The organism is Streptomyces sp. NPDC046712 (assembly GCF_040645695.1).
In the GTDB taxonomy this organism is placed as follows: Bacteria; Actinomycetota; Actinomycetes; order Streptomycetales; family Streptomycetaceae; genus Streptomyces.
Map to the genome: position 1 here is coordinate 1 of NZ_JBEYYW010000043.1, position 55,250 is coordinate 55,250.

Here is a 55,250-nt window from a genome sequence, read left to right on the forward strand (position 1 = left end):
GACTTCCAGGGCGTGCAGTTCATGCTCGCCGACATGGCCATGAAGCTCGAGGCCGCCCGCCAGCTCACCTACGCCGCCGCCGCCAAGTCCGAGCGTGTGGACGGCGATCTGACCTTCTTCGGCGCCGCGGCCAAGTGCTTCGCCTCCGACGTCGCCATGGAGGTCACCACCGACGCCGTCCAGCTCCTCGGCGGCTACGGCTACACCCGCGACTACCCCGTCGAGCGCATGATGCGCGACGCCAAGATCACCCAGATCTACGAAGGCACCAACCAGGTCCAGCGCATCGTCATGGCCCGCAACCTCCCGTAATCGTCTGTCACTTGAAAGGAGCCAGGCCGTGACCCTGAGGATCGCTGTCTGTGTGAAGTACGTACCCGACGCGACCGGCGACCGCGGTTTCGCCGACGACCTGACGGTCGACCGCGACGAGGTCGACGGCCTGCTGTCGGAGCTGGACGAGTACGCCGTCGAGCAGGCGCTGCGCATCTCCGAGGAGTCCGACGACGCGGAGGTCACCGTCATCACGGTCGGCCCGGACGACGCCAAGGACGCGCTGCGCAAGGCGCTGTCGATGGGCGCCGACAAGGCCGTCCACGTCAACGACGAGGACATCCACGGCACCGACGTCATCGGCACCTCCGCGATCGTCGCCAAGGCGCTGGAGAAGACCGGCTTCGACCTGGTCATCTGCGGCATGGCATCGACCGACGGCACCATGGGCGTGCTGCCGGCGCTGCTGGCCGAGCGGCTGAACCTGCCGCAGGTCACCCTGCTCTCCGAGGTCTCGGTAGAGGGCGGACTTGTGAAGGGCCGCCGCGACGGCGACGCCGCGACCGAGCAGCTGGAGGCCCCGCTGCCCGCCGTCGTCTCGGTCACCGACCAGTCCGGCGAGGCCCGTTACCCCTCCTTCAAGGGGATCATGGCCGCCAAGAAGAAGCCGGTCGAGGAGCTGGACCTGGACGACCTCGACATCGACGCCGACGAGGTCGGTCTGGCCGGGTCCTGGACCCTGGTCGAGTCGGTCGCGGCCCGCCCGGCCCGTACCGCGGGCACGATCGTCACGGACGAGGGTGACGGCGGCAAGCAGCTCGCCGCCTTCCTGTCCGCCCAGAAGTTCATCTGATCCACCGTCACTATCGTTCAGGAGCAAGGAATCATGGCTGAGATCCTGGTTCTCGTGGACCACGCCGACGGTGCGGTCCGCAAGCCGGCGCTCGAACTGCTCACCCTGGCCCGCCGGATCGGCGAGCCGACGGCCGTCGTACTCGGCGCCGGCGAGGCCGCGGCGTCGATCGCCGCCACCGCCGGCGAGTACGGCGCCGGCACGGTGTACGTCGCGGACGGCGCCGAGTTCGCCGAGCAGCTCGTCGTGCCGAAGGTCGACGCGCTCACCCAGATCGCGAAGGACAAGGGCGTCGCCGCCGTCCTCGTGACCTCCTCCGGCGAGGGCAAGGAGGTCGCCGCGCGCGTCGCGCTGCGCCTCGGCTCCGGTCTGATCACCGACGCCGTGGAGCTGGAGGCCGGCGAGAACGGTCCCGTCGCGACCCAGTCCGTCTTCGCCGCCTCGTACCAGGTGAAGTCGACCGTGTCGCACGGCGTCCCGGTCATCACCGTCAAGCCCAACTCGGCCGCTCCGGAGGCCGCCCCGGCCGCCGGTACCGTCGAGAACGTCGCCGTCGCCTTCACCGGCAACGCGGCCAAGGTCGTCTCGCGCACCCCGCGCGTCTCCACCGGCCGCCCCGAGCTGACCGAGTCCGCGATCGTGGTCTCCGGTGGCCGTGGTGTCGGCGCGGCCGAGGGCTTCGAGGTCGTCGAGAAGCTCGCCGACTCGCTCGGTGCGGCGGTCGGCGCCTCGCGTGCCGCCGTCGACGCCGGCTGGTACCCGCACTCCAACCAGGTCGGCCAGACGGGCAAGCAGGTCTCGCCGCAGCTGTACATCGCGGCGGGCATCTCCGGCGCGATCCAGCACCGGGCCGGCATGCAGACCTCGAAGACGATCGTCGCGGTCAACAAGGACGCCGAGGCACCGATCTTCGACCTCGTCGACTACGGCGTGGTCGGTGACCTCTTCGCCGTCCTGCCGCAGCTGACGGACGAGATCGGCGCGCGGTAGGGGCCGGTCCCCCGCCGAAAGGAATCGGCCCGGTGGCACAGAGTGCCACCGGGCCGATTTCGTCGTCTCCGGAGCCGGCGCGGGCTCGCAGCCCGCGCGGGCTCGGAGCCTGCCTCAGATCCAGCCGTCGAGCGGGACCTCCTCGCAGAGCCGGACGACCGGCTGCTGCCCGGAGGCGGTCGAGCGCGCGGAGATCCTGACCCGGACGCCGGGGCGCACCGCGTGCGGCGGCCCGTCGACGCGGCACCGGACGACGAAGCCCTCGGCCATGTGCACCGGCCACAGATCGGCGTCGGCGGCCGTGACCCCGCGGCGTACGGTGATCACGCCCTCGCCCTCGCTGCGTTCGGGCGCGAGGTCGGTCGACCCGCAGGTCGGACAGAGCAGGCGCTGGAAGGTGGTGGTCTGGCACCAGCGGCAGAGCTGGTAGTAGAGCTCGGCGTCAGCGGCCGATTCCTCGGTCCGGACGGCGGTGCTCCCGGTCCTCAGTCCCGTGGATCCCGTGTGGAACACGATGCGTTCTCCTTGCACTCGGCGGCTCGACCGTGCTGCATGGAGCCAAGATATGGCACTGAGTGCCATCAAATAAAGACCTGAGTTCCCTCAATTGAAGATACTGAGATCCCTCAAGATCGCCGAAGAGCGTTCGAAGATCGACACGGGGCCTCTCAGCTCTCGCCGAGGCTCGACTCCACCTCGCGCACCACGCGCCACATCGGCGTCGACCGCTTGGTGATCACCACGACGACGTCCTCGGTCTCCTCGCTGGGGACGCCACCGCCCTGGCCGCCCCCGCCCCAGGTGGCGCGGACGAACTCCAGGGCCTGGTCCACCTCCGCCAGCGGGTCGCCCTCGCCGCCCGAGCGCAGCCAGTGGCGCAGGGCGTGGTTGTGGGCCGCGACCACGGAAGCGGCGACCACGTTGGCCCGCAGGGTGCCGTCGCGACGATCGGCCCAGCGGGTGCGCAGATAGTCGCCGAGCGTCTTCTCGTACCGCCAGACGACCGAGAGCTCGTACGTCCGCAGGCCCGTCACCTCGCGGGTGAGGCGGTAGCGCTGGACGGAGAAGGTCGGGTTCTCGGCGTACATCCGCATGACGAGGCGGGTGGCGTCGCAGATCCGGACCAGGGGGTCGTCGGCGTCCCCGCTCGCGGCGAGGAACTCGGTCATGTCGGCGAGGCTCTGCTCGTGGTCGGGGAAGACCACGTCCTCCTTGGACGGGAAGTACCGGAAGAAGGACCGCCGGCCGACCCCGGCGAGGGTGACGATGTCGTCGACGGTGGTCTGTTCGTACCCGCGCTCGAGAAAGAGCTGGAAGGCCGCGGCGATAAGGGCTTCCCGCATCGCGGGCTTGGCGGTGTTCGTCGACGCAGTTCCCATGGCCCGAACCTAACATCCGGCGGCCCGAAACGCGGCACTTGGTGCCAGCCTGAGCTGGCACCAAGTGCTGTCAGGAACGCGCCGTGGTCAGCGGGCCGCCATGCGAAGGGCGCCGTCCATCCGGATCGTCTCGCCGTTGAGATAGTCGTGCTCGGCGACCATCGTGACGAGGCGGGCGTACTCCTCGGGACGGGCGAGACGCTGCGGGAAGGTGACGCTCGCGCCGAGCCCGGCCCGGATCTCCTCGCTGAATCCGGCCATCATCGGGGTGTCGACGATCCCGGGCGCGATGGTGACGACCCGGATGCCGAACTGGGCGAGGTCACGGGCGGCGGTGACGGTCATACCGGCGACGCCGGCCTTGGAGGCGGCGTACGCGATCTGGCCGACCTGGCCCTCGAAGGCGGCGATCGAGGCGGTGTTGACGACCAGGCCGCGCTGGCCGTTCTCGTCCGGCTCCTGGCGCGCGATGGCCTCGGCGGCCAGCCGCATCACATTGAACGTCCCCAGCAGGTTGACGTTCAGGACCGTGCGGAACAGGTCGAGGTCGTGCGGGCCCTTCCGGCCCAGGATCCGGGCGGAGGGGGCGATGCCCGCGCAGTTGACGGCGAGCCGCAGCTCGGCGCCGTCGGCCTCGATCCGGGCGAGGGCCTCGCGGACGGGGCCCTCCTCGGTGACGTCGGCGGCGAGCAGGGTGACGCCGTCGGGCAGGGGCCCGGCCGCCGCGACGGCCTTGTCCAGGTCCAGGCCGTAGACGGTCGCGCCGCGGGCGGCCAGTGCGGCGGCGGTGGCGGCGCCCAGGCCGGAGGCGGCGCCGGTGACGAGCGCGGCGGAGCCGGCGATGTCCATGGAACTCCTCGAACGTGTACGAGAGCGGGTACGGAGGCTCAGCGGGCGAGCTGGCGGCTGATGACGAGCCGCTGGATCTGGTTGGTCCCCTCGAAGATCTGCATGATCTTGGCCTCGCGCATGTAGCGCTCGACCGGGAAGTCGCGGGTGTAGCCATACCCGCCGAGGACCTGGACGGCGTCCGTGGTCACCTTCATGGCGGCGTCGGTCGCGATCAGCTTGGCGGCGCTGGCCTGACGGCTGAAGGGGCGGCCGAGGTCGCGGCGGCGGGCCGCGTCGAGGTAGGTGGCGCGCGCCGAGTCGACGGCCGCGGCCATGTCGGCGAGGAGGAAGCCGAGGCCCTGGTGGTCGACGATCTTCCGGCCGAAGGTGGTGCGCTCGTTGGCGTAGTCGACGGCGGCGTCGAGCGCGGCCTGGGCCAGGCCCGTGGCGCAGGCGGCGATGCCGAGGCGGCCGCAGTCGAGCGCGCTGAACGCGATCTGGAGGCCCTGCCCCTCGTCGCCGATGAGCCGGTCGGCCTCCAGGAGGGCGCCGTCCCAGTGGGCGGAGGTGGTGGGAACGGCCTGGAGGCCCATCTTCCGCTCGGGCTTGCCGAAGCTGAGGCCCTCGGTCTCGCCGGGGGCGAGGAAGCAGGAGATGCCGTGGCTGCCCGGTGCGGTGCGGGCGAAGAGGGCGTAGAAGCCGGCCTTGCCGCCGTGGGTGATCCACGCCTTGTTGCCGGTCACCCGGTACGCGGCGCCGTCCTCCGTGCGCTCGGCCTTGCAGTTCAGCGCGGCGGCGTCGGAGCCGGCCTGCGGCTCGGAGAGGCTGTAGCCGCCGATGGTCTCGCCGGCGAGCATCGCGGGCAGCCAGCGCTCCTTCTGCTCCGCGGTCCCGAAGGAGTGCAGGGGGTGGCAGGCGAGCGTGTGGACGCTGGTGGCGACGGCGACGGCCGCCCAGCGGGCCGCCAGTTCCTCCAGGACCTGGAGGTACACCTCGTACGGCTGGCCTCCGCCGCCGAACTCCTCCGGGTACGCGAGGCCGAGCAGCCCGGCCTCGCCCAGGGTGGTGAACAGACCTTCCGGGTACGTCTCGGCGGCCTCGTGCTCGTCCACGCGGGGGGAGAGCTCCTTGTCGGCGATCTCCCGCGTGAGGGCGATGAGGTCCGCTGCCTCGGGGGTGGGAAGCAGGCGGTCGACATCCATGGCGACTCCAGTGACACTCAGCACCGACGTAACGGTACTGCGGGCGGTACGGCAGTACCGTTGAGAGTAGCGCAGAAGGGTTCCGCCGTAACCCCCCGAACGGGTCGACGGCATACTGTTCGGGTGATCGAGACCTCAGCCGTCGGCGCCCCCAAGCTGACGGGCCGCGGCGCGGCCCGCAGGTCCGCCCTGTTCGAGGAGCTGGTGGCCCTCCTGGTCGGCGAGGGCTTCGCCCAGCTCACCCTGGACGATCTCGCGGCCCGGCTGCGCTGCTCCAAGCGCACGCTCTACGGCCTGGCGGACAGCAAGGAACAGCTCGTCCGGGCGGCCGTGGTCCACTTCTTCCGGCGCGCGACCACCCGCGTCGAGGCCGTCCTGGCGGCGGAGCGGGAGCCCGCGGAGCGGCTGGCCGCGTACCTGCGGGCGGTCGCCGCGGAACTGGCCCCGGTCTCCCCGCAGTTCTTCGACGACGTGGCCGCGTTCGAGCCGGCCGCCGAGGTCTACGAACGCAACACGCGCGCTGCCGCGGGCCGGGTGCAGCAGCTGATCGAGGAGGGCGTGCGCGCGGGCGCCTTCCGCGAGGTGCACGTGACCTTCGCGGCCGATGTCATCGCCTCCGTCATGGTCCGCATCCAGCAGCGGCAGGTCGCGGCTGCGACCGGGCTCGCGGACGCGGAGGCGTACGGGCAGCTCGCGGAACTGCTCCTGAACGGCCTGCGCAAGAACTGAAACCGCCCCCGCGGCATCTGGCCGGTACCGACTCCTCCTCCCTCACTCTCCGCAGGTGATCCACTACCGTGTGCGGCGCGTCGATTCGCCATGACACTTCGCCAACAGGGAGATCTCCGCGTGGAGCGCAGCCGTACCGACCTGAGGATCCGTGCCGTACTCGCCGCGATGGGCGTCACGGCCGCGCTGGCCACCGCCCCGGCGGCACAGGCCGCGCCCTCCCCCGAGCTCTTCGAGCAGGGCGGACCCCCGGCCCCTGCGGCGGCGAGCGTGCCGCCCGCGCCGTGCACCGGCGAGTTCGAGGGCGACAAGAGGCTCGGCCCGCGGTACCTGCCGAAGAAGAAGCAGGAGCCGGTGGGCCCGCTGCTGCGTCACTACCACCGCACCGGGAAGCTCTCCTCCGCGGACTTCCTCAAGAAGTACTGGGAGGGCCCGGCCGACACCGGCAGCTGGAAGTACCCGCCGAACGACGGCTTCGCCGAGGTCAACGGCAAGATCGACAAGGCGCCGGACGTCCTGGAGGAGGGCGAACGCCTGGACCGCTTCGGCTCGGAGTACGGCTCCTACCTCGCCCCGGCCGGCGACCTGTACGCCAAGCGCGCGCTGCCGCCCCACAACCTGAACACCCGCGACGCGGCCTTCCCCTGCGACTACCACCTGTACGAGGTGACCAAGTCGTTCACCGTGTGGGAGGGCGGGATCGCGCCCTGGTTCGAGCAGCCGGGCGGCGGCCGCCAGATCAAGCTCGACCCGGCGTTCCTGAACCCGGGCGACGGTCAGCGTCTGAACGTGAAGTGGCTGCTCGACAACGGCTATCTGGAGCGCGTCACCGCGTGAACCGGTCCGCCCTGGCCCGGGCACTCCGCGCGGCCGGAGTGCCCGATGGCCACTACTGGATCGAAGGCGTCCACGAACCGGCGCCCACCCCGCCGGACTTCGTCTATCTGCGGTCGCGGGAGGACGGCGGCTGGGAGGTGGGCGTGTACGAGCGGGGCGCGTACGAGCCGGTCGGCACGCACGCCACCGAGGCGGAGGCCTGTGCCCATTTCCGTACGCTGATCTGAACCGCTGGTCTCAGGCGTCGGCCTGAGACCAGGTCAGAACTCGTCGTCGGTGTGCGGGAGTCGCTCCGTCCGCAGCGCCGTGTCGAGCGTGGCGGCGGCGCCCGGAGTGTGTTCCTCCACCATGCCCGCGGCGACCAGGTCCGTGACCCGCGTGCCACCGAGGTAGCAGGTGGCCAGGTCCCGTACGCCGAAGGAGAGGTCGACCGGGTCGCCGGTCGGCTCGTACCGGGATCCGCCCGGGCCCGCCGTCAGGCGGAAGCGGCCGGAGTTGGCGGGGAGGCCGCTGTCGTGCACCTCCAGGACGAGATCCGCCGGGGCGGCCCAGCCGCGGGCCGTCAGCGCCGCGCGGACGTCGACGAGGCGCACCCACAGCGCGGGGAACTGCGCCGTCACCCGCACCTGGTCGCGGTCGCCCGCGAAGAGGAGCAGCGGGTCGTCGAGCGGTCGGCCCCAGGCGCGGACGGTGCCGGTCAGGTCGATCGAGGCCAGATAGCGCCAGAGCGCGGCGGCGACGGCCGGGGTGTCGGCCTCCAGTTCGTCGACGCGCACCAGGCCGGGGGTGTGGGTCTCGTCGTTCTCGCCCTTGGTGCGGTAGACGGCGTATCCGGCGACGGGATCGCCGAGGGCGACGACCCGGGGCGGGGAGAGCTCGTCGTCCTCCTCGTCCTTGTCGGCGAGCCACTCCCCGCTCCAGCGTTCCTCGTCCCGTGCGATCCGCCCGGCCCGCCGGGCGCGCGTGGCCTCGAAGTAGGGTCCGACGGCCGCGGGCGCGTCGGCCGGGTCGATCAGACGCAGCGGGCGCTCGTCGGGGTCGATGCGCAGGGCGAGCGGGCGCCGTGAGTCGATCTCGACGGTGGCGCCCTGGGTGGCGGGCCCGAAGCCGAACCGGCCGTAGATGGCGTCCTCGGAGGCCCACAGGGCGGCGATCGGCGCGGCGCGCTCGGCGGACCTGCGGAAGAGTTCGGCGATCAGGGCGGAGAGCACGCCACGGCGCCGGTGGGTGGGTGTCACGGAGACGAACGTGAGGCCGGGGCAGGGCAGTTCGCCGCCGGGCACGGAGAGGGTGAAGTGGTGGGCGGCGACGAAGCCGACGAGGGTCTCGCCGTCGTACGCCCCGATCCGCTCGCAGGGAAGCAGCAGTTCGCGGTGGTGCTTGCGCTGCTCCTCCTCGGGACGCTCGTGGAAGACGAGGTACGCGAGGTCGAGGGCGCGGTCGAGATGGGCTTCCGGTACGTCGCGAAGGTCTACGTTCCGAGTGTCGGCGTCACGAATCTCCATGATCCGGACCCTAACCCTCGGCCCTCCCGCGCTCTCGTTCTTTCCGGCCCCGCCGTGCCGCGCGGGCGGCGGGCGGCGGGCGGGGGCCGGCGCGGCGAACGTCAGGCGACGGAACCTATCCGGCCGGCCGGTTCGCGCGGGCCGTCGTGGTGGATCGGGGTGTGGGCGCCGGTCAGGGAGACGCCGGAGCCGCCGCGCCGGTTGGCGACGATCTCGGCGGCGATGGACAGGGCCGTCTCCTCCGGGGTGCGGGCGCCGAGGTCGAGGCCTATCGGGGAGCGCAGGCGGGCGAGTTCGAGCTCGGTGACGCCGACCTCGCGGAGGCGCTTGTTGCGGTCCTCGTGGGTGCGGCGGGAGCCCATCGCGCCGACGTAGGCGACGGGAAGCTTCAGGGCCGCTTCGAGGAGCGGAACGTCGAACTTGGCGTCGTGGGTGAGCACGCACAGGACGGTCCGCGCGTCGACGTCGCCGGAGGCGGCGGACGCCTCGAGGTAGCGGTGGGGCCATTCGACGACGATCTCGTCGGCCTCGGGGAAGCGGAGCTTCGTCGCGAAGACCGGCCGGGCGTCGCACACGGTGACGTGGTAGCCGAGGAACTTGCCGACCCGGACGAGCGCGGAGGCGAAGTCGATGGCGCCGAAGACGATCATGCGGGGGGCCGGCACGGAGGACTCGACCAGGAGGGTGAGCGGCTGTCCGCAGCGGCTGCCGTCCTCGCCGATCTCGACGGTGCCGGTGCGGCCCGCGTCCAGCATGGCCAGGGCCTCGCCGGCCGCCGTGCGGTCCAGCTCGGGGTGGCCGCCGAGGCCGCCCTCGTACGAACCGTCGGGGCGGACGAGCAGCGCCCGCCCCATCAGGTCCTCGGGTCCTTCGGTGATCCGTGCCAGCGCCGCCGGCTCCCTGACGGCCGCCGCCGCCAGGGCGGCGGGGAAGACCCCGCCACGTACCGGCGTGACGAGGATGTCGATGATCCCGCCGCAGGTCAGGCCCACGGCGAAGGCGTCCTCGTCGCTGTATCCGAAGCGCTCGACGACGGCCTTGCCGTCCTCGAGGGCCTGTTGGCACAGCTCGTAGACCGCACCCTCCACACACCCGCCGGAGACCGATCCGATCGCCGTGCCGTCGCTGTCGACGGCGAGTGCGGCGCCCGGCTGCCGGGGCGCGCTCCCGCCGACCGCCACGACCGTGGCGACGGCGAACTCGCGTCCCTGCTCGACCCACCGGTGCAGCTCTTCGGCGATGTCCAGCATCTCGAACTCCTCGATATGTGTGTGGAGGGCGACGGTAAGGCGTCAGCCAACGCCGAGCCAGCTCTCGATCGGATGGATGGCGAAGTACACGATGAAGATCGCGGTCAGGCCCCACATGAAGGCGCCCACTTCGCGTGCCTTGCCCTGCGCCACCTTGATGACGGCGTAGGAGATGACACCGGCCGCGACACCCGTGGTGATGGTGTACGTGAACGGCATCAGGACCACGGTGAGGAACACCGGGATCGCTACGGAGCGGTCGCTCCAGTCGACGTGCTTGGCGTTCTGCATCATCATCGCGCCGATGACGACCAGGGCCGCGGAGGCGACCTCGGCGGGCACGATCGCGGTGAGCGGGGTGAAGAAAAGACAGGCCGCGAAGAACGCGCCGGTGACGACGGAGGACAGACCCGTACGGGCACCCTCACCGACGCCGGTCGCCGACTCGACGAAGACCGTCTGGCCGGAGCCGCCGACGCCGCCACCGATGACACCGCCGGCGCCGTCGATGAACAGGGCCTTGGACAGGCCCGGCATGCGGCCCTTGTCGTCCGCGAGGTTGGCCTCGGAGCCGACGCCGATGATCGTGGCCATGGCGTCGAAGAAGCCGGCCAGGACCAGGGTGAAGACGATCATGGTGATCGTGATGTAGCCGACGTCGCCCCAGCCGCTGAAGGACACTTCGCCGATGAGCGAGAAGTCCGGTGCGGAGACGGCGCTGCCGTTGAGCTCCGGCGCGCCGGAGAACCAGGCGCCCGCGCCCTTGGCCGGGATGTCGGCGACGGCGTTGACGATCATGGCGATGACGGTGCCGGCGACGATGCCGATCAGGATGGCGCCGGGGATGTTGCGGGCCTGCAGCGCGAAGATCAGCAGCAGGGTGACCGCGAAGATGAGGACGGGCCAGCCCTGGAGCTCACCGAGCGGGCCGAGGGTGACCGGGCCACCACCGGGCGAAGGGTTCTCGTGGACGAAGCCGGCCTTGACGAAGCCGATGATCGCGATGAAGAGACCGATACCGATCGTGATCGCGTGCTTGATCGCCAGGGGAATGGCGTTCATGATCATCTCACGCAGGCCGGTGACCACCAGAAGGCAGATCACCGCACCGTAGGCCACACACATGGCCATCGCCTGCGGCCAGGTCATGACGGAGATGACCTGCGAGGAGAGCACACCGGAGACGCTGAGCCCCGCTGCCAGGGCGAGGGGGACCTTGCCCCAGAAGCCCATGAGCAGGGTGGTCACCGCGGCGGCCAGGGCGGTCGCCGTGATGAGGGCGGGCTGGCTGAGGACGTTTCCGTCCACATCCTTGCCGCCGAGGATCAGGGGGTTGAGCAGGAGAATGTACGCCATCGCCATGAAGGTGGTGACGCCGCCGCGGATCTCCGTCGCGACGGTGGATCCTCTCTCCGAGATGTGAAAGTACCGGTCGAGCCAAGAACGGCCGGCGGGGACGTTGGAGCCGGAGCCCGCGTCCTCCGAGGCGGTCTTGGGCTCCACTGACGACTGGGTCATGGGGCCTACTCCCAAGGTTCAAAGGGGCACCCGCTTAAGACTTTCCGAAGGTCAGACAAGCTGCGGGATTTGGGATGATGCGTGGGCTGCACGACCCGGGGGACGGCCCGAGACGAACGGGTGAATCGGTACTGCGGGTACTGCGGGGTACTGCTTGGTACTGCTGGGGTTGCTCCGGGCGGTACGGGCTGGGGAAGTGTGACGTTCCTGGGAGGCACGCACCGCCCGGAGAGACCTACAGGGTGCCGGTGAGCGCTTCGGGGCGGACCGGCGTCTTGTTGAGCTCCAGGCCGGTCGCGTTCCGGATCGCCGCGAGGACGGCCGGGGTGGACGACAGGGTCGGGGCCTCGCCGAGTCCCCGCAGGCCGTACGGCGCGTTGGGGTCGGCCAGTTCGAGTACGTCGACCGGGATGGTCGGCGTGTCGAGGATCGTCGGGATCAGGTAGTCCGTGAAGGAGGGGTTGCGCACCTTCGCGGTCTTCGGGTCCACGATGATCTCTTCCATCACCGCGACGCCCAGGCCCTGGGTGGTACCACCCTGGATCTGGCCGACGACGGAGAGCATGTTGAGCGCCTTGCCGACGTCCTGGGCGGTGGCGAGCTCGATGACCTTGACCAGGCCGAGCTCGGTGTCCACCTCCACCACCGCGCGGTGCGCGGCGAAGGTGTACTGGACGTGGCCGTCGCCCTGGCCGGTGACCAGGTCGAACGCGACGGTCGGGCGGTGCCGGAACTCGTGCTCCTGGTCCACGGCCTCGCCCTCCAGGACGTCGGCCAGGTCCGCGAGGACCTCGCCGCCGTCGGTGACGACCTTGCCGTTCTCGAGCAGGAGCTCGGCGGTGGCCCACGCCGGGTGGTACGAGCCGAACTTGCGGCGGCCGATCTCGAGGACGGCCTCGCGCACCTTCTCGCAGGTGTTCTTCACCGCGCCACCGGTCATGTAAGTCTGCCGGGAGGCGGACGTCGAACCGGCGGAGCCGACCTGGGTGTCGGCCGGGTGGATGGTCACCTGCGTGACACCCAGCTCCGTGCGGGCGATCTGGGCGTGGACGGTGACACCGCCCTGGCCGACCTCCGCCATGGCCGTGTGGACCATCGCGACGGGCTCGCCGTTGATGACCTCCAGGCGCACGCGGGCGGTGGAGTAGTCGTCGAAGCCCTCGGAGAAGCCGACGTTCTTGATGCCGACCGCGTAGCCGACACCGCGGACGACGCCCTCGCCGTGCGTGGTGTTGGACAGACCACCCGGCAGCGCGCGGACGTCCGCCTGCTCGCCGGCGGTGAGCCACTGCTGCTCCGGCGGCATCGGGCGGGCCTTGACGCGGCGCAGCAGCTCGGCGACCGGGGCCGGCGAGTCCACGACCTGGCCGGTCGGCATGATCGTGCCCTGCTCCATGGCGTTCAGCTGGCGCAGCTCCACCGGGTCCATGCCCAGCTTCGCCGCGAGCTTGTCCATCTGCGCCTCGTACGCGAAGCAGGCCTGGACGGCGCCGAAGCCGCGCATCGCGCCACAGGGCGGGTTGTTCGTGTAGAGCGCGACGGCCTCGATGTCGACGTCGTCGATGACGTACGGGCCGACGGAGAGCGAGGACGCGTTGCCGACGACGGCCGGGGAGGCCGAGGCGTAGGCGCCGCCGTCCAGCACGATCCGGCACTTCATGTGCGTGATCTTGCCGTCCTTGGTGGCGCCGTGCTCGTACCAGAGCTTCGCCGGGTGGCGGTGCACGTGGCCGAAGAAGGACTCGAAGCGGTTGTAGACGATCTTGACCGGCTTGTTCGTGGCGAGCGCCAGGAGGCAGGCGTGGATCTGCATCGAGATGTCCTCGCGGCCGCCGAAGGCACCGCCGACGCCGGACAGCGTCATACGGACCTTCTCCTCGGGCAGGCCGAGGACCGGGGCGATCTGCTTGAGGTCCGAGTGCAGCCACTGGGTGGCGACGTAGAGGTCGACACCGCCGTCCTCGGCGGGCACGGCGAGGCCGGACTCCGGGCCGAGGAAGGCCTGGTCCTGCATGCCGAAGGTGTACTCGCCCTCGACGATCACGTCGGCCCGCTTGCGGGCCTCCTCCACGTTGCCGCGGATGATCGGCTGGCGGTGCACGATGTTCGGGTGCGGGACGTGACCGGCGTGGTGGTCGTCGCGACCCTCGTGGATCAGCGGGGCGTCGGCGGCGAGGGCGGAGGCCTCGTCCGTGACGACCGGCAGCTCCCGGTAGTCGATCTTGATCTTGGCCGCGGCGCGGCGGGCCGTCTCCGGGTGGTCGGCGGCCACGAGGGCGACCGGCTCACCGTGGTGACGTACCCGGCCGTTGGCGAGAACCGGGGTGTCCTGGATCTCCAGGCCGTAGTTCTTCATCTCGGCCGGCAGGTCGTCGTAGGTCAGCACCGAGTAGACACCGGGCATCGCCAGCGCCTCGGAGATGTCGATGGAGACGATCTCGGCGTGCGCGACGGTGGAGCGGAGCGTCTGGCCCCACAGCATGTCCTCGTGCCACATGTCCGAGGAGTACGCGAACTCACCGGTGACCTTGAGGGTGCCGTCCGGGCGGAGCGTGGACTCGCCGATGCCGCCCTGGGTGTGCTTCTGGGTGACGTTCGTCGGCGTACCCGCCGGAACGGTGCGCGTGTTCTGAGCCATGGTCAGACCGCCTCTCCCTGACGGGCGGCCGCCAGGCGGACCGCGTCCAGGATCTTTTCGTAGCCCGTGCAGCGGCAGAGGTTGCCGGAGAGGGCCTCACGGATGTCCTGGTCGGACGGGTCGCTCTGACGCTCGAGGAGCTCGTCGGCGGCGATCAGCAGACCCGGGGTGCAGAAACCGCACTGGACGGCGCCGGCGTCGATGAACGCCTGCTGGATCGGGGAGAGTTCGACACCCTCACCGGTCTGCGAGTCCTGCCCGGGCTTCGCCTCCCACTGCTTGGCGGCGTCGAGCGAGGTGCCGCAGGCGCCGGAGGCGCAGCCACCGTGGCCGTGCTCCTCGCGCTGCTTGGCGAAGTCGGCGAGACCCTCGACCGTGACGACCTCGCGCCCCTCGACCTGGCCGGCGGCGACCAGGCAGGAACAGACCGGGACCCCGTCGAGACGGACGGTGCAGGAACCGCACTCGCCCTGCTCGCAGGCGTTCTTGGAGCCGGGCAGGCCCATCCGCTCACGCAGGACGTAGAGGAGGGACTCGCCCTCCCAGACGTCGTCGGCTTCCTGCGGACGACCGTTGACCGTGAAATTGACGCGCATGGTTATGCAGCTCCCTCAAGCGTGCGGCCGTTGCCGCGGTACTGCTCCCAGGTCCAGCCGAGCTGGCGGCGGGCCATGATGCCGACGGCGTGGCGGCGGTACTTGGCGGTGCCACGAACGTCGTCGATCGGGTTCGCCGCGCCGGAGCACAGGTCGGCGAACTGCTTCGCGATCGACGGGGTGATGATCTTGCCGCTCTCCCAGAAACCGCCCTCCTCCAGAGCCGCGTTCAGGAAGGCCTCGGCCTCCTTGGCGCGGATCGGGGTCGGTGCGGCCGAACCGATACCGGTGCGGACCGTGCGGGTCTCCGGGTGGAGCGCCAGGCCGAAGGCGCACACCGCGATGACCATCGCGTTGCGCGTACCGACCTTGGAGTACTGCTGCGGGCCGTCCGCCTTCTTGATGTGGACGGTCTTGATGAGCTCGTCGGGCTGCAGCGCGTTGCGCTTGACGCCCGTGTAGAACTCGTCGATCGGGATGAACCGGTTGCCGCGCACCGACTCGACCTCGACCTCGGCGCCCGCCGCGAGCAGCGCGGGGTGCGCGTCTCCGGCCGGCGAGGCGGTACCGAGGTTGCCGCCGACACCACCGCGGTTGCGGATCTGCGGAGAGGCCACGGTGTGCGAGGCGAGCGCGAGGCCCGGCAGCTCGGCCCGCAGGTTCTCCATGATCTGGGTGTACGGAACGGACGCGCCGAGGCGGACGTTCTCCTCGCCGACCTCCCACTCGCGGAGCAGCTCGATACGGTTCAGGTCCAGGAGGTACTCGGGTCGCCGGTGGTCGAAGTTGATCTCGACCATGACGTCGGTGCCACCCGCGATGGGCACGGCCGTGGGGTGCTCTGCCTTGGCGGCGAGCGCCTCCTCCCAGCTGGCGGGGCGAAGGAAGTCCATGGTGGCTCTCTTCTTGTGCTTCTAGTGGTCGGGGGTCGGTCGTTCGGGCCCGGGGGGATGGCCGGCCCTCGACTTCGAATTCATGTTCACGTGCTGTTAACGCGATGTGTGGCCTAGTACACAAGCCCGGCCCGCCCGGGTGCAGTCACCGAAAACATGAAGGAGTTGGCTGGTGACCTTGTTCGTCTTGTAGATTCGAACGAAAGGCGGGCCTCAGTAACCTCGCCGTTTTCCCCTGGAAACGGCGGCACCAGGCCACCTACGACAACGCGACAGTTTTTCGCGACGGACGAGAAGGAACGGCGGCAACGAGATGCGGCTGCGCGCACTGCTGGAAACCGACGCGCTCGGGCTGCGCCTGCTCGGTGGTGAGGACGAGCTGGATCGCACCGTCCGTGGCGTGATGACGACGGACCTCAAGGACCCCAGCCGGTATCTGTCCGGTGGCGAGCTGGTCCTCACCGGCCTCGCCTGGCTGCGGGAGCCGGAGGACGCCGAGCCCTTCGTCCGGATCCTGGCGTCCGCCGGGGTGGCGGGGCTGGCCGCCGGCGAGGCGGAACTCGGCGACATCCCCGACGATCTCGTACAGGCGTGTTTGCGCCATCGGCTGCCGCTGTTCGCAGTGAACGAGTCCGTTGCATTCGCGACGATCACCGAGCATGTTGTTCGACAGGTCTCCGGGGAGCGGGCCGGCGACCTCGCGGCGGTCGTCGACCGGCACCGGCGGCTGATGACCTCCGGCCCGGCGGGCGGCGGCCCCGAGGTCGTCCTCGATCTTCTCGGCTCCGACCTCGACCTCCGGGCCTGGGTCCTCTCCCCCACCGGCCGCCAGATCGCGGGCGCGGGTGAGCCACTGGAGGCCTCGCTCGCCGCCAAGCTGGCCGGCGAGCACCTGGCCGCCACCAGAACAGGGCGGCGCGGCCCGCACCGCCTGAACACCGCCGGAGCCACGTACTCCCTGTTCCCGATCCGCAACACCGGCCGAGGGGCTCCGCCCGCCTCGCGGGACGTACGGGAGACGGTGCTGTCCGACTGGCTGCTGGCCGTCGAGGCCGACGCGGGCGACTGGCCGGCGGCCCGGCTCGACCTGCTCCAGGGCGTCACCCAGCTCATCGCCGTCGAGCGGGACCGGCGGGACGCGGCGCGCACGGTACGGCGCCGGCTCGCGCAGGAGGTCCTCGAACTCGTCCAGACGGGCGCGGCCCCGGCCGAGATCGCCGCCCGTCTGCGGGTCGCCGCCCCGGTGCTGCTGCCCGGCCTCGGGACGGCGCCGCACTGGCAGGTCGTCGTCGCCCGGGTCGAATGGGACGCGGAGGGCGGCGCGGGCGCCGTGGAGACCGGCCCCGTCGCCCAGGCGCTCCTGGAGGAGATCCTCGTCGACCCGGCGACCGTGGGCGCCGACTCCGCCGACCGGATCGCCGTCGCCCACCACGGCGACGAGGCCATCGCCCTGGTGCCGCTGCCCGCGGGACCGGTGCCCGACAGCGAGGACGAGGGCACGACCACCATCGGGCTGCACGCCGACGCGCTGCTCGCGGCGGTACGGGAGCCGCTGTCGTCCGGCCTCGCCGACGACGGCCGCCTCACGCTGGGCGTCAGCGCGGCCGTCCATTCGGCGGAGGGCCTGCGCGGCGCCCTGGAGGAGGCCCGGCACGCCCGCCGTGTGGCCGCCGCCCGTCCGGGCCGCGTGTGCGCCGCGGGCCACCACGAGCTGGCCTCGCACGTCCTGCTCCTCCCGTTCGTGCCGGACGACGTCCGCCGCGCGTTCACGGCCCGGCTGCTCGACCCGCTGCGCGACTACGACCGCCGCCACCGCGCCGAGCTCATCCCCACGCTGGAGGCGTTCCTGGACTGCGACGGCTCCTGGACGCGCTGTGCGACCCGACTGCACCTGCATGTGAACACCCTGCGCTACCGGGTCGGCCGGATCGAGCAACTGACGGGCAGGGACCTGTCGCGTCTGGAGGACAAGCTGGACTTCTTCCTGGCGCTGCGGATGTCCTGAGGCCGGTCGGGGGTCCGTCGCTTGGAGCTGGCGGACGTCCTGGGCCGGTCGGGGGTCGTTCCTGGCGCTGCGGACGTACGGAGGCCTGTCAGGGGTCCGTTCCAGCCGCTGCGGACGTCCTGGCGGCCCCTCGGGGCCATCCTGGCGCTGCGGACGTCCGGAAGCCCCTCAAGGCTCCGCCTCCTGGGTGCGGCGGATGCCCTGACGCCCCTCAGGGCTCCGTACGGGTGAGGAGGGTCCTGAAGGGGCCGTCCTCACCCGTCAGGGCCTCCCAGATGCCGGTCTGCACCACCCGGCCGCCGTCCAGAACCGCAATCCGGTCGGCGCGGCGGATGGTGGAGGGGCGGTGGGCGATGAGGACCGTGGTGCGGGTCTCCGCGCCCGGCGCCGCGGCGAGCGCCTCTGCCAGGTCGGCCTCCCCGGCGGCGTCCAGGTTCGCCGTCGTCTCGTCGAGGACCAGGACGCGAGGCTCGGCGAGCAGGGCACGGCCCAGGGCGACACGGGCCCGCTGGCCGCCCGAGAGCGTGGCGCCGCGCTCGCCGACCGCGAGGCCGGACACCAGATGGCCGATCCCGCAGAGCTCCGCCACCTCCCGGACCCGCTCGTCCGGGGCGTCCGGCGCCGCGATCCGCAGGTTCTCGGCGAGGGTGCCGTGGAAGAGCGGCGCGTCCTGCCCGACCACGGCCACGGCGCGGCGCAGGTCGGTGTCGGCGAGGTGCCGTACGTCGACGGCGTGGTCGCCGACGATCTCCACGACGCCGTCCCCCGGGTCCCAGAACCGGGCCAGCAGATGGGCCACCGTCGACTTCCCGGCCCCCGAGGCCCCGACCAGCGCCACGGTCTCCCCCGGCCGGACGACCAGGTCGACGCCGGCGAGCACGTCCGTACCGCCGTAGTCGAAGCGGACGCCGCGCAGCCGCAGCCCCAGTGGCCCGTCCGGCAGCGGCACGGGCCGCCCGGTCGCCGGCGCGCCCGCCCGGGCCCCGATCGCCGCGCCCACGCGGGCGGCGGCCGCCCGAAGACCACCCGCCTGGCCCAACGCGGCCGCGGAATCCGCGACGGGCGCCAGACAGCCGAGGGCCAGGGCCATGGCGGCCGGTGCCCACGGACCGCTCAGGGTGTGCGCGGCCGCGGCGACGACCCCGACGACCGCCGCGACCACGAGCAGGTCGCGTACGGCGGCCGCGCCCGCCTCCCAGGTGTGCTCGGCGCGCTGCGCGTCCCCGAGCCGCCGGCCGTACGCGCGCAGGCGCGCCCGGCGCCGGTCCAGCGCGCCGAAGGCAAGGAGCTCGCGCAGCCCGTCGACGGTCTCGACGGTCTCCGCGGAGAGCGCCGCGGCGGCTTCGCGGGTCCGCGCCCCGCGGGCCGCCCGGCCGCGCCCGTCGAGGAGCGGCCCGAGGACGAGGAGCCCGGCGGCCGGCAGCACGGCGCCGAGGAGCCACGGGTCGACGAACCCGAGCACGGCGGCGCCGGTGGCGAAGACCGCGCCGGAGGCGAGGAGTTGGGCGACGGCGTGTGCGTAGAAGAACTCCAGCGCCTCCACGTCGCCGAGCGCGGCCGACGCCAGATCCCCACTGCGCCGCCCGGCGATCCGCGCGGGCGCGCTACGGGCGAGCCCGTCGAAGACGCGGACGCGCAGCTCGGCGAGCACGCGGTAGGCCAGATCGTGCGACAGGTCCATCTCCCGCCAGGTGGCGAGCGACCGCAGCAGCACGAGCCCGAGCAGCGCGCCGACTGTCCCGGCGTCAGGCGCCGCCCCGTCCACGACGGCGGCCCCGACGCCGTGCGCGGCAAGCGTGACGAGCACGACGAGCGCAACCTGCCCGCCGAGCGCGGCCCCGAAGGTCCGCACGGCCATCCCCCGATGCGCCCCAAGAACGGGAAGAAGACCCCGCAGGGCGCGAGCCGGTGCAGGTGTGCGGGTGCCGGACGCGACCGAGCCATCAACCGACGCACCCAGGGCCGGGGCGGGCGTGCCAGACGCGGGCGGGGCGTCGACCGGCTCGCCCGGCCCCGGTGAATGCGCGCCGAGCGCGCTCGGGCCGGGCCCGGGCGGGCCGTCGGCCCGCTCGCCCAGGGCCGGGGCGTGCGTGCCAGACGCGGGCGTGGCGTCAACCGGCTCACCCGACCCCGGTGAATGCGTCCCGAGCGCGGTCGGGCCGGGCCCGGGCGGGCCGTCGGCCCGCTCGCCCAGCGCCGGGGCGTGCGTGCCAAGCGCGGTCGGGGCGTCGACCGGACCACCCGGCTCCGGTGAATGCGCGCCGGGCGCGGTCGGGACGGACGTGGGCGGGCCGTCGGCCGGCACTCCCGCCTGCGGCGCGTGCCTGCTGAGCGGGTCCGAGCCGTCGGCTGGCATTCCCGCCTCCGGCGCGTGCATGCCGAGCGCGGCCGAGCCGTCGGCCGGCTCACCCGGCCCCGGTGAATGCGTGCCGGGCGCGGCCGAGCGGTCGACCGGCTCTCCCCGGCGGTCGGGCGCCCGGTCCGTTCCGTGCTCGTGGTCCCTCATGCCGCCTTCTCCTTCGTGCTCGCCGCGGCCACCAGCCGCGCGTACAGGCCGTCCCGTGCCCTCAGCGCGGCATCCGTGCCGATCGCTTCGACGCGGCCGCCGTCCAGGACGACGATCCGGTCCGCGTCGCGTACCGACGCCAGGCGGTGGGCGACGACCAGGCAGGTGCGGCCCCGTGTCGCTTCGCGCAGGGCGCGGCCGATGCGGGCCTCGCGGCGTTCGTCGACGGCGCTGGTCGCCTCGTCGAGGACGAGGACCGGCGCGTCGGCCAGCAACGCCCGCGCCAGCGCGAGCCGTTGGCGCTGGCCGCCCGAGAGCGTCGCGCCGCGCTCGCCGACGACCGTCCCGTAGCCCTCGGGAAGCGCGAGCACCTCCTCGTGGATCCCGGCGGCCCGCGCCGCGGCCCGCAGTTCCCCGTCCGTGGCGCCGGGCCTCGCCAGCCGGAGGTTGTCGGCGACGGTGGCGTGGAAGAGGTACGTCTCCTGGGAGACGACCGCGATTCCGCGCCGCAGGGACGCCAGCGTGTACGTGGTGTGGTCGGCGCCCCCGACCACGATCCGGCCGCCCTCCGGGTCGCTGCCCTCCCGCAGGAGCAGCCCGAGGAGCGTGGACTTGCCCGCGCCGGACGGTCCGACGATCGCCGTAGTCCGGCCGGCCTCAGCGGTGAACGACACGCCGCGCAGGGCGGGTTCGGCCGCGCCGGGGTGCGTGTGGCGGACGTCCTCGAAGCGGATCTCGGGCGCCCCGCCCCAGGCCGCGACGGTCTGCCCGGTGTCCGGCACGGCGCCCGCCGCGGTCCGCAGGGCGGTGATTCCGTCGGCGGCGGAGATGCCGAGGTACCCGGAGTGCCACTCCCGCGACAGGTCGCGCACGGGCCGGAAGCACTCGGAGGCCAGCATCAGGACGAGGTACGTGCCGGTCGCCGCCGTCCGCCCCGACACGGCCGAGGCGCAGGCGACGAGCGCGGCGGCGACCGTGCCGCCCTGGACGGCGAGGTCGGTGATCCCGGTGTCGACCAGCGAGACGCGCAGCTTGGCCACGGTCGCCCGGTGCAGCTCCGCGGACCGTTCCTCCAGCCGCGCGCGGGTACGGCCGACGGCGCCGGCCGCGCGCAGCGCGGGCATCCCCTGCAGCGCCTCCAGATAGTCGGCGGACAGGGCCTCGTACGCACCCCAGTGCTCCTGTCCGCGCCGCGCGAGCAGCCGGTCCCACCAGCGGGGGGCGAAGAGCGCGAGGAGCAGCGCGGGGGCGAGGACGAGCGCCGCGTAGGGCTCGACGCATGCGACGGCGAGGAGCAGGACGGGGGGTACGGCGACGGTGACGAGGAGCTGGGGGAGGTAGCGGGACACGTACGCGTCGACTCCCTCGACACCGTCGACGAGCGTGGCCCGTACGGCCCCGGCGCGCGCGTCCGCCTCTCGGGGGGCTCCGACGGTGCCGAGCCGTTGGAGGAGCGTGTCGCGCAGCCCGGTCCGTACGGTGGCCCCGGCCCGTACGGCGACCTGACGCTGCCTGCGGGTGAGCCAGGCCCTGACGGCCACGGTGCCGAGCACACCGGTGAGGAGCGGGCCGAGATCGTCGGTGGTGCCGCGGGCGATCCGGGCGAGGACGACGGCGAGCAGGGCGGCCTGCGCGAGATGCGTGACCGTGACGGCGACGAGCAGCGCGGTGGCGGCGGTGAGGGGCCCGCGCGCGGGACGTACGGCGCGGACCAGCTCCGGGTGGAGCATCATGACGGCGGGGCTCCTTGGGCGGGGTGGGACGGTGGACGGGCCGGGATGGGCGGTACCGGCAGGCGGTCCTCGGCGTGCCGCTCCGGCCCGCGGCCGAGGGCGAGGGCGTGGAGCACCGGGGAGCGTCCCGGCGGGTCGCCGAGTGCGGCGCCGAGGTCGGCGGACTGCCATGAGCCGATCGGGCGCGAGGCCAACCCGGCTTCGCAGGCGAGGACTTGGGCGAGGCCGACGGCGTAGCCGGCGCCCAGGTGCGTGCGTCGGATCTCGGCGGGCGGGGCGTCGTCGGGGCAGCCGTACGCCAGGAGTACGGCTCCGGCCTCGGCGAGCCACGCCTGCCCCGCGGCCCACCGAGCGAGGGTGGGGCGGGCGTCCCCGGTGGCCAGCGTGCGCAGTTCGGGGCCGCCGAGGACGGCCGGGTCGGGGCCGCCGACGGCCACGCACCAGCAAACGTCCTCGGGTCCGGCGGCCTCGGCCGCGCGCACGAGGCGGGCCAGGTCCGCGCGGTCGGGGACTCCGCCGAAGCCGGGGGGTGCACTGCGTCGACGGACGCCGGACAGCACGGGCGGCAGACCGGGAAACCCGCGCCAACTCCCCTCCCCCGTCCCGCCCGTGACCTCCGCGAGGGTGTCCCAGGCGGCACGGAGCACCGGGGGCACCGGCCTGCGGACGGCCGGGGGCGCGACCCCGGGACCGTGGGCGGCCCAGCACTGGAGCGCGTCGTGGGCGGGCAGGCTGTTCGGGCCCCACCAGGCCGCCGCCACCGCGTGTTCCGGCTCACCGGCGCCCGCTGTCAGGCCCGCGGCGGCGGCCAGGAGCGTCCCGTCCGCGTCCCCGCAGAAGGCGTGCGCTCCGGCCAGGGCGAGGGCCGCGAGCGCGTGGCCGGTGTCGAGGAGGAGCAGCGGCCAGGCACGGTGGCCGTAGTGGGAGGCGGTACGGCGAGCGGTCACCGTCAGCACGACGAGCACGCCGTCCGGGGCACCGTCGGGTGCGCCGCCGCGCGGGTGGAGCCGATGGGCGACGGGGTCGTACGCGTACCTGCCGGGCGCCGGCATGCCACCCGGGCCCACCAGCAGGTGGACGTTCACCGGGTGCAGGGCCCCCGCCGACGCGGCAGGCCGAAACCGTCCGCCCACGAGCGACGCCCGCAGCAGTCGGCCCAGTTCACCCGGCACGGGCACGGCCTCCCCGGGCCAGGCCGTGCCGGCACTCCCCGCCGCGAAGTCACCCCCGGGCTCACGCCCCGACCGCGCGAGCGCGAGGGCGCTCGCGAAGCGGGGGCCTCCGTGCCGGGACGGACCACCGGCCGCCTCAAGCCGACCGATCTGGCCGCGCGGCCCGGAGGGACCGGACGGCCCGGGCGGGTCGGAGGGCTCGGACGGCTCGGACGGCTCGGACGGCTCGGACGTGCCGAACGGACCGGACGGCCCAACCAGACCGGCCAGCTCGGACAGCCCGGACGGCCCGGATGGCCCGGACGGCCCGGACGGCCCGGGCGGCCCGGGCGGCCCAGGCAGGTCGAACGGCCCGGGCAGGTCGGACGGTCCGGGCAGACCGAGCCCTCCGGACGCCCCCGACCGCTCGGGCAGCCCCGGCGCCCGGTCCCCGTACACGTGGGTCATCGTCCGTGTCCTCACATGTGCGGTGGCGGTGCGAGGGTGAAGTCGGCCGGGGTCGTCGGTGTCGTGGATCGCCAGCCCCGGTCGAGCGCCGCCCGGCCCAACCGCTCGCAGCCGAAGTAGCCGAAGGCCGCCGGTGCGTTGGGGACGAGGCCCGAGACGAGGACCCGGGCCACCCGCAGCGGGGTCTCGGCGATGTCCTCGGTCGTCAGGTCGACGGTGATCAGGCGGTGGCCCCCGGCGGCCAGGCGGGCGTCCAGCGTCGCCCGGCTCCCCGGCGGGATCTCGTGGACGGGGACGACACCGAGTTCCGGATGGGTGAAGCGGCGGGCGTACGGCGCCATGCGCGGGTCCAGCCAGACCTGGACGTGCGCGCCCAGGTCCCGTACCGCGCCGAAGTCCTCGCCGACGGCGTCCAGGTAGCGCCGGTCGGGCCGGTGGTCGAGGTACAGGCCCCGGGCGAACATGCCCGCCTCGACGGCCCGGAAGACCCAGCCGTCCCCGTCCACCGCGCCTTGTGTGAACACCCAGGTGTGGACCGCCTCCAGGACCGCCTTGCGGGCGGCCTCCGCGGGGTCGTAGCGGCAGGCGAATCCGGCCGCGTGGATGCCGCGTTCGGGGTCGTACACCCATGCGGCGACGCACGGCGCGAACTCGGAGGGCATCTCGACGATCCGGACCTCGAGGCCGCAGCCTTCGAGGTCCCGGTCGAGGCCGGGCACCGAACGCGGGTCGATGCCCCGCGTGGGCCCGTCCAGGTGCCACCACAGTTCCAGCGCGTCCCGCTCGACGACTTCGAGGAGCCCGCGTTCGACGGCGTCGTCGAAGCCCTGACCGGTGGCGATGCCCGCGTAGTTGAGGTGGTGCGTCCGTGGCAGCGAACTCAGCTCACCCTGTCGCCAGTTGAGGTGGCTGAGTGCGACGGGCACCCAGCACTCCCGCCCGTCCTCGCCGCCCCGGGCCCAGAGGGTGGGGGTGTCGGGGCCGAGCGGCCGGTAGGGGAAGCGGGGCCGTTCGTACTGCCAGGAGGCGTACGAGGGCAGATCGCCGGGCCCGTACAACCGCCGCCCCTCCGCCCGGAGTTCGGTGGCGGTCGCCCGGCGCGGCTCGTCCGGGTGGCCGGGCGGCGGGAGCCGGTTGCCGCAGTAGCGCTCGACGGCCTCGGCGACGGCGGCGAGCCGCGCGCCGCGCGGGTCGCCGAAGGTGGTGCCCAACGAGACACGGTCGGCGGGCCACGCCCCGAAGCGTCGCGCGTCGGAGACCTCGGCGGTCATGGCGGTGTAGCGGGGTGGGGCGCCGGTGGGGTGCGGAACGGGTTCGACTCCCCGTATGAGCCCGCAGACGGGGTCCACGAGCGCGTCGAGCGACGGTACGCCGGTGAGGGTCAACGGAGTATCTCCTGTACGGGATCGATGGCGGCAGGGCGGTGGACGACGGGCAGCAGCAGTGCGCTGCCTGCCATGCGTACGGACCGCCGGGACGGCAGGAGCCGGGTCGCGGTCACGGGGTCCTCGCCCGTGTGCGGGTTGCGGGCGTGGGCGGGGAAGTGGTGGCCGGCGACCTCGACGCGGAGCCGGACCCCGGCGGCCAGCCGGCGTGCGACGCGCCCGAGCGGGACTGTCAACTCCCGTTCCTGCGAAGGGCCGTGGGTGGTTCGGGCGATGCCGGTGGCGAGGGGTTCGGCGTATCCGTCGGGGCGGAGGGCCACGAGCCGTACCGCCCAGTCGGCGCTCCGGCCCTCCGTCGCGGCGACGAGCCGTACGCCGGCGTCGCCGAGCAGGTCGAGGGGGCGCGGGAGCGGCGGGGTGACGAGCAGACAGCGGTCGGGCGCGCCGTGCTCGTCGATGTCGAGGCGGTCGGAGCGCACCGGTCGCAGCGGGTCGGCGACGAACTCGGCGCCGTGCACGAGCCGCAGGCCGGCGCTGTGCCCGAAGCGGTACGGGACGGGGTGCGCGGACTCGGCGTCGGCGGCGTACCAGTGGGCGCTGCCGCCGAGCGCGATCGCGCCGCGCCGGCCGTCGAGGGTGCCGGCCAGGGCCTCCCTGGCCCAGCGGGCGTACAAGGAGCCGAGGTCCAGGCGGTGTTCGGGGCGGGCCTCGCGCGCGGGCGCGGCGGTCAGGCCGTGTCCCCACGGGCCGAGGAGGAGCCGTGCGGGGCCACCCCAGGAGCGCCAGAGGCGGACCGTCTCGACGGCGAAGGGGTCTCGGCTGCCGCCGACGGCGAGGAGCGGTACGCGGGCGGACGCGGCCCGCTTCCACAGGCCCTCGTCGCGCGGTACCGACCACACACCGGGCCAGGAGGCGAGCGGGAGGATCCCTGTGACGGGGAGCCGGTCGAGGAGGTCGGGGGTGTCCCGCAGGGCCTGTTCGAGGGCCTGGTCGTCGGAGTCGGCGCGGTCGCCGTGCTCCAGCCACCAACCGGCCCGCGCCGACAGCCGTTCGACCCCAGTCGCCTCGCGCGCCACTTCGCCGCCGCCGAGGGCGGGCACGGCGGCGATCACCGCGTCGGGACGCCGCTGATGGCCGTACCCGTCAGCTACCCCGTCCCCGTCCCCGTCTCCGTCCGCGTCCCCGTCTCCGTCCAGCAGTGGCGCGAGGGCGCAGTGGGCCGCGTACGACGCCCCGACCGCCACCACACGCCCGTCGCTCCACCCCTGCTCGCGGATCCAGGTCAGGGCCGCCGCGCCGTCCGCCACCTCGGAGCGGTAGGGACGCCAGGGCCCGGCGGAGGCGGAGGCGTGCCGTCCCCGGACGTCCTGCGCGATGGCGGCGAACCCGTGCGCCGCCCAGGCGCGCAGCTCGGGGCGGTGGCGGCGCCGGTCGTAGGGGGTGCGGAGGAGGACGGCGGGGTGGGGGCCCGCGCCGTCCGGGATACAGAGGTCGGTGGCGAGACCGTGGACCCGTACGGTCCTCATCGGTTCCCCGGGGACTGCGGGCCGACCTGTGCGGTCGGGGCGATCGGGGCGACCTTCGGGACCGGCAGGACGGGGTGTTCGGTGATTGTGAGGGTGCGGAGGTCGACACGGCGCAGGGTGCGCCGCGCGGTTCGGAAGCGGGGGCCTTCGGGGTCGGTCGCCCAGGCGAGGAGGTCGGCGGTCGTCAGGGCCGCGGTGAGGGCGGCGGAGGCCGCCTGGTGACCGGTGCCCGTGTCACCCGCGTACCGGCCCTGCCAGTAGGCGGCGAGCTCGCGGTGCGCGGGGGTGGCGGCGAGGCGGCGGAGCCGTACGTCCGCCGAGGTGACGTCGCCGGGTCCGCAGGCCGGGGGCTCCAACCACGCCTGGGCGCCCTCGCGGTGGCAGCGCAGCCAGGCCGTGCCCCCGGCCGGGAGGCGGTCCGCCTCGTCCCACAGGCCGGCCGGGACGGGGCCGTCCAGGCACCAGACGACCGCGGCCGCGGGGTTCCCGGCGACGTCTCCGAGGTCCTGCGGTGCGCCGGTGCGTACGTCGGCGCCGAGGTCCCGTACGCACCGGGCGAGCGGACCGGTGAGCAGCGGGTCGCCGAGGAGGAGCACGGTCCGCCCGGCGAGCGGAGGCTCCGTGGGCAGGGCGGGGTCACGCGCGTACCCGGCCTTCTCGAAGGCCGCGGCCAGGGTGTCGAGCGCGGCCGGTTCCCCGCCGCCCCCCGTCAGCCGGGCCACGACGTCCTCGGGGGTGGCGGTCCCGGTGTCGACGCGGAGGAACTCCCCGTCGGTCGTGCGCACCGCGAGCCCCTGGCCGGGGACGGTGACGAGGGCGACACCGGGGGCAAGTCGCGCGGTGGTCACGGGGGTTCCTCCTGAAGCGGGTGCGAAGGGGTGAAGACGGGTGAGGCCCGCCCGGAAAGGCGATCCGGGCGGGCCCGCGGGCGTCCGGCGCGTGGCCGGACGCCGGACTCAGTTGTCCGAGTCGGTGTCCGCCTCGACGGCGTCCTCGAACGGGTTCTCCACCAGCGCGTTGGAGTGCGTGGCGGACAGGTGGGCCAGCTGACCCTGCTCCGCGATCGGGCTGAACACCTTGTGCTGCTCCATGAGTTGACTCTCCATTCGTGGACGGTCACGCCGCCGGACCGGCGGCGCACCACAAACACTAATGAATATGATTTTCATTTCGCAATAGCCTCAGTGGCATCCAGAGGGTGATCCGGGTAACACACCGGCCAGCCGCCCTCGGGATCGCGCCCCACCCGGCCGGCCACTCCGAGCACGTCGGCCAGGAGGCGGGGGGTGACGACGTCCTCCGGGCGGCCGTCGGCGGCGACGCGCCCCTCCCTCAGGGCGACGATCCGGTCGGCGAACCGGGCCGCGTGGCCGAGATCGTGAAGCACCATCACCACCGTCAGCCCCCGCTCCTCGCGCAGCCGCACCACCGTCCGCATGACCTCCAGCTGGTGCCGCAGATCCAGATACGTGGTGGGCTCGTCGAGGAGCAGGACGCGGGTGTCCTGGGCCAGGGCCATCGCCAGCCGTACGCGCTGCCGTTCACCGCCCGAGAGGTCGTCGACCGGCCGGTCGGCCCACGCGTCGACACCCACGTCGGCCATCGCCCGCGCACAGACGGCGTCGTCCCCGTCGCGCAGCATCCCGAGCGGGCCGCGGGCGGCATACCGCCCTTGCTGCACGAGCCGACGGACCGTCATGCCCGGTACGGCGGGCGCCGATTGATGCAGGATCGCCACCCGGCGGGCGGCCGCGCGCCGGGACATGCGCGAGAGGTCGTCGCCGTCGAGCAGCACACGCCCCTCACCCGGCCGCAGCAGCCCCGCGCAGAGGCGCAGCAGGGTGGACTTGCCGCAGCCGTTGAGCCCGACGAAGGCGACCAACTCCCCGGCGCCCACGGTCAGATCGATCCCGGCCAGCACCTCGCGGCCTGGGTAGCCGAACCGCAGACCCTCGGTACGGATCGTGCCGGGCGCGGCGGGTGCCGCCCCGGCCGTACGAGGCGGGGCCAGATCGGCCCCCGCCTCCACCGTCCGGGTGCCGAGCGACTCCGTGGTCCTTCTCATGTTTCCTCCGCTCCGCGTCGGGCCACGATCAGCAGCAGTGCCGCGCCCACACACGTCGTCAGCGCACCCGTGGGAATGCTCAGCCGGTCCGTCTCCAGGGCCTCGGCGAGGACGGGCGAGAGCCACTGGGCCCCGGCGTCCGCGCCGCCCACGACCACCGCGCCCAGCAGGGCCGAGCCGGGCAGCGCCCGGCGCAGGTCCGCCCCGAACAGGGCGAGGGCCAGGTGCGGGACAAGAAGACCCACGAAGCCGAGGGCGCCGACCACCGCGACGGCGCCCGCGGTCAGGGCGACCGCGCAGACCAGCGCGGCGAGCCGGGCGCGGCCGGTGCGCAGTCCGGCCGCCGCGGCCTGTTCGTCGCCGCAGCGCAGCAGGGTCAGCGGGGCGGCGAGCAGACAGGCGGCCACGGACCAGACCGCGGCCCAGGGCCAGAGCAGCCGCCAGTGCTCCATGACCCGGCCTTCGGTGGAGCCGACGAGCCACTGCACGACGCTGCCCAGTTCGCCGGGTGCGACGAGCAGGACCATGGCGGTGAGCCCGGCGAGGACCGCCGACACCAGCACACCGTGGACCGCCGTCTGCGCCGGGTCACCCCGGTCCCGGCCGGCGAGCAGCCAGAGCAGTCCGGCACCGGTGAAGCCGCCCGCGCAGGCGGCCACGACCACGGCCATCGGGGACTCCCAGCCCGCGAGACCGAGCCCGGTCGCGGCCACCGCGCCGAGCACGGCGCCCGGGGTCACACCGGTGACCTCCGGTCCTGCCAGCGGGTTGCGCAGCGCGGACTGCAGGACGAGCCCGGCGAGCCCCAGGCAGGCCCCGGCCGTCAGTGCCACCAGGATTCTGGGGAGCCGGAGTTGGAGGACGACGTGGCGCGCGAGCGGATCACCGCCGCCCCGTAGCACGTCGGTCACCGCCGCGGCCCCGACGGCGCGCCCGGCCACCAGCCCGCCGGCCACGACGCCCGCGAGGACGACGCCGAGCACCACGAACAGCACCCACGCAGGCACCAGTCGGATGCCGGGCCCGGCTCGGCCCGACGCCATGTCCGTCATCGCTTCGCCCCCGTCCGCAGGAGTACGACGCCGGCCGGTACGCCCAGCAGGGCCGTCCAGGCGCCGACCGGGGTTTCGATCGGGGCAAGGGCGAGGCGGGCGGGCTGGTCGGCGCAGGTGACGATCAGGGCGCCGAGCGCGGCCGACCAGGGCAGCCAGGTCACCGCCCCGGCCTCCGGCCGCAGACGGCGGGCGAGGTGCGGGGCGAGGAAGCCGACCCAGGCGACCGGTCCGCAGACCGCGACGACCGGGGCGATGAGAAGGACGGCCAGGCCCAGCGCCGCGAGGCGGGCGCGCCGTACGCGTACGCCGAGGGCGCGGGCGTCGTCGTCGCCGAGCCGCAGCACTCCGAGGACCGGGGCGCACAGCACCAGTGCGGGCAGCGCCACCGCGAGCCAGGGCCACAGGCCGGTGACGTCGTCCCAGGTCCGGGCGGAGAGGCTGCCGAGCAGATAGCGGTAGACGATCTGGAGGTCGAGCTGGTCGGCGAGGACCATCAGGACGAGCAGCGCGGCCTGGAGTGCCGCCGCCACGGCGGCACCGGTCAGCAGGACGGCGCTGGGGCTGCGGCCGAACCCCGCGGCGAGCAGTGTGAGAAGGCCGCCGAACGCGGCGCCGGCCAGGGCGAGCAGGGGCTGCACGGCGAGCGGGACGGGCAGGGCGAGGACGAGCGGGGCGGCGACGCCGAGGGCGGCGCCGCCGGAGACGCCGAGCATCTCCGGTACGGCGAGCGGGTTGCGCAGCGCCTCCTGGAGGACGAGGCCCGCGGCGCCCAGACAGGCCCCGGCGACGAGGGCCAGGACCAGTCTGGGCAGGCGCAGTTCGGTGAGGATCACCCTGAAGGTCCCGGTGTCGTCGCCGAGGTCCCCGAGGTGCGGCAGGAGCAGCGCGCAGGCCGCGGCAGCCGCCAGGACCGCGGCTCCGCCGCAGAGTTGACGTACCGGCGAGGAGCTCACCGCAGCGCGGCCGTCGCCTCGTCGAGGACGATGCCCAGCGACCGGGTGCCGCGCCCCTTGGCCCAGACCTCGGCATCGACCTCGTGGACACGGCCGTTCCTCACCGCCGGAATCTGCGACCAGAGCGGGTTCTTGGCGAGCTTGTCGGAGAGCCGCTGCCCGGGCGCGGCGGGGCCGCCGAAGGAGAGGGTCTCGACGAAGAGGACGTCGACGTCGCGGGCGAGGATCTCCTCCATGCTGTACGTACCCTCGACCCCCCGGCTCTTCCACGGGTAGTCGGCCACCTCGGGCATGAGTCCGGCGGTGACGTCGTTGCCGGGGGTGGCGACGCCGAAGTTCTCGTCGCTGCCGAAGATGATCAGTGCGGTCTTGTCGCTGCGCGCCTTCTCGGCGGCGGCGAGCTTGGTCCGGAATGCCTTCTCGGCCGCCTCGCCCTGCTTCGTACGGCCGGTGAGTGCGGCGAGATCGCGCAGGTAGCCCACGCTGTCCTGCCAGTTGCCGGGCTGGACGGGCCAGAAGACGGTGGCGCCCTTGAGCGCGGGGGCGAGCTTGCCGTGGGTGTCGCCGAGCCCGATCACCAGGTCGGGCCGGTACGAGAGGATCGCCTCGGTCTCCGGGCTGAGGAAGCCGCCGGGGACCACGGGCACCTTCGCCGCCTTCTCCTTGCCGAGGAACTTCTCGTGGGCGAGGAGCGCGGAGTTGGTGGCGGCCGGGACCAAGCCGAGTTCGGCCAGCATGTCGTCGCAGAGGGCGACGAGACAGACGATCCGCTTCGGCGGGGCGGCGGTTGTGACGGTGACGCCCTTGGCGTCGGTGACGGTCCGCGCGGCGGTGATGGGCCGGACGCTCACGTCGGTCGTCGCGCCGGCTTCCGTGCCCCCTTTCGCCGTGCCCTTGGCGTCCCCCTCGCTCGCTCCGCAGCCGGCGAGCAGGGCCCCCATGACCGCCGCGGCCGCGAGGCGGCGCGCCTTTCGCAGCATTCTGCGCGACATATGTCCCTCAGTTCCGTTTCGCCCCGGGGGTGATGACAGAGAGATGCGGCGGGCGCCCCGGGCCGACCCGCACCCCCACAGAGTGTCACATGATAATCATTACCAATAAGACGATTGCCGCCCACCCTCCCGGAGTCCGCCGTGCCACTGCCGCCCCGCCTCCTCGTCGCCGACCAAGTCGCCGGATGCATACGGATGTTGGATCTGCCGAGCGGCGAGGAGAGAGCAGTCCTCGAGGGCCGCCACCTCGCCGAGCACGCCGGATTCCTCGCCCTGCCGGAAGGCCGCAGCGCCTTCGTCGACGACCTGGCGGGCGAGCTGGTGGTGCTCGACCCGTACGGCCCCGAGGCCGGCCGGCCGTTCGTCGAGGCGACCGTCCCCGTGGCGGCGCCCGCCGAACACCTCGCGACCGACGCCACAGGCCGCCTCCTGGCGGTGACCACCGGTCTCGGCCGGAACGAGGAACCGTGGAGCGACCTCCTCACCCTGGTCGACCTGCGCCCCGAACGCCCCCGCTCCGTCCGGGTCCGCACACGGGTCGGCGAACCGGGCGTCGCGCTGGTCGGCGAACCGGGCTCCGCAGCGGACGGCGCACCGCACGGCACGGAGGACCCGCTCGTCGTCCTGCGCCACCGCGAACCCGGCACCCTCACCGCGTACAGCTGGGACACCCTGCTCGGCGCTCCCCCCGCCTGCCCGCCCGTCGACCCGGAGCACGAGCTGCCCCTGCCCGACCACGACGGACACGGCGACGCACTCGACCCGTACAGCGGACGGCTGTTCGCGGCGGCCGGCTCCGGCGTCCACCGCGCCCGGCGCGCGGGCCACCGGCTACTCGCCGAGGAGCCGCTCGACTGGGCGGGCCCCGGCCGGGGCTACTACCTGCGGCTCGACCCGGTACGGCGCGCCCTCTGGTCCTGTGTGCGGGGCGGGCCCGCCGACCCCGGGCGGTGGCCGGAGTGGAGCAACGACGCCTGGTGCCACCACCTCGCGTCCGGCCGTACGGAGCGGGTCCCGCTCGGCCCCGGCCTGGTCTTCCGGCTCGCGGTCGCCGCGACCCATGTCGCGTACGCGCGGGTCCATCCCGACGGCGACGAGCTGGTCCTGCTCGACCCTTCGGCTTCCCGGCCCCGGATCGCCGCGCGGCTGCCGCTCCCCCCGATGGACGGAGCTCCGCGCCCCGGCGGCACCCCCTGGGACGGTGTCCAGCGGCGTGCGATCGCGGCCTCGCCGGGCGCGGAGTACACCGCCGTCAGCCGGGGTGGTCACGGCGAGGTTCATCTCTTCGAGGGAACCCGGGAACTGGCGGTACTGAGGGTTCCGACCCCCCTGGACGACGGCGGCCATCTCGCCCTGATCGCGCCGGGAGACGGGGCACAGGCAGATCGGATCGGCCGCTGAGGCGGACCCGGCGGCCGTGTCCGCATACCGGGATGCACAAGGCTCTTGTGAAATTTTTCACCTGACCCCTTGGCCCCGCGTACCGGTTCGTGTTGAGATGCGGGCCTACTCAACAGCTCAATGGCGCGCTCGGGGAGGGCAATGTGGCGGACACCGCCATGTCTGGTTCCGAAACAACGGGTGGCGACGATCCTTCCTCTGCCTACGGCAGGAAGACCCCCATGGAGACGGCCATATGGCGACTCCGTTCACGCGGCTGTTGGACGGACGCGGCCGCTCTGCTCACCCCGCGCGCGGCCGAACCGGCGGCGGCGCTGGAGCGGGCGGCGCTGCTGATCGAGCGCTGTCTGTACACCGAGAAGGGCTGGGCCGAGGCGGAGGAAGCGCTGCGGGCGGCCGAGGCGGTCGCGCAGAGCGACGAGGAGCGCGGGGCGGCGGCGTGCGAACGCGGCTATCTGGCCTACGCGTCGACGCTCCTCGGCGTACGTGACCGGGCGGACGAGGCCACCGCGGCGCTCGGCCGGGCGGCCGCGCTGATCGGGCCTTCGGCGGAGGGGCGTCCGCTGCTCGACTTCCGGCGCGGGCTGATCGCCCAGAACCTGGGCGACTCGCCCCAGGCCGCCCGCGCGGCCTTCCGTCGTGCCCACGCGGGGGCGACGGACCGGGGCGACAGCCTGCTCCTCTCCTCCACCTGGCGCCATCTGGCCGGAATCGCCCTGCGTGAGGGCGAGTTGGCGGAGGCGCGGCACGGCTTCGCCGAGTCGCTGCGGATCCGCGAGGAGCTCGGCTTCCTCGTGGGTACGGCTCCGGCCCTGACCGCCCTCGCCAACACGGAGACGGAGCCGGAGGCGGGCCGCCTGCGGGCCGAGGCGGGACGGCTGTTCCGTCTGCTGGGCGGGGTCCCGACCTGGCTCGCGGCCCAACTGGCACCCCAGCCCGCGACATGACGGAGCATCACACCGCTGTCCCGACCGGCACCCCAGCCGGCGATCACGCCGCCTGACGGTGTGCTTCGTCCAGGCACAGGAGCGCCTCGTCCATGCCCACGACCACTCCCCCGTCCGGGGTGAGTGCCACCGCGCGCACCGGTGGGCCCGGGCGGAAGGACAGGCGCTCCTTCGTGTCGAGGTGGCGGAGTTCCACGAGCCCGTCGGCCCAGGCGATCGCGAGTGACGGGCCCTCGGGGGTCGGTGCGGCGTGCAACGCCACGACCGGGCACGGGCGTTCGGCGACGGGCTCGGGGTGCGGGTCCTGGCCGGGGGTCCAGAGCCGGACCGTGCCGTCGAGGCCGCCGCTGCAGAGGAACGGCGTGGGCGGCGCCTCGACGGCGGTGACCGCCGTGACGCGGCCACTGTGCAGTGCCGCCTGGTGAATGCCCGTCAAGCCGAAGGCGTGCACGGAGCCGAGCCGGTCCCCCACGACCACGGACCCGCTGATCGCCGCGAGCGCCGTGCCCGGGTGCCGGGTGAGGGTCGCCGCGACGGCCGCGGTCAGCCGTTCCAGGTACGGCGGGCGTGGCCCGGGCAGTCCGCGCACCGTGTGCAGCCGGCCCCGCTCGTCCAGGAGCAGGAGGGTTCCGTCGGGCGCGGGCGCGAGCGTCTTGATCCGCCGGGCGGAGCTGGTGAACGACTCGCCCGCGGGGGTGGGGTCGGCCGTGCGCAGCAGGTGCACGGCATCGGTCGGACCCGCGACGAGCAGACGGTCGCCGAACGTCCCGAGCGCGGTGACGGGGCCCGGCCAGGGCGGGGTGAGATCCCCCCGTACGCGGGTCCACCGCAGGCGCCACGGCGCTTCGGCGGCGAGTACCCGCAGCGCGGGCCGCAGCCGGGGGTCGGCGCCGTCCCCGAGAGCGCCGAGCAGGACCAGGGCACGGTCCGCGGGGTCCTGGTCGCGGCAGAGGGACTGGCCGGCTCGCAGCCAGGCGGCTCGCAGTCCGCCGTGGTCGTCGCCGGACCCGTTCCCGTAGCCGGCGGTGACGAGCAGGGGGTCGGCCTCGCACACGGCGACGGGATCGGCGAGGTCGACGTCCGCGCGTACGGCCCCCTCCTCCACCGGCCGGGCGGGCCGGCGTGGTTCGCCCGCGCCGACCGTGTCGTGCGGCTCCGGAACGTCCACCACCGTGGCCCGGCGGGCGGCGAGAAGGGCGTGGGCGGGGGTGCCCGTGCGGACCTCGACGACGAGCCGGATCCGGCCCAACCCGGCCAGTTCTCCGATCAGTTCGGCGATCGTGTCCGGTTCCACGGCGGCGTGCAGGTCCGTCAGGACGAGGACCGCGCGGCGGGCCTCGGTGGTGGCGAGGGTCCGCACCAGTTCGCCGGGGGTCCTGGCCACGACGCCGAGGCGGTTCGCGATCGTCCAGGCCGCACCGAGCGCGCTCTGCCCGGCGAGCGGGATCAGCTCGCGCGCCGAACGCCTGCGGCGCGCCCCGGATCGGGCGCCGTGGGCGGCGAGCCAGGCGAGCAGCGCGGACTTGCCCCGGCGGGGGTCGCCGGTCACCAGGCAGAGGCGGGGCGCGTCCGGGTCGGTGAGCCAGCCGAGCAGGACCGCCGCCTGGGCCTCCGTACCGGCGGCGGGGCGCTCCCCGCGGGCGGATCCGGTCACGGGCACCGTCCCCCTGCCGGGGACGGAGTCGCGGACGGCATGGGACACCTCACGGACGGCGGCGTGCGAGCGGGCTGACGGCAACGACCTTAGTCGTCAGCCCGCCGATCCGGTGAAGTGCTCCCGTACGAGTGACTGCACGACGGTCAGATCCTGCGCGATGAGCGCGTCCAGGAGGGCGGTGTGCTCCGCCGCGTCCGCGACCAGTTCGCCGTGGCGGGTCGCCGGGGCGCTCACCAGGGGCCATTGGGAGCGGCGGTGGAGGTCGTCGGCGACGGCCAGGAGCTGTTCGTTGCCGGCGAGGGAGAGGACCGCGCGGTGGAACGCGCGATCGGCCTCGGCGTAGTGGGCGCGGTCGCCGCGGGCGGCGGCGGCCGAGGTGGCCTCGGCGAGGGGGCGGAGCTCGGCCCAGCGGGCGGCCGGGATCGTACGGGCCAGGCGCAGCATGACGGGGATCTCGATGAGGGCGCGGACCTCGGCGAGCTCGGCGAGCTCGCGCGCGGTGCGTTCGGTGACACGGAAGCCGCGGTTCGGCACCACCTCGACGGCGCCTTCGGTGGCCAGCTGCTGCATGGCCTCGCGCACCGGGGTCGCCGAGACGCCGAAGCGTTCGGCGAGGACGGGGGCGGAGTAGACCTCGCCGGGGACCAGTTCGCCGCCGACGAGTGCGGTGCGCAGGGCCTGGAGGATCTGCCCGCGTACGGAGTGGCGCTGGACGGGGCGGGGGGCGAGCCGGGGCGCGGGGGGCTCGCTGTGGGTGTGCTCGCCGCGGGCCTGCGGGGGCGGAGCGGGCGTGGAGGCTTCGCCGCGCGCCTGCCCGGGGACCCGTACGGCGTCGCCGAACGGCGGGTACGGCTCCTGTTGCGCCCGCTCGCGCGCTCTGCCCTGCTCCACCCGGGTCCTCCTGCGGGGTTGTGCCGGGCCCGGCTCGCGATGGCGAGGCCCCCTATGCACCATAGGCGGACGGACCCGCAGTTCAAACATCGATCGCATCGGGTAAGGTAAGGCTTACCTGTTAACGATCGCGATTCGGTGGTCCCGTATGGCCGTCCCCGCCCTGCTCCCCGCCCCCTTCACCTCGCCCGTCGCGGCCTCGTACGCCCGCCTCGGCGAGGTGTTCTCCGGCCTGCGGATAGAGGAGCTGGGCCACGGCGAGCGGGCGCCGCGCGGCGGCGGCTGGGTCGGCGCGGACGAGCTGGCGGCCGGGGGCGCCGCGCTCGACGCCTTCCTGGCCTGGGACAACGCCCAGGTCCTTCGCGACTACGGGCAGCAGGCCCGCCCCGACGTGGTCGCCAGCTTCGGGCTGCACCGGTACGCCTGGCCGGCCTGCCTCCTGGTCACGGTCCCCTGGTTCCTGCACCGCCGCGTTCCCCGGATGCCCGCCCGGAACGTCGCCTTCCAGCGGGCCCTGGGCCGGATGGCCGTCCGCGTGGAGGAGTTCGCCTGTCTGCCCGGCGACCCCGCCGCCGAGCTGCCCGGCGCGCGGATCGTCCCGGACGAGGAGGCGCTGCGCGCCGAGGTCCGGGCCTCGCTCGCCGAGCACTTCGAGGACGTCCTGGCCGGTTTCGGGCCGCGGATGAGGCGCGGCAGGCGGGCGCTGTGGGGCATGGCCACGGACGAGATCGTCGAGGGCCTCTGGTACATCGCGGCGCTGCTCGGCGAGGAGGAGCGGGCGATGCGCGAGCTGGAGCTGCTGATGCCCGGCACGGCCAAGCCGTACGCGGGCTCCGCCGGCTTCCGCGAGTTGGCCGGCTCCGAGGACGCCGACGGAACGACCCGTTCCACCCGGGACCGGGCGACGTGCTGCTTCTTCTACACCCTGCGCCCCGAGGACACCTGTCTGACGTGTCCGCGCACCTGCGACGCCGAGCGGGTCCGCCGACTGGCCGCGACCGCCTGACACTCCCGATGGATTACGCCACCCCCACGGGTGGCGCAAATCGAACGCAACTCCCCTTGCCCGTGCGGCCGTTCGATCAGATCGCACCTATTCGTATGCTGTGCGGCCCCAATGGCGTGCTCTTGCCGCGAAACCTCTTGTGGGCCGTTCGGGGTCGGCCAGTATGGGCGGCCGAAAGGCCCTACTGCGATGCAAGGGACACCGCATGAGACTGACCGACATATCGCTGGACTGGCTGCTTCCGGGTGGCGTCATGGTGGCCGGAGTCCTGACGGCGGTGGCGGTGCTCGCGCGCGGCAAGCGCGCCGGTGACCAGGCCGCGGCCGATGACTCCTGGGAACGCAGCGAGGAACGCCGCAGACGCAAGGAAGCGATCTACGGAACCGCCTCGTACGTCCTGCTCTTCTGCTGTGCGGCGGTCGCCGCCGCACTCTCCTTCCACGGGCTCGTCGGCTTCGGCCGGCAGAACCTCAACCTCACCGGGGGCTGGGAGTACCTCGTCCCCTTCGGCCTCGACGGCGCGGCCATGTTCTGCTCTGTCCTCGCGGTTCGCGAGGCCAGCCACGGCGACGCGGCGCTCGGCTCGCGCCTCCTCGTCTGGACGTTCGCGGGCGCGGCGGCCTGGTTCAACTGGGTGCACGCTCCCCGGGGGCTGGGCCACGCCGGCGCCCCGCAGTTCTTCGCCGGCATGTCCCTCTCGGCGGCGGTCCTCTTCGACCGGGCCCTCAAGCAGACCCGCCGAGCGGCGCTGCGCGAACAGGGCCTGGTGCCCCGTCCGCTGCCGCAGATCCGGGTCGTGCGCTGGCTGCGGGCACCCAGGGAGACCTTCGGCGCCTGGTCGCTGATGCTGCTGGAAGGCGTACCGTCGCTGGACGAGGCGGTCGACGAGGTCCGTGAGGACCGGCGGGAGAAGGAGCAGCACCGGGGGCGCCGGCGCGAGCAGGCGAAGCTCGACCGGGCCCGCATAAGGGCGATCAACCGGCAGCACCGGTCCTTCGGTCTCGGCCGCGGCGGCGGTCGTCAGGTCGAGATGCCGGCCTTGAACTCCGGCACGGGCTCCGTGGGATCGATGAGCTCGGGCGGCTCCGCGACGACGACCGTGGGGACGGCCGTCGCGGAGCCCGCCATAGCGGACCCCGGACAACTGCCGCTTCGACACCGGCCCTCCCTCCAGGCCGTGAAGGGTGCTGAGCCCCGGACGGTGGATCTCACCGCCGAGGACGACACCCAGGCCCTGCCTCGACTCGACTCCCTGGAGCGCAAGCTCAAGGACCTCGAGCAGCAGTTCGGCTGAGATCGGAACAACGGACGGCGGGGTCGCCTCTCAGGCGGCCCCGCCGTTGAGTTCGAACCACACCACCTTGCCCACGCCGTGGTCCTCCACCCCCCAGGAGTCGGCCAGCTCCTGGACCAGGACGAGACCCCTGCCGTGCGTACCGTCGTCGGCGATCGGTACGGACGGCTCGGGCAGACCGGAGACGAAGTCGCGCACCTCGACCCGAAGGCTGTCGGGGACGACGGTCGCGGTGACGACCGCGCCGTGGTCCGTGTGGATCAGCGCATTGGTGACCAGCTCGCTCGTGAGCAGCTCCGCCACGTCGGAGGCCCCCGGTCCGCCCCACCTCCGCAACATCTCGCGCAACGCATGGCGCACCTCCGGCACCGCGGTGAGATCCGCGCATCCCACCTTCCTGAGCAGTTGAGTCGGCTGTCTCGCCTCCCCGGCCATAACCCCCACCCACATGTCGGAACAACTCTCCTCGAACAGGCTCACGGGGATGCATGCCCCACCGACCGGCCCGCATTCATACCGGAGCGCCACCGAACGGACATGTCGACGTATCGGCAGGCGCGGCGGCCCGCCGCCGGCCTCGGTCACTCCTCGTCCCCGTCCTGGACGCACAGCATGCGGTGCGCCGGCACGACCGGATCGCCGGGCAGGGGATCGACGGCCCGGACCCGGACGGCCACGAGGTCGACGACCACACCCGTACGCGGGGCGTACACCCGCACGACTCGCCAACGGTGGTGCGGCGGAACGTCCTTGGCCGGCAACTCCACGGTGGCCAGGCTGACCCATCGGTCGTAGTTGGTCGGCCGGACCCGGACCGGAGCACCGCACTGCTCGCAGGTGGCCGGCTCGACCCACGACACGTCGTCGGGGCCGAACTCGGGCATCGGAGGCGCCGTGGCGCCTTCGTCCTCGGCGAGACCGTTGGCCAGACGGTTCCAGCAGGAGTCGCACAGCACGGCCATGAGGCTGATCCGACCGCGTGCACGTACGGTCGGATCAGCCCTACGACATGTCTGGCACGCCTGGCATGCCGCCGATCGGATGTCCCCGGTCGCCCCCATGCGTTTGAGTATGTGCGGATATGCGGGAACCCTTGTAGGGCGCGATTCGGCCGTATGTCTCTACGACGGCCTCAAGGACGAGGCACGTTGCGCAGGTTGGAGCGAGCCATCTGAAGCATCCGGCCGACCCCGCCGTCCAGGACGATCTTGCTGGCGGAGAGCGCGAAGCCGGAGACCATCTCGCGACTGATCTTCGGCGGGATGGAGAGGGCGTTGGGGTCGGTGACGACATCGACGAGCGCCGGGCCCTTGTGCGCGAAGGCGTCCTTGAGAGCGCCCGCGAGCTGCTTGGGCTTCTCCACGCGGACGCCGTAGGCGCCGGCCGCGCGGGCGATCGCGGCGAAGTCGGGGTTGCGGTTGGTCGTCCCGTACGACGGGAGTCCGGCCACCAGCATCTCCAACTCCACCATGCTGAGCGAGGAGTTGTTGAAAAGCACGATCTTCACGGGGAGGTCGTACTGGACCAGGGTGAGGAAGTCGCCCATCAGCATGGAGAATCCGCCGTCACCGGACATCGAGATCACTTGCCGAGAGCGGTCCGTGAACTGCGCGCCGATGGCCTGCGGCAGGGCGTTGGCCATCGAGCCGTGCGAGAACGAACCGATGATGCGGCGGCGTCCGTTGGGCGAGATGTAGCGCGCGGCCCAGACGTTGCACATGCCGGTGTCCACGGTGAACACGGCGTCGTCGGCGGCCAGTTCGTCCAGGACGGAGGCGACGTACTCCGGGTGGATCGGCTTGTGCTTCTCGACCTTGCGGGTGTACGCCTTGACGACTCCTTCGAGCGCGTCGGTGTGCTTCTTCAGCATCTTGTCGAGGAAGCGGCGGTCCGACTTGGCGCGCACGCGCGGGGTGATGCAGCGCAGCGTCTCCCGGACGTCACCCCAGACGGCGAGGTCGAGCTTGGAGCGGCGGCCGAGGCGTTCCGGCCGGACGTCCACCTGGACGATCTTGACGTCGTCGGGCAGGAAGGCGTTGTACGGGAAGTCCGTGCCGAGCAGGATCAGCAGATCGCACTCGTGGGTCGCCTCGTAGGCGGCGCCGTAGCCGAGCAGGCCGCTCATGCCGACGTCGAACGGGTTGTCGTACTGGATCCACTCCTTGCCGCGCAGCGCGTGCCCGACGGGCGACTTCACGCGCTCGGCGAACTGCATCACCTCGGCATGCGCGCCGGCCGTGCCACTGCCGCAGAACAGCGTCACCCGATCGGCGGCGTCGATCATCCGCACCAGGGCGTCGATCTCGGCGTCACCCGGGCGGACGGTGGGCCGGGAGGTGACGAGCGCGGTCTCCCAGGACTTCTCGGGAGCCGGCTCGGAGGCGATGTCGCCGGGCAGCGAGACGACGCTGACGCCGCCCTGCCCGACGGCGTGCTGAATGGCCGTCTGGAGCAGTCGGGGCATCTGCTGCGGGTTGGAGATCAGCTCGCTGTAGTGACTGCATTCGGAGAAGAGCCGGTCGGGGTGGGTCTCCTGGAAGTAGCCGAGGCCGATCTCGCTCGACGGGATGTGCGAGGCGAGCGCGAGGACCGGGGCCATCGAGCGGTGGGCGTCGTACAGGCCGTTGATGAGGTGCAGGTTGCCCGGGCCGCAGGAGCCGGCGCAGGCCGTGAGACGGCCGGTGATCTGCGCCTCGGCCCCGGCGGCGAAGGCGGCGGCCTCCTCGTGCCGGACCTGGATCCAGTCGATGTCGGGGGTACGGCGGATGGCGTCGACGACGGGGTTCAGGCTGTCGCCCACGACCCCGTACAGGCGTCGGACGCCTGCCCGGACGAGGATGTCGACGAACTGTTCTGCGACATTCTGTTTGGCCATGGATCCATCAACCCATGGGCCGAAGCGTTACGCCTCCCAGACGGCCACGCCTGTACGGTCATCGGCGTACCCCTTCACCCTGAGCTGGATGTCGGCGAGGTAGGCGGCGAGCCCGGGCGGCTCGTGGGCCGCCCAGCGCCCGGCGAGCTCCTTGGCGAGCTCGGGTTCGCCGCGCATCGGCTCGGCGAGACCGTTCGACGCGAGGAGCAGGGTGTCGCCGGGACGGGCGACGGAGGCGCGGAAGCGGAACGGTTCCGCGGGCGGGGCGGGCGAAGCCTCGACGAAGGGGCCGGGGGCCGTGGTGATGCCGAGGTCCATGGTGAGCCGGTCGCCTTCGTCGGTTTCCGACGGCGGCGACCCGAAGCCGACGACGGGGGCGCCGGTGAGCGCGGCCGGTTCGGGGAGCAGCGGCTCTATGTCCTGCCAGGCTCCGTCGCGGAGCCGGAACAGCCCGCCGCGGCCGATGCCGAAGAAGACACGGTTGCGGCACTGGGGGTCGGCGGAGAGAAGCAGACAGCGCAGGCTCGCGGTGTATTCCTCGGGCTCCACGCCCAGTTCGGCGGCGCGGGCGCGGAGTCTGCCGAAGGTGCGGTCGGTGAGGCGGTGGAGCCCGGACTTGAGGTCACCGCGGCGGCCGGCCCGGATGTCCTCCGAGAGCCGGGCGTGGCTACGGCCGACGACCTCGCCGATCCAGCGGCAGGCGTCGGCGGCGGCGAGGTGGGCGGTCTCGGCGGTACGGGCGCCGGCGGCCACGGCGACGAGGACGAGCGCGGCCTCGGCGTGGCCGAAGCGGGCGGTGAGCAGGGCGTCCCTGCGGGGGTCGCCGCGGTAGCGGGCTGAGTCGCCGCGCAGGGAGGCGGCGCGCAGGGTGAAGGCGCCGTAGCGGGCGCCGTCGAGCACGGTGTCGGCGACGAGCTCGTCGAGCTCGTCGGGCCGTGCGGCGGGGAGTGCGGTGGGCTCGGCCTCGTAGGTGGGCGGCCGGCTGCCGATGTGGCCCGAACGGGGACGGGGGACGGGCAGGGGGCCGTCGGGGTCGGCCTCCGGGACCTGGTCCGTCTCGGCCTCGGGGCCGGGTGTGCCCGGCGGGCGTGGCGGTGCGGGTGGCGCCTCGGGCGGCGGAGCCGCCGTGGCGGAGGACGAAGGCCCTCCGGCCGGTGGAGGCGGCGCGGGCGGGGGCACCGGCTGCGCGGGTGGTGCGGCCGTCGGCGGGGCGGGCGGCAGGCCGTCGAGTGCCGGTGTCGGCGGGGCGGGCGGCAGGCCGTCGGAGGCCGGTGGCCGCGGGGCGGGCGGCAGGCCGTCGGAGGCCGGTGGCCGCGGGGCGGGCGGCGGGGCGTCGGATGCCGGTGGCCGCGGGGCGGGTGGCGGGCCGTCGGGTGCCGGGGTCGGCGGCAGGCTGTCGGAAGTCGGCTCCGGCGGTACGGGTGGGGGTGCCGGGAAGGAGCGGGGGCCCGGGGCCGTGCCTTCGAGGGGCTCCCAGGGGGCCCGGGTCGGTTGCGCCGGCGGGCGCGCCGCGCCGCCCGTCGCCTGCGACGCCGAGTCGAAGCGGTCGTCGAGCGTGTCACCCGTCGCGGTCGGCGCCGTGTCCGGCGCCGTCTCGTCGTAGAGCTTGTCCCACCAGTTGTCCCCCTGCTGAGTCATGCCCATATTGTCCACCGCACAGGCCGCCAGAAACCGGGACATGACGAAAAAGGGGTCCGCCGGGCGACCCCACCCCCCACGGGAAGGACGCCCGGCGGACCGGCGTGATCAGCGCACGTCGTAAGCGCGGACCACGGTCTGGGTGACGGAGTTGCCATGGGCGTCCGTCAGTTCGGTCTTCAGGGTGACCGGCTTGCCGGCCGCGCCCGTGTGGTTCACGGTCGCGGTCCATTCACCGCCCTGCTGCGAGACCTGCGCCTCCGTCCAGGTCGAGCCCCCGTCGTACGAGTACGAGAGCTTCGCCGAGGTGAGCGCGGCGGGCGTGTAGCCCGCGTGACCCGTCGCGGTGAGGCCGATCTTCTGGCCGTCGGTCGCGGCGAGGGTCTTGAGTCCGTCCTCCGGCAGGTTGTACCGGGGAAGGAGAATCGGGATGCCTTGAGAGTAGACGCTCTCGTCAAGCTGGGAGGTGAATTTCCACACCGAGTTGACGGAAGTGGAGCGGTTCCACACCTTGCTGCCGATCTTCATGACGTTCTGTTCGAGCGTGTACGCACCCCGCTCGGACGGGACTTCGAAGACCCCGAACGGCCATGCGGACTCGCCGAGCACCTCGCCGTCCTTGCTCAGCCTCAGCCCGCCGATGTCGCCGAAGGACCCCTGCTGGGCGTAGTGGGTGCTGTCGCCCCACAGGGCGTTGGCGAAGCCGATGAGGTTGCCCTGGCGCTCGGAGACGAGGACCGGCTCGCCGGCCGCGTCCTGCGGGGCGGTCGGGGCGACGACGCCGTCGTACCAGCGCTCCGTGCGCTTCTCCCCCGCCTTGTACGCGCGCTTGGCCCCGATCATGAACTCGCCGAACGGGAAGCTGGAGGACAGCACTTGGTCCCACTGGGTGTCCCCGGCCGTGTAGTACTCCGTCCGGGTGCCCGGCGCCGGGACCGGCTCGACCGCGCCGAAGTAGACGGACGTGCCGTTCGGCCGGTACGCCGCCGCGTTGTCGATGAAGTCGGTGGTGACGCCCATCGAGCCGTAGGTGGACTCGGTGCGGCCCAGCTGTCCGTCGCGGACCCGGTAGGTCTTGTCGTCGCGGATCGAACCGGTCTCGGGGAAGGCGAGGTTGTAGAGGTACGGGCTCTTCGCGGTGGCCTTCCAGGAGAGGGTTACCTCGCCGGCGGAGAGCTTGGTGAGCAGCGCGGCGCCCTCGGCGGAGTCGACGGCGAGGACCGGGAACCCGGCTCCGGTGAAGCCGGCGGTCGGGTACCAGCGGGCGGTCGAGGTGCGGTACGCGAGGACCGCGACGGCTCCCGCGGCCTTGGCGTTCCGGGCGACGGTCGCCACGTTGGTGGAGGTGTCCGGGACGCGGACCAGGGCGACACGGCCCTGGACGCCGGCGGCCGTCAGTTCCGCGGGGGTGCCGGTGCCCGCGTCGACGAGCCGGGCGGAGCCGACGCCGTCGAGGTTGTCGGAACCGAGGGAGCCGGTGACCGGGTGCAGGACGGCGCCGTCACCCGTCTTGAGCTCGGAGATCTGCGGGGCGGCGGTGCGCCAGTAGCTGCCGAACTCGAAGTCGCCCTCGTCGGCGCTCCCTTCGACCGATGCGTAGTAGCCCCGGATGGTGCGGGTCCCCGCCGCCGTACCGGCGTGCAGCCAGGTGTCGTCCCAGGAGCGGGCGAACGCCAGGGTGGTGCCGCGCTGTTCGCCGGCCTTGTCGGTCTTCACCGACAGCTTGTGGGCCTCGCGGGCGTCGAGGACGACGGTGGTGTCCTTCTTGACCTCGATCTGCGGGCGGGCCAGGTAGCTGAGCGAGTCGTTCAGCGTGGCGCCCTCGCCCGCGTCCGGGGTGGTGACGTAGGAGGAGAGGAAGTAGCTGCCGGGACGCAGCTCGTACACCTGGTCGGTGGCGCCCTCGTTGAAGCGGCGCTCACCGCTCGCGGTGTCGGTGCCGATGACGTCCAGGGACGACGCGCCGTCGGCGGGCTTGCCCTGACGGTCGATCAACTTGACGCGCAGAGTGACTGTTTCGGGCTGGACGTGGAGCGAGAACGGTGTGGATACGTGGATGCCGCCGGGGCCGGTGGCCACGACCCGGCCGGTGACGTCGCCGTACTGGGCGCGCTCCAGGTGGGCGGCCGGGTCCAGGTGCAGCGGGACCTCGACGGTCGCGCCGGCCGGGACGGTGACGGTGCGCGTGCCGAGCCGCGCGACGGAGGACCGGACGCGCGAGCCGTCGTTGCCGGTGACCTTCTCGACGGCGAGCGTCAGGGTGACGGCCGTGCCGGAGGTGTTGGTGTACGGGACGGCGACCGAGGTGCGATCGCTGTTGTCCTGGGGCCAGTTGAAGGTGCCGCCCTGGACGGCGTCGGCGCCGAGGACCGTCTGGTCGATCGCGGCCTTGACGTCGAGACGGCCGCCGCCGACCTCGCGTACGTCGCCGGGGACGGAGCTCTCGGCCGAGGAGACGAGCGCGGCCTTGATCTGCTGGGCCGTCCAGTCGGGGTGGCGCTGCTTGACGATGGCGGCGGCGCCCGCGACGTGCGGGGTGGCCATCGACGTACCGGACATGGCCTGGTAGGCGTACACGCCCCGGCCGCCGGCCGCGGCGGCGGAGATGCCGACGCCGGGGGCGGCGATCTCCGGCTTGAGGGTGTGGTGGACGATCGTCGGGCCGCGGCTGGAGAAGTACGCGGTGGAGTCGTCGCGGTCGGTGGCGCCGACGGTCAGGACGTCGGGGGCGCAGCCGGGCGAGGAGACGGTGTTGAGCGTCGGGCCGGAGTTGCCGGCGGCTATGACGAACAACGTGCCCTTGTTCTGGGCGAGTTCCTGGGCCGCGGCGCTCATCGGGTCGGTGCAGTCGGTGGGCACGGTGCTGCCGAGGCTCATGGAGACCACGTCCGCGCCCTGGGCGACGGCCCACTCCATGCCGGCGATGATCCAGGAGGCGGCGCCGGAGCCGGAGTCGTTGAGGACCTTGCCGTTGAGGAGGTCCGCGCCGGGCGCGACGCCCTTGTTCCTGCCGTCGCTCGCCGCGCCGGAGCCGCCGACGGTGGAGATGGTGTGCGTGCCGTGGCCCTGGCGGTCGCCGGCCGTCTCGGAGTCGGTGAAGTTCTCCGAGGCGGTGATCCGGCCCCTGAGGTCGGGGTGTTCGACGTCGGCGCCGGTGTCGAGGACGGCGACCTTGGTGCCCTTGCCGTCGAAGCCGGCGGCCCAGGCCTCGGGGGCGTGGACCTGCTTGGTGGAGCGCTCCAGGGTGGCCTCGACCTTGCGGTCGAGCCAGAGCTTCTTCAGGCCGGAGGCGGACCGGGCGGCGGGGGCGTTCACGTCGGCCCAGAAGGTGGCTGCCTGCTTCTTGTCGGCCTTGAGGGCGACACCGTCGACGGCCTTGAGGACCTGGCCGCGCCGGGCCCCGCGCGGGGCGGCCGGCACGGAGCGGGCGAGGTCGGAGCCGTAGACGGCGATCAGGGGCAGGGTCGCGGTGCCGGCGTCGTCGTAGCCCTGCCGGATCAGGCCGGTGACGTTGAAGAGTTCCTCGTCGACGCGGCCCGCGGCGAGGGCGGCGGTGGCGTCCTCGGGGTAGACGTACAGGTCCTGGCCCGAGCGGCGGGTCTGGACGAAGGGCACGGTCCCGTCCTCGCGGGGCAGCGCGGCGGCGGCCGGGTTCCCGGCCGCGTCGCGGGTCACCAGGACCCGGTCGCCCGTGACCAGGGTGACGGTCGCGGTCCGTTCCCCGGCGCGGGCCTGGGCCTCGCTGCCGACCAGCGGTCGATTGCCGGTCGAGTCGTCCTGCGGCGCGGCGGCCGTGGACGGCGCGACCGCGGTGACGGCCAGGACGGCGGCGGTCGCCGCCCCCAGGGCCGTACGCGAAATCGGGCGCATCGCTCTCCCCATCTGATTCCGGTGCAAGGGCAGGCAGAAATCCCAAACCCGGAGGCTGTTGGTGCTGCGGTGGCGCCACATTGGCAGAGGTGAGGGTGGTGCAGGGATGATGTGCGCGGCGGGAATGCGCCGTGGCCGATTCCCGCCAGGGCACCAACGGAACGAATGCGTCCGGTGAGCGTCCCGGGAATGTCCGGGACGCCCTGGGACGTCCGGCGAGGGGTGGGGCAGGGATGCTGGGAGCGATAGGTCTCGACGAGCGGCAGGAGTCCGCGTACCGCGCGCTCGTCGCGATGGGCGCGGCCGAGGTGACAGACCTGGCACATCGCCTCGCGCTGCCCGAGACGGACACCGAGCGGGCGCTGCGGCGACTGGAGTCGCAGGGGCTCGCCGCGCAGTCCTCGGCGCGAACGGGACGGTGGGTGGCGGCGCCGCCGGGGGTGGCGCTGGGCGCGCTGCTGACGCAGCAGCGGCACGAGCTCGAGCAGGCCGAACTGGCGGCGGCGCTGCTCGCGGAGGAGTACCGCGCGGAGGCGGCGGAACCGGCCGTCCACGACCTCGTCGAGGTGGTGACCGGCGCGAGCGCCGTCACCCACCGCTTCCTCCAGCTCCAGCTGGGCGCGACGGAGGAGGTCTGCGCGCTGGTGACGGGCAAGCCGATCGCGGTGACCGGCATGGAGAACGACGCGGAAGAGCTGGCGGCCGGGCGGGGCGTGCGCTACCGGGTGGTCGTCGAGCGGGAGGTCATGACCCTGCCCTCGGGGATCGTCGAGCTGTCGGCGGCGCTCGGCCGCGACGAGCAGGTCCGGGTGGTGGACCTGGTGCCCACCAAACTGGTGGTCGCGGACCGGGCCCTGGCGATGGTCCCGCTGACGGGCCGGGGCGCGGAGCCGGCGGCTCTCGTCGTGCACGCGAGCGGGCTTCTGGAGTCCCTGATGGGGCTCTTCGAGGCGGTCTGGCGCGACGCGCTGCCGCTGCGGCTCGGCGCGAGCGCCCAGGTCACGGAGACGGAGGTGCCGGGCCCCGACGCGACGGACCTGGAGATCCTCTCGCTGCTCCTGGCCGGCATGACGGACGCGAGCGTGGCCAAGCAGCTCGACCTGGGCCTGCGGACGGTCCAGCGCCGGGTGAAGGGCCTGATGGAACTGACGGGCGTGACGACGCGGCTCCAGCTGGGCTGGCACGCGTACGAGAAGGGGTGGGTGGCACGCGGGTGACGCGACCGGGGCGGGGGAGGATCGACCGCGGCTGAAACACTTGGGCGGCCCAGCACGCGTGTCGTACCCCCACTCGGCCCCGCGCGGCCCCCGCCCGGCCCCCCGTACGTACCCTGCGACCTGCGAGAAGATCATCGGTCCTGCACGCTTGACAGATGGGTGTGTGGCAGCTGTTGCTCGTCGCGATGGTGATGCTGCTCGGCCTGTTCGGGGTGCTGGCTCCCGGCGTGCCGGGGCCGTGGCTGGTGTGGGCCGCCATGCTCTGGTGGTCCCTCAACGAGCAGAGCGGGCTCGCCTGGATCCTGCTCGTCTCCTCGACCGCGCTGCTCCTGCTCACCCAGGTGGTCGTATGGCAGCTGCCGCCGCGCCGGATCCGCGGGGTCGGCATCACCCGGCGAATGGTGGCCTACGCCGGCATCGGCGCGTTCCTCGGCTTCTTCCTGATCCCGGTGCTCGGCGCGATCCCCGGCTTCATCGGCGGGATCTACCTCTCCGAGCGGCTCCGCCTCGGCGGACACGGACAGGCCAGGGCCTCCACCCGGACGGTGATGCGCGCGGCGGGGACGAGCATTCTGGTGGAGCTGTTCTCCTGCCTGATGATCGTCGGGGCGTGGTTCGGCGCGGTCGTCTGGGGCTGAGGTCCTAGGACCGACAGACCCCGGCGGATCGGCCGGATCGCCGATGCGCCGGGGCCGGTCGGCGCGTGACCCTGACCCCATGAGGGATTTCGAGGGCTTCACCGACGCCGAGCGCGCCTATCTGCGGACCCAGCGGCTGGCCAGGATGGCCACGGTCGATCCCGGGGGCCAGCCGCAGGCCAACCCGGTCGGATTCTTCCCGCAGGAGGACGGCACGGTCCTGGTGGGCGGTCTCGCCATGGGCCGTTCGAAGAAATGGCGCAACCTCGAGGCCAACCCCAAGGTGGCGCTGGTCGTCGACGATCTGGCGAGCGTACGGCCCTGGCGGGTGCGCGGGGTCGAGATCCGGGGGGTGGCCGAGCTCCTGGTCGGGCCGCACGAGCTCGGCCCGCACTTCAGCGAGGAGGTCATCCGGATCCACCCCCGCAGGATCCACAGTTGGGGCCTCGCGGCTACTTCGGAAGATCGATCTGGTACCTGATGAAGCCGGTGTTCCGGGCCACCCGGTCGTAGAGCCGGCGGGCGGTGGTGTTGGACTCCTGGGTGTTCCAGTAGACCCGGTCGCAGCCCTGCTCCCGCGCCCACTCCGTCACGGCGGCGATCAGGGCGCGGGCGACGCCCTTGCCGCGCACCTCGGGCTCGGTGAACAGGTCCTGGAGGTAGCAGACGTCCGGTCCCGAGGTGTTGGGGTGGACGAAGAAGTGCGTGATGCCGACGATGCGGCCGTCGAGCCGGGCGGCCAGGGCGTGCAGCCGGGTGCCGTCCTGGAAGGCGGTCCAGGCCCGCTCGTACATCGCGTCGGGCTCGCTGCGGCCGTAGAACTCGATGTACGCGCGGAAGAGCCGCTCCCAGGCGTCGCGGTCCTCGGGTCCGAGCAGGTCTGTGCTGATCATGGGCTCATTCTGCCGGTAGGGCCGTCGGCTCCGGCGCGCGCTCCGGCGGGAGCTCCAGATACCGGAGTGCGTAGGAGCGCCAGGGCCGCCAGGTCTCGGCGTCCGGGCCGCCCTCGGGAGCCACGTCGGGGTCTCCGAGGGCGCGCATCCGGATGAGGGCGGCCTGGGCGACGGTGATGCCGGGGACGGCGCACAGGGCCCGTTCCGCCTCGTCGCGGTCGGCACCGGGGTCGAGGCGTACGGCTCCGGTGGCGAGCGTCTTCGCGAGCGGGCCCGCGACCGGGTGGGCGGTGAGCGCGGCGGGCTCGGGGAAGAGGTGGGTGAGGGTGCCGCAGGCGCTGTCCAGGGGCGTGCCGTGGGCCGGGACGAGCCGCGCCGCCTCCTCGGGGCCGACCAGCGTCCGTACCGCGAACTCCTCGGGGTCAGCGGCGCCCGGCGACCGCAGGCCGGGCCGGGCCGCGACCCGCGCGGCGAGGCCGGGGTCGGCGCCGAGGCGCTCGGCGACGGCGTACGGATCGGCGTCCAGGTCGAGGAGCCGCCGCAGCCGCTGGACGGCGGTGGTCAGGTCGCGCAGGTCGGTGAGGTGGATCCGGGCCTCCAGCCAGGGTCCGACGGAGCGCTCGTCGACGGAGACGATGCCGGTGCCGTACGGGAGGCGGAGCGTACGGCGGTAGGTGCGGGCACCGGGGTCGCCGAGCACGTCCTCGACGTGCGGCAGCGCCTCGGCGGCGAGCAGGTCGAAGACCTCGCGGGCGGCGTACGGGCCGCGGTGGGCGAGCCGCAGCGGCACCCCGGCGGCGAGGGCGGTACGGGGTCCGGCACCGGTGCCGGACTCGGTGCGCAGCTCGGAGGGGGTACGGGCGTAGATGCTCCGGATCGTGTCGTTGAACTGGCGCACGCTGGCGAACCCGGAGGCGAAGGCGATCTCGGTGATCGGGAGCCCGGTGGTCTGCAGGAGCAGTCGCGCGGTGTGGGCCCGCTGGGCGCGGGCGAGGGCGACGGGGCCGGCGCCGAGTTCGGCGGTGAGCTGCCGCTGCACCTGCCGGGCGCTGTAGCCGAGCCGCCCGGCGAGCCCGGGCACGCCCTCCCGGTCGACGACCCCGTCCCCGATCATCCGCATGGCGCGCCCGACGACGTCGGCGCGCACGTTCCACTCGGCGGACCCGGGCACGGCGTCGGGCCGGCAGCGTCGGCAGGCCCGGAAGCCGTGGCCCTGGGCGGCGGCCGCGGTGGGGAAGAAGGTGACGTTCTTGCGCTTGGGCGTGACGGCGGGGCAGCTGGGGCGGCAGTAGATCCCTGTCGTCTCGACGGCGAAGAAGAACGCTCCGTCGAACCGGGCGTCGCGGCTGCTGACCGCCTCGTACCTGGTGTCCTCGCTGGTCTCCTGGTCGCTCACGAGATCCAGTGTGCGGGAGCCCCGGACACCGGGCTGGCGGTTTTCGGACACCACGCTGCCCCCGGGGCCGCCGAGTGACGCCGGGCCGTCGGCAGGACCGGCAGCCCGCGCCACCGGCCGTCCCACACCACCGGCAGCCCGGCCGTCCGCGCCACCTGGCCGCCCGTCCGACCGATCGCCCGTCCGTCCGCACGACCGGTCGCTCCGACTCCCGCGACTACCGCACGCGGCCGCCGCGCTTGACCTCCATCGCCGCGCGCCCCTCCGCGCCCTTCCGCTTCCAGTCCTTGAGGATCTCGGCGCGGAGCCGGGCGTCCGTCTTGGCGACGATGCGCTGGTTCTCCCGCAGGAGCTTGCGGTAGCTCTCCAGCCGGCGCATCGACAGCGAGCCGTCCTCGACCGCCGCCGTCACCGCGCAGCCCGGTTCCGCCTCGTGGGCGCAGTCGTGGAAGCGGCACTCCTCGGCCAGCTGCTCGATCTCGGAGAAGACCTGGCCGACGCCGGTCTCGGCGTCCCAGAGCCCGACGCCGCGCAGACCGGGGGTGTCGATGAGGACGCCACCCCCGGGCAGCACGAGGAGGTTGCGCGTGGTCGTGGTGTGGCGGCCCTTGCCGTCCACGTCACGGGCGGCCTGGACGGTCATCACGTCCTCGCCGAGGAGGGTGTTGGCGAGCGTCGACTTTCCGGCGCCGGAGGCCCCGAGCAGCACGCTCGTCCCGCCGGACACGACCGCCGCGAGCACGTCGAGGCCCTCGCCGGTCTGGGAGCTGATCGGCAGCACCTGCACGCCCGGGGCCACGGACTCCACGTCCTCCACGAGGTAGGAGAGCCCGACCGGGTCGGGGACGAGGTCGGCCTTGCTGAGCACGACGAGGGGCTGCGCGCCGGACTCCCAGGCCAGGGCGAGGAAGCGTTCCACCCGGCCGAGGTCAAGCTCGACCGCGAGCGAGACGGTGATGATCGCGTGGTCGACGTTGGCGGCGAGGATCTGACCCTCGGACCGCTTGGACGAGGTGGACCGCGCGAACGCCGTGCGGCGCGGCAGCAGCGTCCGTACGTACTGGGGATCGCCGGCCGCGTCGACGGCGACCCAGTCCCCCGTGCAGACGACCTTCAGCGGGTCGCGGGGAACGACGAACTCGGTGTCGCCCCGGACGGTGCCGACGGGGGTGATCACATCGCACTGCCCGCGGTCGACCCGCAGGACACGGCCGGGCAGCAGCCCCTGCTCGGCGTAGGGCGCGAACGCGGCTTCCCAGCCCTCGTCCCAGCCGTACGGAGCGAGAGCGTGCGAAGCCGAAGCCTGAAGAGAAGAGAAAGACAAGGGGTGACCCTTCACAAGGGTGGCCCCGGCACGCGCACTTGGGCGCGAGAGATGAGGAAGGTCAGCCGGTGGCCACTGAGGTGGAGTGAACGAACTTCGGGATGAGGGCAGCGCCCATCGACACGACAGCCACAGTCACACCTCCTGGATCACAGACACACCGGCCACGGCGGTTTGGGGCCGCCGGAGAACGAGAGGAACACTAACCGCAGGTCCCTGCGGGACGCCAACTCTTTTTCCTGGGCGATGGATTCGGCCCCGGGTGGTACCCCGCGACCCCCACTTCATGGCCTCTGCGGCGGGTCACTCCGGTGCGTGGGTGCGCAGCCACTCGGCCCAGGTGACCGTGCCCCGGGTGCCGTCGGGGCAGGTCAGGTCGCGGGCCGCCCGTTCGGCCACGGCCGGCACGGGGAGCTTCAGCACGCGGCGCCGGCGGCCACGGATCTGCTGCCACTGCGCGAGGAGTTCGCCGAGCGTCAGCACCTCCGGCCCGCCGAAGTCCGTGTCCTGCCCGCCCGGCCCTTCGGCGACGCGCCGGACCAGGTGGTCGGCGAAGTCGCGCGAGTCCACCGGCTGGGTCCGCAGCTCGGTGGGCCACGGCATGACGGGCAGTCGGGCCGCCTTGCCCAGGATCCGGTCGGCCAGCCAGTGGAACTGGGTGGCCCGCAGGATCGACCAGGGCACCTTCCCCGCGCGTACCAAGTCCTCCGCCGTGTGCTTGACGCGCATGTACGGAACGCGGGGCCGGTCGACACCGACGATGGACACGTGGGCGAAGTGGCGCACGCCGGCCCGGTCGGCCGCCTCGAGGAGTCGGCGGGTGCCGTCGACGTCGACCTCCGGCGGGCTGCGCCAGAGGTCGGCCGGCAGGAGATAGCCGCGCTTGGCGGCGGGGGACAGCGTCGCCGCGTGCACGACGACCTGCGCCCCGGCCACCGCCGCCGCGATCCCCTCACCCGTGGCGAGATCCCCCCGGATCCACTCCACGTCGGGATCGGAGCCCGGATATCGGGAGAGCACGCGCACGCGGTGGGTCGGCTTCAGCCGGGCGACCACGTCCCGTCCCAGATGCCCGGTACCGCCCGTGACCAGGACGGTGTCCATCGGCCGCACCTCCGGTTCGATCAGTTCGGTCAGCTGCTCCGACTGTCTCACCCCGGCGGCGGGGCGGGCCGGGCGCGCGCGGCCGTACGGGTGAGCCGGGGCTCCGTCGACGACGTGGCGGCGCGCGGCGCCGCCGCCCGCGCCTTCATCCGTCTCGCGCGGCAGCTCGTCGACGCCCGCGAGCGCCGCCGAGGGATTACGCCCCCGCGTAAGTATTTTTCGACCAGACTTTGCATGACCATGCGCGATCCTGCATACTCTTCCTATGTCCAAGGTCCTCACCTCCCTTCCCGCCGGCGAGCGCGTCGGCATCGCCTTCTCGGGCGGCCTCGACACCTCGGTCGCGGTCGCGTGGATGCGCGACAAGGGTGCCGTCCCGTGCACCTACACCGCCGACATCGGTCAGTACGACGAGCCCGACATCGCCTCGGTGCCCGGCCGTGCGAAGACCTACGGCGCCGAGATCGCGCGCCTGGTCGACTGCCGCGCGGCGCTGGTCGAGGAGGGCCTGGCCGCGCTCACCTGCGGCGCGTTCCACATCCGCTCGGGCGGGCGTGCCTACTTCAACACGACGCCCCTCGGCCGGGCCGTCACGGGCACGCTCCTCGTCCGGGCGATGCTCGAGGACGACGTGCAGATCTGGGGCGACGGCTCGACGTTCAAGGGCAACGACATCGAGCGGTTCTACCGGTACGGCCTGCTCGCCAACCCGCACCTGCGGATCTACAAGCCCTGGCTGGACGCGGACTTCGTGACCGAGCTCGGCGGCCGCAAGGAAATGTCGGAGTGGCTCGTCGCCCACGACCTGCCCTACCGCGACAGCACGGAGAAGGCGTACTCCACCGACGCCAACATCTGGGGTGCCACGCACGAGGCCAAGACCCTGGAGCACCTGGACACCGGCGTGGAGACCGTGGAGCCCATCATGGGCGTGCGGTTCTGGGACCCCTCGGTCGAGATCGCCACCGAGGACGTGACGATCGGCTTCGACCAGGGCCGCCCGGTGACGATCAACGGCAAGACGTTCACCTCCCCGGTCGACCTCGTCATGGAGGCGAACGCCATCGGCGGCCGGCACGGCATGGGCATGTCGGACCAGATCGAGAACCGGATCATCGAGGCCAAGAGCCGCGGCATCTACGAGGCGCCCGGCATGGCCCTGCTGCACGCCGCGTACGAGCGGCTGGTCAACGCGATCCACAACGAGGACACCCTCGCCCAGTACCACACCGAGGGACGCCGCCTCGGCCGTCTGATGTACGAGGGCCGCTGGCTGGACCCGCAGGCGCTGATGATCCGGGAGTCGCTGCAGCGCTGGGTCGGCGCGGCCGTCACCGGCGAGGTGACGCTGCGGCTGCGGCGCGGTGAGGACTACTCGATCCTCAACACCACGGGCCCCGCGTTCAGCTACCACCCGGACAAGCTGTCCATGGAGCGCACCGAGGACTCGGCGTTCGGTCCGACCGACCGGATCGGCCAGCTCACCATGCGCAACCTCGACATCGCCGACTCCCGCGCCAAGCTGGAGCAGTACGCGGGTCTCGGCCTGATCGGCACCGGCAGCCCGGCCATCGGCGCCGCCCAGGCGGCCGCGACCGGCCTGATCGGCACCATGCCGGAGATGCCGGAGGGCGGCGCCGAGGCCATCGCCTCCCGCGGCGAGGTCTCCGAGGACGACGTGCTGCTCGACCGCGCTGCGATGGAGTTCGGTACGGACTGACGCACCACGGCTCGACGGAGAAGGCCGGCTCGAGCGGGATCTCGTC

At 73.3% G+C, this 55,250-nt stretch carries 46 protein-coding genes and 1 pseudogene; 15 read left to right on the forward strand and 32 right to left on the reverse strand.

The genetic code is table 11. The features are described 5' to 3' along the window. From ABZ939_RS34815 to ABZ939_RS34825, 3 genes are all read left to right on the forward strand, one after another. Positions 1 to 312: acyl-CoA dehydrogenase family protein (locus ABZ939_RS34815; protein ID WP_361864253.1), on the forward strand; the 312-nt coding region annotated here is incomplete at its 5' end. A 28-nt stretch (positions 313 to 340) separates the two neighbouring features. Continuing rightward, positions 341 to 1,126 (forward strand): electron transfer flavoprotein subunit beta/FixA family protein, encoded by a 786-nt coding sequence (locus tag ABZ939_RS34820; RefSeq protein WP_361864255.1) that lies wholly within the window; start codon positions 341 to 343, stop codon positions 1,124 to 1,126. A gap of 33 nt (positions 1,127 to 1,159) precedes the next feature. Next, positions 1,160 to 2,116: an electron transfer flavoprotein subunit alpha/FixB family protein gene (locus ABZ939_RS34825; protein WP_361864257.1), complete on the forward strand. Its 957-nt coding sequence runs from the start codon at positions 1,160 to 1,162 to the stop codon at positions 2,114 to 2,116. Between the two features lie 114 nt (positions 2,117 to 2,230). On the opposite strand, the gene ABZ939_RS34830 is transcribed toward ABZ939_RS34825, so the two are convergent. The 4 genes from ABZ939_RS34830 to ABZ939_RS34845 all read right to left on the reverse strand — a co-directional run bounded on the left by ABZ939_RS34830 (position 2,231) and on the right by ABZ939_RS34845 (position 5,528). Next, the gene (locus tag ABZ939_RS34830) at positions 2,231 to 2,629 is read right to left on the reverse strand and encodes a zinc ribbon domain-containing protein (RefSeq protein ID WP_361864259.1); all 399 of its coding nucleotides are present in this window, start codon (positions 2,627 to 2,629) and stop codon (positions 2,231 to 2,233) included. A gap of 155 nt (positions 2,630 to 2,784) precedes the next feature. After that, positions 2,785 to 3,495 carry a TetR family transcriptional regulator gene (locus ABZ939_RS34835; protein WP_361864261.1) on the reverse strand — a complete coding sequence of 237 codons (711 nt, stop codon included), beginning with the start codon at positions 3,493 to 3,495 and terminating at the stop codon, positions 2,785 to 2,787. Between the two features lie 87 nt (positions 3,496 to 3,582). Next, on the reverse strand, positions 3,583 to 4,344 hold the full coding sequence (locus tag ABZ939_RS34840) for an SDR family NAD(P)-dependent oxidoreductase (RefSeq protein WP_361864262.1): 762 nt from the start codon (positions 4,342 to 4,344) through the stop codon (positions 3,583 to 3,585). Positions 4,345 to 4,382: 38 nt separating this feature from the next. Next, entirely contained in the window at positions 4,383 to 5,528 is a 1,146-nt protein-coding gene (locus ABZ939_RS34845) for an acyl-CoA dehydrogenase family protein (protein WP_361864264.1), read from the reverse strand. A gap of 123 nt (positions 5,529 to 5,651) precedes the next feature. Here ABZ939_RS34845 and ABZ939_RS34850 point away from each other — a divergent pair, with 123 nt between their 5' ends. The 3 genes from ABZ939_RS34850 (at position 5,652) to ABZ939_RS34860 (ending at position 7,321) form a co-directional block, all read left to right on the forward strand. After that, positions 5,652 to 6,257, forward strand: coding sequence for a TetR/AcrR family transcriptional regulator (locus tag ABZ939_RS34850; RefSeq protein ID WP_361864266.1), 606 nt, complete (start codon positions 5,652 to 5,654; stop codon positions 6,255 to 6,257). 168 nt (positions 6,258 to 6,425) lie between these two features. Further along, complete coding sequence (locus ABZ939_RS34855; protein ID WP_361864332.1) at positions 6,426 to 7,094, forward strand: TNT domain-containing protein; 669 nt, start codon at positions 6,426 to 6,428, stop codon at positions 7,092 to 7,094. Continuing rightward, positions 7,091 to 7,321, forward strand: a complete 231-nt coding sequence (locus ABZ939_RS34860) for a hypothetical protein (RefSeq protein WP_361864267.1) — start codon at positions 7,091 to 7,093, stop codon at positions 7,319 to 7,321. The genes ABZ939_RS34855 and ABZ939_RS34860 overlap by 4 nt, the downstream gene beginning before the upstream one ends. Positions 7,322 to 7,354: 33 nt before the next feature. On the opposite strand, the gene ABZ939_RS34865 is transcribed toward ABZ939_RS34860, so the two are convergent. The 6 genes from ABZ939_RS34865 to ABZ939_RS34890 form a co-directional block, all read right to left on the reverse strand. Further along, entirely contained in the window at positions 7,355 to 8,599 is a 1,245-nt protein-coding gene (locus ABZ939_RS34865) for a GNAT family N-acetyltransferase (protein ID WP_361864269.1), read from the reverse strand. Positions 8,600 to 8,700: 101 nt separating this feature from the next. Beyond that, on the reverse strand, positions 8,701 to 9,849 hold the full coding sequence (locus ABZ939_RS34870) for an XdhC/CoxI family protein (RefSeq protein ID WP_361864271.1): 1,149 nt from the start codon (positions 9,847 to 9,849) through the stop codon (positions 8,701 to 8,703). 42 nt (positions 9,850 to 9,891) lie between these two features. Next, entirely contained in the window at positions 9,892 to 11,367 is a 1,476-nt protein-coding gene (locus tag ABZ939_RS34875; protein WP_361864273.1) for an NCS2 family permease, read from the reverse strand. A gap of 235 nt (positions 11,368 to 11,602) precedes the next feature. Further along, on the reverse strand, positions 11,603 to 14,005 hold the full coding sequence (gene pucD / locus ABZ939_RS34880; RefSeq protein WP_361864275.1) for a xanthine dehydrogenase subunit D: 2,403 nt from the start codon (positions 14,003 to 14,005) through the stop codon (positions 11,603 to 11,605). Between the two features lie 2 nt (positions 14,006 to 14,007). Next, positions 14,008 to 14,601 carry a (2Fe-2S)-binding protein gene (locus ABZ939_RS34885; protein WP_361864277.1) on the reverse strand — a complete coding sequence of 198 codons (594 nt, stop codon included), beginning with the start codon at positions 14,599 to 14,601 and terminating at the stop codon, positions 14,008 to 14,010. Between the two features lie 2 nt (positions 14,602 to 14,603). After that, complete coding sequence (locus ABZ939_RS34890; protein WP_361864278.1) at positions 14,604 to 15,494, reverse strand: xanthine dehydrogenase family protein subunit M; 891 nt, start codon at positions 15,492 to 15,494, stop codon at positions 14,604 to 14,606. Between the two features lie 313 nt (positions 15,495 to 15,807). Here ABZ939_RS34890 and ABZ939_RS34895 point away from each other — a divergent pair, with 313 nt between their 5' ends. After that, complete coding sequence (locus tag ABZ939_RS34895) at positions 15,808 to 17,499, forward strand: PucR family transcriptional regulator ligand-binding domain-containing protein (RefSeq protein ID WP_361864280.1); 1,692 nt, start codon at positions 15,808 to 15,810, stop codon at positions 17,497 to 17,499. A gap of 211 nt (positions 17,500 to 17,710) precedes the next feature. Here ABZ939_RS34895 and ABZ939_RS34900 read toward each other — a convergent pair whose 3' ends face one another. From ABZ939_RS34900 to ABZ939_RS34950, 11 genes and pseudogenes are all read right to left on the reverse strand, one after another. After that, entirely contained in the window at positions 17,711 to 19,459 is a 1,749-nt protein-coding gene (locus tag ABZ939_RS34900) for an ABC transporter ATP-binding protein (protein ID WP_361864334.1), read from the reverse strand. Between the two features lie 542 nt (positions 19,460 to 20,001). Further along, positions 20,002 to 21,738: an ATP-binding cassette domain-containing protein gene (locus ABZ939_RS34905; protein WP_361864282.1), complete on the reverse strand. Its 1,737-nt coding sequence runs from the start codon at positions 21,736 to 21,738 to the stop codon at positions 20,002 to 20,004. Continuing rightward, positions 21,735 to 23,357, reverse strand: a complete 1,623-nt coding sequence (locus ABZ939_RS34910; protein ID WP_361864284.1) for a nitroreductase — start codon at positions 23,355 to 23,357, stop codon at positions 21,735 to 21,737. Before ABZ939_RS34910 ends, ABZ939_RS34905 begins: the two co-directional genes overlap by 4 nt. Positions 23,358 to 23,368: 11 nt before the next feature. Continuing rightward, positions 23,369 to 24,742: a YcaO-like family protein gene (locus ABZ939_RS34915; protein WP_361864286.1), complete on the reverse strand. Its 1,374-nt coding sequence runs from the start codon at positions 24,740 to 24,742 to the stop codon at positions 23,369 to 23,371. Next, positions 24,739 to 26,268, reverse strand: coding sequence for a CocE/NonD family hydrolase (locus ABZ939_RS34920; protein ID WP_361864288.1), 1,530 nt, complete (start codon positions 26,266 to 26,268; stop codon positions 24,739 to 24,741). The genes ABZ939_RS34915 and ABZ939_RS34920 overlap by 4 nt, the downstream gene beginning before the upstream one ends. Next, positions 26,265 to 27,116, reverse strand: coding sequence for a hypothetical protein (locus ABZ939_RS34925; RefSeq protein ID WP_361864290.1), 852 nt, complete (start codon positions 27,114 to 27,116; stop codon positions 26,265 to 26,267). The genes ABZ939_RS34920 and ABZ939_RS34925 overlap by 4 nt, the downstream gene beginning before the upstream one ends. Positions 27,117 to 27,224: 108 nt before the next feature. Beyond that, the gene (gene amiA / locus ABZ939_RS34930; protein ID WP_361864291.1) at positions 27,225 to 27,359 is read right to left on the reverse strand and encodes a streptamidine family RiPP; all 135 of its coding nucleotides are present in this window, start codon (positions 27,357 to 27,359) and stop codon (positions 27,225 to 27,227) included. Positions 27,360 to 27,417: 58 nt separating this feature from the next. Then, positions 27,418 to 28,279: pseudogene (locus ABZ939_RS34935) on the reverse strand (ABC transporter ATP-binding protein). Between the two features lie 50 nt (positions 28,280 to 28,329). Beyond that, positions 28,330 to 29,376, reverse strand: a complete 1,047-nt coding sequence (locus ABZ939_RS34940; protein ID WP_361864336.1) for an iron ABC transporter permease — start codon at positions 29,374 to 29,376, stop codon at positions 28,330 to 28,332. A 5-nt stretch (positions 29,377 to 29,381) separates the two neighbouring features. Beyond that, a complete protein-coding gene (locus ABZ939_RS34945) occupies positions 29,382 to 30,341 on the reverse strand; it encodes an iron ABC transporter permease (RefSeq protein WP_361864293.1) in 960 nt (319 codons plus the stop codon). Next, positions 30,338 to 31,333: an ABC transporter substrate-binding protein gene (locus ABZ939_RS34950; RefSeq protein ID WP_361864295.1), complete on the reverse strand. Its 996-nt coding sequence runs from the start codon at positions 31,331 to 31,333 to the stop codon at positions 30,338 to 30,340. Before ABZ939_RS34950 ends, ABZ939_RS34945 begins: the two co-directional genes overlap by 4 nt. Before the next feature lie 141 nt (positions 31,334 to 31,474). On the opposite strand from ABZ939_RS34950, the gene ABZ939_RS34955 reads away from it, so the two are divergent. Together ABZ939_RS34955 and ABZ939_RS34960 are read left to right on the forward strand one after the other, a co-directional pair. Next, complete coding sequence (locus ABZ939_RS34955) at positions 31,475 to 32,734, forward strand: hypothetical protein (protein WP_361864297.1); 1,260 nt, start codon at positions 31,475 to 31,477, stop codon at positions 32,732 to 32,734. 158 nt (positions 32,735 to 32,892) lie between these two features. Further along, positions 32,893 to 33,681 (forward strand): hypothetical protein, encoded by a 789-nt coding sequence (locus ABZ939_RS34960; RefSeq protein WP_361864298.1) that lies wholly within the window; start codon positions 32,893 to 32,895, stop codon positions 33,679 to 33,681. Positions 33,682 to 33,724: 43 nt separating this feature from the next. Here the strand turns inward: ABZ939_RS34960 and ABZ939_RS34965 are convergent, their stop codons facing one another. Together ABZ939_RS34965 and ABZ939_RS34970 are read right to left on the reverse strand one after the other, a co-directional pair. Beyond that, on the reverse strand, positions 33,725 to 35,335 hold the full coding sequence (locus tag ABZ939_RS34965; protein WP_361864299.1) for a WD40 repeat domain-containing protein: 1,611 nt from the start codon (positions 35,333 to 35,335) through the stop codon (positions 33,725 to 33,727). Between the two features lie 96 nt (positions 35,336 to 35,431). After that, positions 35,432 to 36,229, reverse strand: a complete 798-nt coding sequence (locus tag ABZ939_RS34970) for a GntR family transcriptional regulator (protein WP_361864301.1) — start codon at positions 36,227 to 36,229, stop codon at positions 35,432 to 35,434. A 148-nt stretch (positions 36,230 to 36,377) separates the two neighbouring features. Here ABZ939_RS34970 and ABZ939_RS34975 point away from each other — a divergent pair, with 148 nt between their 5' ends. Together ABZ939_RS34975 and ABZ939_RS34980 are read left to right on the forward strand one after the other, a co-directional pair. Further along, positions 36,378 to 37,235, forward strand: coding sequence for a (2Fe-2S)-binding protein (locus tag ABZ939_RS34975; protein ID WP_361864302.1), 858 nt, complete (start codon positions 36,378 to 36,380; stop codon positions 37,233 to 37,235). Between the two features lie 205 nt (positions 37,236 to 37,440). Beyond that, the gene (locus ABZ939_RS34980) at positions 37,441 to 38,529 is read left to right on the forward strand and encodes a DUF2637 domain-containing protein (RefSeq protein ID WP_361864304.1); all 1,089 of its coding nucleotides are present in this window, start codon (positions 37,441 to 37,443) and stop codon (positions 38,527 to 38,529) included. A gap of 30 nt (positions 38,530 to 38,559) precedes the next feature. Here ABZ939_RS34980 and ABZ939_RS34985 read toward each other — a convergent pair whose 3' ends face one another. The 5 genes from ABZ939_RS34985 to ABZ939_RS35005 form a co-directional block, all read right to left on the reverse strand. Next, entirely contained in the window at positions 38,560 to 38,979 is a 420-nt protein-coding gene (locus ABZ939_RS34985; protein WP_361864306.1) for an ATP-binding protein, read from the reverse strand. A gap of 131 nt (positions 38,980 to 39,110) precedes the next feature. Further along, complete coding sequence (locus tag ABZ939_RS34990) at positions 39,111 to 39,491, reverse strand: DUF6083 domain-containing protein (RefSeq protein ID WP_361864308.1); 381 nt, start codon at positions 39,489 to 39,491, stop codon at positions 39,111 to 39,113. A 170-nt stretch (positions 39,492 to 39,661) separates the two neighbouring features. After that, positions 39,662 to 41,404 (reverse strand): pyruvate dehydrogenase, encoded by a 1,743-nt coding sequence (locus ABZ939_RS34995; RefSeq protein ID WP_361864310.1) that lies wholly within the window; start codon positions 41,402 to 41,404, stop codon positions 39,662 to 39,664. Positions 41,405 to 41,431: 27 nt separating this feature from the next. Then, a complete protein-coding gene (locus tag ABZ939_RS35000; RefSeq protein ID WP_361864312.1) occupies positions 41,432 to 43,042 on the reverse strand; it encodes a protein phosphatase 2C domain-containing protein in 1,611 nt (536 codons plus the stop codon). Between the two features lie 108 nt (positions 43,043 to 43,150). Next, positions 43,151 to 46,912, reverse strand: coding sequence for a S8 family serine peptidase (locus ABZ939_RS35005; protein ID WP_361864314.1), 3,762 nt, complete (start codon positions 46,910 to 46,912; stop codon positions 43,151 to 43,153). Between the two features lie 233 nt (positions 46,913 to 47,145). On the opposite strand from ABZ939_RS35005, the gene ABZ939_RS35010 reads away from it, so the two are divergent. The 3 genes from ABZ939_RS35010 to ABZ939_RS35020 all read left to right on the forward strand — a co-directional run bounded on the left by ABZ939_RS35010 (position 47,146) and on the right by ABZ939_RS35020 (position 49,248). Then, positions 47,146 to 48,129, forward strand: coding sequence for a helix-turn-helix domain-containing protein (locus tag ABZ939_RS35010; protein ID WP_361864316.1), 984 nt, complete (start codon positions 47,146 to 47,148; stop codon positions 48,127 to 48,129). Between the two features lie 155 nt (positions 48,130 to 48,284). Next, the gene (locus tag ABZ939_RS35015; protein WP_361864318.1) at positions 48,285 to 48,767 is read left to right on the forward strand and encodes a DUF456 domain-containing protein; all 483 of its coding nucleotides are present in this window, start codon (positions 48,285 to 48,287) and stop codon (positions 48,765 to 48,767) included. A gap of 79 nt (positions 48,768 to 48,846) precedes the next feature. Continuing rightward, positions 48,847 to 49,248: a PPOX class F420-dependent oxidoreductase gene (locus ABZ939_RS35020; RefSeq protein WP_361864320.1), complete on the forward strand. Its 402-nt coding sequence runs from the start codon at positions 48,847 to 48,849 to the stop codon at positions 49,246 to 49,248. On the opposite strand, the gene ABZ939_RS35025 is transcribed toward ABZ939_RS35020, so the two are convergent. The 4 genes from ABZ939_RS35025 to ABZ939_RS35040 form a co-directional block, all read right to left on the reverse strand. Further along, positions 49,220 to 49,660, reverse strand: coding sequence for a GNAT family N-acetyltransferase (locus tag ABZ939_RS35025; RefSeq protein WP_361864322.1), 441 nt, complete (start codon positions 49,658 to 49,660; stop codon positions 49,220 to 49,222). The genes ABZ939_RS35020 and ABZ939_RS35025 overlap by 29 nt on opposite strands. A gap of 4 nt (positions 49,661 to 49,664) precedes the next feature. Continuing rightward, a complete protein-coding gene (locus ABZ939_RS35030) occupies positions 49,665 to 51,056 on the reverse strand; it encodes an AlkA N-terminal domain-containing protein (RefSeq protein WP_361864324.1) in 1,392 nt (463 codons plus the stop codon). Between the two features lie 217 nt (positions 51,057 to 51,273). Then, the gene (gene rsgA, locus ABZ939_RS35035) at positions 51,274 to 52,380 is read right to left on the reverse strand and encodes a ribosome small subunit-dependent GTPase A (protein WP_361864326.1); all 1,107 of its coding nucleotides are present in this window, start codon (positions 52,378 to 52,380) and stop codon (positions 51,274 to 51,276) included. Positions 52,381 to 52,683: 303 nt separating this feature from the next. Then, positions 52,684 to 53,535: an SDR family oxidoreductase gene (locus tag ABZ939_RS35040; protein ID WP_361864328.1), complete on the reverse strand. Its 852-nt coding sequence runs from the start codon at positions 53,533 to 53,535 to the stop codon at positions 52,684 to 52,686. 214 nt (positions 53,536 to 53,749) lie between these two features. On the opposite strand from ABZ939_RS35040, the gene argG reads away from it, so the two are divergent. Beyond that, entirely contained in the window at positions 53,750 to 55,204 is a 1,455-nt protein-coding gene (gene argG, locus ABZ939_RS35045) for an argininosuccinate synthase (protein WP_361864330.1), read from the forward strand. The last annotated feature ends 46 nt before the right edge of the window (positions 55,205 to 55,250 follow it).

Bases quoted from the DNA above. Each gene is read 5' to 3' on its own strand.
- ABZ939_RS34920 (WP_361864288.1), bottom strand. From the start codon at position 26,268: ATGAGGACCGTACGGGTCCACGGTCTCGCCACCGACCTCTGTATCCCG.
- amiA (WP_361864291.1), bottom strand. From the start codon at position 27,359: ATGGAGCAGCACAAGGTGTTCAGCCCGATCGCGGAGCAGGGTCAGCTG.
- ABZ939_RS34870 (WP_361864271.1), bottom strand. From the start codon at position 9,849: ATGCTGGACATCGCCGAAGAGCTGCACCGGTGGGTCGAGCAGGGACGC.
- ABZ939_RS34865 (WP_361864269.1), bottom strand. From the start codon at position 8,599: ATGGAGATTCGTGACGCCGACACTCGGAACGTAGACCTTCGCGACGTA.
- ABZ939_RS34950 (WP_361864295.1), bottom strand. From the start codon at position 31,333: ATGTCGCGCAGAATGCTGCGAAAGGCGCGCCGCCTCGCGGCCGCGGCG.
- ABZ939_RS34875 (WP_361864273.1), bottom strand. From the start codon at position 11,367: ATGACCCAGTCGTCAGTGGAGCCCAAGACCGCCTCGGAGGACGCGGGC.
- ABZ939_RS35020 (WP_361864320.1), top strand. From the start codon at position 48,847: ATGAGGGATTTCGAGGGCTTCACCGACGCCGAGCGCGCCTATCTGCGG.
- ABZ939_RS34995 (WP_361864310.1), bottom strand. From the start codon at position 41,404: ATGGCCAAACAGAATGTCGCAGAACAGTTCGTCGACATCCTCGTCCGG.
- ABZ939_RS35005 (WP_361864314.1), bottom strand. From the start codon at position 46,912: ATGCGCCCGATTTCGCGTACGGCCCTGGGGGCGGCGACCGCCGCCGTC.
- argG (WP_361864330.1), top strand. From the start codon at position 53,750: ATGTCCAAGGTCCTCACCTCCCTTCCCGCCGGCGAGCGCGTCGGCATC.
- ABZ939_RS34940 (WP_361864336.1), bottom strand. From the start codon at position 29,376: ATGGCGTCGGGCCGAGCCGGGCCCGGCATCCGACTGGTGCCTGCGTGG.
- ABZ939_RS34895 (WP_361864280.1), top strand. From the start codon at position 15,808: ATGCGGCTGCGCGCACTGCTGGAAACCGACGCGCTCGGGCTGCGCCTG.
- ABZ939_RS34980 (WP_361864304.1), top strand. From the start codon at position 37,441: ATGAGACTGACCGACATATCGCTGGACTGGCTGCTTCCGGGTGGCGTC.
- ABZ939_RS34885 (WP_361864277.1), bottom strand. From the start codon at position 14,601: ATGCGCGTCAATTTCACGGTCAACGGTCGTCCGCAGGAAGCCGACGAC.
- ABZ939_RS35015 (WP_361864318.1), top strand. From the start codon at position 48,285: ATGGGTGTGTGGCAGCTGTTGCTCGTCGCGATGGTGATGCTGCTCGGC.
- ABZ939_RS34845 (WP_361864264.1), bottom strand. From the start codon at position 5,528: ATGGATGTCGACCGCCTGCTTCCCACCCCCGAGGCAGCGGACCTCATC.
- ABZ939_RS34890 (WP_361864278.1), bottom strand. From the start codon at position 15,494: ATGGACTTCCTTCGCCCCGCCAGCTGGGAGGAGGCGCTCGCCGCCAAG.
- ABZ939_RS34985 (WP_361864306.1), bottom strand. From the start codon at position 38,979: ATGTGGGTGGGGGTTATGGCCGGGGAGGCGAGACAGCCGACTCAACTG.
- ABZ939_RS35000 (WP_361864312.1), bottom strand. From the start codon at position 43,042: ATGACTCAGCAGGGGGACAACTGGTGGGACAAGCTCTACGACGAGACG.
- ABZ939_RS34840 (WP_361864262.1), bottom strand. From the start codon at position 4,344: ATGGACATCGCCGGCTCCGCCGCGCTCGTCACCGGCGCCGCCTCCGGC.
- ABZ939_RS34910 (WP_361864284.1), bottom strand. From the start codon at position 23,357: ATGACCCACGTGTACGGGGACCGGGCGCCGGGGCTGCCCGAGCGGTCG.
- ABZ939_RS34835 (WP_361864261.1), bottom strand. From the start codon at position 3,495: ATGGGAACTGCGTCGACGAACACCGCCAAGCCCGCGATGCGGGAAGCC.
- ABZ939_RS34960 (WP_361864298.1), top strand. From the start codon at position 32,893: ATGTCTGGTTCCGAAACAACGGGTGGCGACGATCCTTCCTCTGCCTAC.
- ABZ939_RS34825 (WP_361864257.1), top strand. From the start codon at position 1,160: ATGGCTGAGATCCTGGTTCTCGTGGACCACGCCGACGGTGCGGTCCGC.
- ABZ939_RS35025 (WP_361864322.1), bottom strand. From the start codon at position 49,660: ATGATCAGCACAGACCTGCTCGGACCCGAGGACCGCGACGCCTGGGAG.
- ABZ939_RS35010 (WP_361864316.1), top strand. From the start codon at position 47,146: ATGCTGGGAGCGATAGGTCTCGACGAGCGGCAGGAGTCCGCGTACCGC.
- ABZ939_RS34975 (WP_361864302.1), top strand. From the start codon at position 36,378: ATGGCCGTCCCCGCCCTGCTCCCCGCCCCCTTCACCTCGCCCGTCGCG.
- ABZ939_RS34905 (WP_361864282.1), bottom strand. From the start codon at position 21,738: ATGATGCTCCACCCGGAGCTGGTCCGCGCCGTACGTCCCGCGCGCGGG.
- ABZ939_RS34855 (WP_361864332.1), top strand. From the start codon at position 6,426: ATGGGCGTCACGGCCGCGCTGGCCACCGCCCCGGCGGCACAGGCCGCG.
- pucD (WP_361864275.1), bottom strand. From the start codon at position 14,005: ATGGCTCAGAACACGCGCACCGTTCCGGCGGGTACGCCGACGAACGTC.
- ABZ939_RS34990 (WP_361864308.1), bottom strand. From the start codon at position 39,491: ATGGCCGTGCTGTGCGACTCCTGCTGGAACCGTCTGGCCAACGGTCTC.